This window comes from Roseateles oligotrophus (assembly GCF_014204525.1).
In the GTDB taxonomy this organism is placed as follows: domain Bacteria; phylum Pseudomonadota; class Gammaproteobacteria; order Burkholderiales; family Burkholderiaceae_C; genus Paucibacter_A; species Paucibacter_A oligotrophus_A.
In genome coordinates, this window is sequence record NZ_JACHLP010000006.1 from 54209 (window position 1) to 111879 (window position 57671).

General features: G+C 65.2%; 44 protein-coding genes (2 of these 44 running past the window's edge). 24 read left to right on the top strand and 20 right to left on the bottom strand.

What is annotated here, in order from left to right; translation table 11 throughout:
- The 4 genes from HNP55_RS15025 to HNP55_RS15040 all read left to right on the top strand — a co-directional run.
- On the top strand, positions 1 to 156 hold the final stretch of the coding sequence (locus HNP55_RS15025) for an efflux RND transporter periplasmic adaptor subunit (RefSeq protein WP_184300942.1). The gene continues 984 nt to the left of window position 1, outside the view; 156 of the gene's 1140 nt are visible here — the last part of the coding sequence; its start codon lies off the left edge, out of view; the stop codon is at positions 154 to 156.
- Between the two features lie 11 nt (positions 157 to 167).
- On the top strand, positions 168 to 3311 hold the full coding sequence (locus HNP55_RS15030; protein ID WP_184300945.1) for an efflux RND transporter permease subunit: 3144 nt from the start codon (positions 168 to 170) through the stop codon (positions 3309 to 3311).
- Between the two features lie 277 nt (positions 3312 to 3588).
- Positions 3589 to 8331, top strand: a complete 4743-nt coding sequence (locus HNP55_RS15035) for a PAS-domain containing protein (protein ID WP_184300948.1) — start codon at positions 3589 to 3591, stop codon at positions 8329 to 8331.
- Positions 8328 to 9293 carry a diguanylate cyclase gene (locus HNP55_RS15040; RefSeq protein ID WP_246448439.1) on the top strand — a complete coding sequence of 322 codons (966 nt, stop codon included), beginning with the start codon at positions 8328 to 8330 and terminating at the stop codon, positions 9291 to 9293. The genes HNP55_RS15035 and HNP55_RS15040 overlap by 4 nt, the downstream gene beginning before the upstream one ends.
- A gap of 24 nt (positions 9294 to 9317) precedes the next feature.
- On the opposite strand, the gene HNP55_RS15045 is transcribed toward HNP55_RS15040, so the two are convergent.
- Together HNP55_RS15045 and HNP55_RS15050 are read right to left on the bottom strand one after the other, a co-directional pair.
- Entirely contained in the window at positions 9318 to 10520 is a 1203-nt protein-coding gene (locus tag HNP55_RS15045) for a GGDEF domain-containing protein (protein ID WP_184300951.1), read from the bottom strand.
- A gap of 33 nt (positions 10521 to 10553) precedes the next feature.
- Positions 10554 to 12083 carry an AMP nucleosidase gene (locus HNP55_RS15050; RefSeq protein WP_184300954.1) on the bottom strand — a complete coding sequence of 510 codons (1530 nt, stop codon included), beginning with the start codon at positions 12081 to 12083 and terminating at the stop codon, positions 10554 to 10556.
- Between the two features lie 107 nt (positions 12084 to 12190).
- On the opposite strand from HNP55_RS15050, the gene HNP55_RS15055 reads away from it, so the two are divergent.
- Entirely contained in the window at positions 12191 to 13861 is a 1671-nt protein-coding gene (locus HNP55_RS15055; RefSeq protein ID WP_184300957.1) for a hypothetical protein, read from the top strand.
- A gap of 8 nt (positions 13862 to 13869) precedes the next feature.
- Here the strand turns inward: HNP55_RS15055 and HNP55_RS15060 are convergent, their stop codons facing one another.
- Together HNP55_RS15060 and HNP55_RS15065 are read right to left on the bottom strand one after the other, a co-directional pair.
- Positions 13870 to 15243: an ATP-binding protein gene (locus tag HNP55_RS15060; protein WP_184300960.1), complete on the bottom strand. Its 1374-nt coding sequence runs from the start codon at positions 15241 to 15243 to the stop codon at positions 13870 to 13872.
- A complete protein-coding gene (locus HNP55_RS15065) occupies positions 15243 to 15908 on the bottom strand; it encodes a response regulator transcription factor (RefSeq protein WP_184300963.1) in 666 nt (221 codons plus the stop codon). Before HNP55_RS15065 ends, HNP55_RS15060 begins: the two co-directional genes overlap by 1 nt.
- A gap of 129 nt (positions 15909 to 16037) precedes the next feature.
- On the opposite strand from HNP55_RS15065, the gene HNP55_RS15070 reads away from it, so the two are divergent.
- The 5 genes from HNP55_RS15070 to HNP55_RS15090 all read left to right on the top strand — a co-directional run bounded on the left by HNP55_RS15070 (position 16038) and on the right by HNP55_RS15090 (position 23271).
- Positions 16038 to 16799, top strand: coding sequence for a chitinase (locus HNP55_RS15070; protein WP_184300966.1), 762 nt, complete (start codon positions 16038 to 16040; stop codon positions 16797 to 16799).
- 32 nt (positions 16800 to 16831) lie between these two features.
- Positions 16832 to 19492 carry a TonB-dependent receptor gene (locus HNP55_RS15075; protein ID WP_246448441.1) on the top strand — a complete coding sequence of 887 codons (2661 nt, stop codon included), beginning with the start codon at positions 16832 to 16834 and terminating at the stop codon, positions 19490 to 19492.
- Entirely contained in the window at positions 19492 to 20874 is a 1383-nt protein-coding gene (locus tag HNP55_RS15080; RefSeq protein ID WP_184300969.1) for a DUF5009 domain-containing protein, read from the top strand. Before HNP55_RS15075 ends, HNP55_RS15080 begins: the two co-directional genes overlap by 1 nt.
- Positions 20875 to 20910: 36 nt before the next feature.
- The gene (locus HNP55_RS15085) at positions 20911 to 22050 is read left to right on the top strand and encodes a beta-propeller fold lactonase family protein (protein WP_184300973.1); all 1140 of its coding nucleotides are present in this window, start codon (positions 20911 to 20913) and stop codon (positions 22048 to 22050) included.
- 135 nt (positions 22051 to 22185) lie between these two features.
- Entirely contained in the window at positions 22186 to 23271 is a 1086-nt protein-coding gene (locus tag HNP55_RS15090; RefSeq protein ID WP_184300975.1) for a porin, read from the top strand.
- 446 nt (positions 23272 to 23717) lie between these two features.
- Here the strand turns inward: HNP55_RS15090 and HNP55_RS15095 are convergent, their stop codons facing one another.
- The 7 genes from HNP55_RS15095 to HNP55_RS15125 all read right to left on the bottom strand — a co-directional run bounded on the left by HNP55_RS15095 (position 23718) and on the right by HNP55_RS15125 (position 28901).
- Positions 23718 to 24089 carry a hypothetical protein gene (locus HNP55_RS15095; RefSeq protein WP_184300978.1) on the bottom strand — a complete coding sequence of 124 codons (372 nt, stop codon included), beginning with the start codon at positions 24087 to 24089 and terminating at the stop codon, positions 23718 to 23720.
- Positions 24090 to 24189: 100 nt separating this feature from the next.
- Entirely contained in the window at positions 24190 to 24903 is a 714-nt protein-coding gene (locus HNP55_RS15100; RefSeq protein WP_184300981.1) for a hypothetical protein, read from the bottom strand.
- Between the two features lie 114 nt (positions 24904 to 25017).
- A complete protein-coding gene (locus HNP55_RS15105) occupies positions 25018 to 25281 on the bottom strand; it encodes a hypothetical protein (protein WP_184300984.1) in 264 nt (87 codons plus the stop codon).
- Positions 25282 to 25432: 151 nt separating this feature from the next.
- Complete coding sequence (locus HNP55_RS15110; RefSeq protein WP_221439621.1) at positions 25433 to 26068, bottom strand: transposase; 636 nt, start codon at positions 26066 to 26068, stop codon at positions 25433 to 25435.
- Positions 26065 to 26271: a hypothetical protein gene (locus HNP55_RS15115; protein WP_184300991.1), complete on the bottom strand. Its 207-nt coding sequence runs from the start codon at positions 26269 to 26271 to the stop codon at positions 26065 to 26067. The genes HNP55_RS15110 and HNP55_RS15115 overlap by 4 nt, the downstream gene beginning before the upstream one ends.
- A 17-nt stretch (positions 26272 to 26288) precedes the next feature.
- Positions 26289 to 26807, bottom strand: a complete 519-nt coding sequence (locus HNP55_RS15120) for a hypothetical protein (protein ID WP_184300994.1) — start codon at positions 26805 to 26807, stop codon at positions 26289 to 26291.
- Positions 26808 to 27047: 240 nt separating this feature from the next.
- Complete coding sequence (locus tag HNP55_RS15125) at positions 27048 to 28901, bottom strand: hypothetical protein (protein WP_184300997.1); 1854 nt, start codon at positions 28899 to 28901, stop codon at positions 27048 to 27050.
- A 299-nt stretch (positions 28902 to 29200) separates the two neighbouring features.
- Between HNP55_RS15125 and HNP55_RS15130 the strand changes: the two genes are divergently transcribed.
- Positions 29201 to 29356 (top strand): hypothetical protein, encoded by a 156-nt coding sequence (locus HNP55_RS15130; RefSeq protein ID WP_184301000.1) that lies wholly within the window; start codon positions 29201 to 29203, stop codon positions 29354 to 29356.
- Positions 29357 to 29358: 2 nt separating this feature from the next.
- On the opposite strand, the gene HNP55_RS15135 is transcribed toward HNP55_RS15130, so the two are convergent.
- Both HNP55_RS15135 and icmF read right to left on the bottom strand, forming a co-directional pair.
- Positions 29359 to 30699: a hypothetical protein gene (locus HNP55_RS15135; RefSeq protein ID WP_184301924.1), complete on the bottom strand. Its 1341-nt coding sequence runs from the start codon at positions 30697 to 30699 to the stop codon at positions 29359 to 29361.
- A 187-nt stretch (positions 30700 to 30886) separates the two neighbouring features.
- Positions 30887 to 34177: a fused isobutyryl-CoA mutase/GTPase IcmF gene (icmF, locus tag HNP55_RS15140; RefSeq protein WP_184301003.1), complete on the bottom strand. Its 3291-nt coding sequence runs from the start codon at positions 34175 to 34177 to the stop codon at positions 30887 to 30889.
- Positions 34178 to 34371: 194 nt separating this feature from the next.
- Here icmF and HNP55_RS15145 point away from each other — a divergent pair, with 194 nt between their 5' ends.
- The 3 genes from HNP55_RS15145 (at position 34372) to HNP55_RS15155 (ending at position 36231) form a co-directional block, all read left to right on the top strand.
- Positions 34372 to 34884: a hypothetical protein gene (locus tag HNP55_RS15145; protein WP_184301007.1), complete on the top strand. Its 513-nt coding sequence runs from the start codon at positions 34372 to 34374 to the stop codon at positions 34882 to 34884.
- A gap of 99 nt (positions 34885 to 34983) precedes the next feature.
- On the top strand, positions 34984 to 35466 hold the full coding sequence (locus HNP55_RS15150) for a VOC family protein (protein WP_184301010.1): 483 nt from the start codon (positions 34984 to 34986) through the stop codon (positions 35464 to 35466).
- Between the two features lie 105 nt (positions 35467 to 35571).
- The gene (locus HNP55_RS15155) at positions 35572 to 36231 is read left to right on the top strand and encodes a histidine phosphatase family protein (RefSeq protein ID WP_348648712.1); all 660 of its coding nucleotides are present in this window, start codon (positions 35572 to 35574) and stop codon (positions 36229 to 36231) included.
- A 102-nt stretch (positions 36232 to 36333) separates the two neighbouring features.
- On the opposite strand, the gene HNP55_RS15160 is transcribed toward HNP55_RS15155, so the two are convergent.
- Positions 36334 to 37917 (bottom strand): phospholipase D family protein, encoded by a 1584-nt coding sequence (locus tag HNP55_RS15160; protein WP_184301013.1) that lies wholly within the window; start codon positions 37915 to 37917, stop codon positions 36334 to 36336.
- Between the two features lie 180 nt (positions 37918 to 38097).
- Between HNP55_RS15160 and HNP55_RS15165 the strand changes: the two genes are divergently transcribed.
- The 4 genes from HNP55_RS15165 (at position 38098) to HNP55_RS15180 (ending at position 43319) form a co-directional block, all read left to right on the top strand.
- Positions 38098 to 39432: an ABC transporter substrate-binding protein gene (locus HNP55_RS15165; protein ID WP_184301016.1), complete on the top strand. Its 1335-nt coding sequence runs from the start codon at positions 38098 to 38100 to the stop codon at positions 39430 to 39432.
- A gap of 96 nt (positions 39433 to 39528) precedes the next feature.
- Positions 39529 to 41316: an ABC transporter permease gene (locus tag HNP55_RS15170; protein WP_184301019.1), complete on the top strand. Its 1788-nt coding sequence runs from the start codon at positions 39529 to 39531 to the stop codon at positions 41314 to 41316.
- A gap of 17 nt (positions 41317 to 41333) precedes the next feature.
- Entirely contained in the window at positions 41334 to 42419 is a 1086-nt protein-coding gene (locus HNP55_RS15175) for an ABC transporter ATP-binding protein (protein WP_184301022.1), read from the top strand.
- 21 nt (positions 42420 to 42440) lie between these two features.
- On the top strand, positions 42441 to 43319 hold the full coding sequence (locus HNP55_RS15180) for a LysR family transcriptional regulator (protein WP_184301025.1): 879 nt from the start codon (positions 42441 to 42443) through the stop codon (positions 43317 to 43319).
- Between the two features lie 622 nt (positions 43320 to 43941).
- Here the strand turns inward: HNP55_RS15180 and HNP55_RS15185 are convergent.
- Complete coding sequence (locus HNP55_RS15185; RefSeq protein ID WP_184301028.1) at positions 43942 to 44217, bottom strand: hypothetical protein; 276 nt, start codon at positions 44215 to 44217, stop codon at positions 43942 to 43944.
- Positions 44218 to 44482: 265 nt separating this feature from the next.
- Between HNP55_RS15185 and HNP55_RS15190 the strand changes: the two genes are divergently transcribed.
- Positions 44483 to 44758 (top strand): hypothetical protein, encoded by a 276-nt coding sequence (locus tag HNP55_RS15190; RefSeq protein ID WP_221439622.1) that lies wholly within the window; start codon positions 44483 to 44485, stop codon positions 44756 to 44758.
- 139 nt (positions 44759 to 44897) lie between these two features.
- Here HNP55_RS15190 and HNP55_RS15195 read toward each other — a convergent pair whose 3' ends face one another.
- Positions 44898 to 45515: a response regulator transcription factor gene (locus HNP55_RS15195; protein ID WP_184301035.1), complete on the bottom strand. Its 618-nt coding sequence runs from the start codon at positions 45513 to 45515 to the stop codon at positions 44898 to 44900.
- The gene (locus HNP55_RS15200) at positions 45512 to 47524 is read right to left on the bottom strand and encodes a two-component system sensor histidine kinase NtrB (protein WP_184301038.1); all 2013 of its coding nucleotides are present in this window, start codon (positions 47522 to 47524) and stop codon (positions 45512 to 45514) included. The genes HNP55_RS15195 and HNP55_RS15200 overlap by 4 nt, the downstream gene beginning before the upstream one ends.
- A gap of 138 nt (positions 47525 to 47662) precedes the next feature.
- Between HNP55_RS15200 and HNP55_RS15205 the strand changes: the two genes are divergently transcribed.
- The 3 genes from HNP55_RS15205 to HNP55_RS15215 all read left to right on the top strand — a co-directional run bounded on the left by HNP55_RS15205 (position 47663) and on the right by HNP55_RS15215 (position 50641).
- Positions 47663 to 48709, top strand: a complete 1047-nt coding sequence (locus HNP55_RS15205; protein WP_409993747.1) for a TRAP transporter substrate-binding protein — start codon at positions 47663 to 47665, stop codon at positions 48707 to 48709.
- Between the two features lie 82 nt (positions 48710 to 48791).
- Positions 48792 to 49364 carry a TRAP transporter small permease gene (locus HNP55_RS15210; RefSeq protein ID WP_184301041.1) on the top strand — a complete coding sequence of 191 codons (573 nt, stop codon included), beginning with the start codon at positions 48792 to 48794 and terminating at the stop codon, positions 49362 to 49364.
- Positions 49361 to 50641, top strand: coding sequence for a TRAP transporter large permease (locus HNP55_RS15215; RefSeq protein WP_184301044.1), 1281 nt, complete (start codon positions 49361 to 49363; stop codon positions 50639 to 50641). Before HNP55_RS15210 ends, HNP55_RS15215 begins: the two co-directional genes overlap by 4 nt.
- A gap of 112 nt (positions 50642 to 50753) precedes the next feature.
- Here the strand turns inward: HNP55_RS15215 and HNP55_RS15220 are convergent, their stop codons facing one another.
- From HNP55_RS15220 to HNP55_RS15230, 3 genes are all read right to left on the bottom strand, one after another.
- On the bottom strand, positions 50754 to 54842 hold the full coding sequence (locus HNP55_RS15220; protein WP_184301046.1) for a hypothetical protein: 4089 nt from the start codon (positions 54840 to 54842) through the stop codon (positions 50754 to 50756).
- A 279-nt stretch (positions 54843 to 55121) separates the two neighbouring features.
- Positions 55122 to 55556, bottom strand: coding sequence for a hypothetical protein (locus tag HNP55_RS15225; protein ID WP_184301049.1), 435 nt, complete (start codon positions 55554 to 55556; stop codon positions 55122 to 55124).
- The gene (locus HNP55_RS15230; RefSeq protein WP_184301051.1) at positions 55556 to 56059 is read right to left on the bottom strand and encodes a hypothetical protein; all 504 of its coding nucleotides are present in this window, start codon (positions 56057 to 56059) and stop codon (positions 55556 to 55558) included. The genes HNP55_RS15225 and HNP55_RS15230 overlap by 1 nt, the downstream gene beginning before the upstream one ends.
- Before the next feature lie 180 nt (positions 56060 to 56239).
- On the opposite strand from HNP55_RS15230, the gene HNP55_RS15235 reads away from it, so the two are divergent.
- Positions 56240 to 56908, top strand: a complete 669-nt coding sequence (locus tag HNP55_RS15235; protein ID WP_184301052.1) for a CerR family C-terminal domain-containing protein — start codon at positions 56240 to 56242, stop codon at positions 56906 to 56908.
- Positions 56901 to 57671: the 5' portion of an efflux transporter outer membrane subunit gene (locus HNP55_RS15240; protein WP_281385259.1), read on the top strand. Its footprint extends 687 nt past the window's final position; the window shows 771 of its 1458 coding nt (coding positions 1-771); it begins with the start codon at positions 56901 to 56903; its stop codon lies off the right edge, out of view. Before HNP55_RS15235 ends, HNP55_RS15240 begins: the two co-directional genes overlap by 8 nt.

Below are 57671 nucleotides of genomic sequence, written 5' to 3' on the forward strand. Positions count from 1 at the left end.
GCCATGGTCTGGGTCAAGACGGCGCCGGAGCGCTTCGAGCCCCGGGTGGTGCAGGTGCAGGCCCTGGACGGCGCCTCGGTCGCCGTGACGGCCGGCCTGCGGGACGGCGACCGGGTGGTGAGCGAGGCCGCCGGCCTGCTCAACCAGATCCGCTGAAGGGAGCCGCCATGTTCAAGTGGATTCTTGATAACAGCCTGGGCAACCGCCTGCTGGTGCTGATCGCCGCAGCGCTGCTGATGGCCTACGGCGCCTTCACGCTGACGCGCACGCCGGTCGACGTCTTCCCCGATCTCAACAAGCCCACGGTCACGCTGATGACCGAGGCCGGCGGCATGGCCGCCGAGGAGGTGGAGCAGTTGATCAGCATGCCGCTGGAGACGGTGATGAACGGCCTGCCCGGCGTGGAGTCCGTACGCTCCACTTCCAGCGCCGGCCTGTCCTTTGTCTACCTCACCTTTGACTGGCGCACCGAGATCTTCCGCGCCCGCCAGATGGTGACGGAGCGCCTGGGCAGCCTGGACGAGGGCAGCCTGCCACCGGGCATCACGCCGCGCATGGGGCCGGTCAGCTCCATCATGGGCGAGATCATGCAGATCGCCATCCCCATCGACGCCGCGGCCAGCGCCCCGGGTGGCGTGAGCCCGGCCATGGCCGTGCGCGAGTACGCCGACTGGGCCCTGCGCCCGCGCCTGTTGGCCATTCCCGGCGTGGCCCAGGTCATCCCCATCGGCGGGGAGCTGCGCCAGTTCCGGGTGCAGCCGGACACGGCCCGCATGGCGCAGATGGGCATCACGGTGGAGCAGCTGGCCGCTGCGTTGAGGGGTTATGCAGCCAATAGCTCGGGCGGCTTTCTGGCCCAGAACGGGCGCGAGTACCTGATCCGCCATCTGGGCCGCAGCAGCGATCTGGCCGATCTGCAGCAGCTGGCCGTGGGCGCCCGCGAGGGCCGGCCCATTCTGCTGCGCCAGGTGGCCGAGGTCAGCTTCGCCGCGGCGCTCAAGCGCGGGGACGCGGGCTTCGAGGGCGCGCCGGCCGTCATCCTGGGCATCCAGAAACAGCCGACGGCGGACACCTTGGTGCTGACGCGGGCCATCGAGGAAGCGCTGGCGCAGATGAAGGCCGGCCTGCCCGCCGGCATGGCCCAGCCGCGCGTCACCTTCCGCCAGGCCAGCTTCATCGAGGCCTCCATCAACACCTTGCAAGGCAAGCTGATCGGCGCCTCGGTGTTTGTGGCCCTGATCCTGCTGCTCTTCCTGGGCAATCTGCGCATCACGGTGATCGCGCTGGTGGCGATTCCCGTCTCCATCTTCATCACCGCCCTGGTGTTCAAGTACTTCGGGCTCTCGATCAACACCATGACCCTGGGCGGCCTGGCCATCGCCATCGGCGGCCTGGTGGACGATGCGGTGGTTGACATCGAGAACATCCTGCGCCGCCTCAAGCAGGACCGCTTGCTGCCGCCCGAGCAGCGCACGCCGGCCCTGCGCCTGGTGGCCCAGGCCAGCCTGGAGGTGCGCTCGGCGATTCTCTACGCCACCCTCATCATCGTGCTGGTCTTCCTGCCCCTGTTCGCCCTGCCGGGCATGGAGGGCCGCTTGTTCGTGCCCTTGGGCATTGCCTTCATCGTCTCCACCCTGGCCAGCCTGCTGGTCTCGGTGACGGTGACGCCGGTGCTCAGCCTCTATCTGCTGCCGCGCATGAAGTCGCTGGACCATGGCGACACCCGCCTGCTGGCCTGGCTGAAATCGCGCTACCGCGTGGCCCTGCAGGCCACGCTGGCGCGGCCGCGCGCGGCCATCGCGGCGGCGCTGCTGGCCGTGCTGGCGGCCGTGGCGGCCGTGCCCTTCTTCGCCACCACCTTTTTGCCGCCCTTCAACGAAGGCAGCCTGCTGGTGGGCCTGCGGCTCAACCCCGGGGTGACGCTGGAGGCCAGCTCGACGGTCGCCCGCCAGGCCGAGCAGTTGCTGGCCCAGGTGCCCGAGGTCACGCATGTGGGCCGGCGCAGCGGCCGGGCCGAGCTGGACGAGCATGCCGAGGGCGTGCATGTCAGCGAGCTGGATGTGGGCCTGCTGCCGCAGGCCGAGATCAGCCGCAGCATGGACGAGATCAAGGCCGATATGCGAGCCCGCCTGAGCCTGCTGCCGGTGGCCGTCAGCCTGGGCCAGCCGATCTCGCACCGCATCGACCACATGCTCTCGGGCGTGCGCTCGCAGATCGCCATCAAGATCTTCGGCGAGGACCTGGACCAGCTGCGCGGCCAGGCCGAAGCCCTGCGCGAGCGCCTGGCCAAGATCCCCGGCCTGGCCGATCTGGAGGTGGAGAAGATGGTGCTGGCGCCGCAGATCAAGGTGCGCATCGACTACGCTGCGGCGGCGCGTTATGGCGTGCCGGTTCCGCATCTGCTGGCGACGCTGCAGACCCTGGTGCAGGGCGAGCAGATGGCCCAGATCATCGAGGGCGGCCGCCGCTTCCCCCTGGTGCTGCGCCTGCCCGAGGGTCAGCGCGCGATGGATGGCCTGGCCGGCCTGATGATGGACACGCCCACGGGCCGCGTGCCCCTGTCCCTGCTGGCCAGCATCGAGGAGGGCGATGGCCCCAACCAGATCAGCCGCGACGAGGGCAAGCGCCGCATCGTGCTCTCGGCCAATGCGCAGGGGCGGGCCTTGTCGGACATCGTGGTGGACATCCGCGCGGCCGTGGCGGCCACACCCCTGCCCGAGGGCTTCTTCATCACCCTGGGCGGCCAGTTCAAGGCGCAGGAGGAGGCCTCGCGTCTGGTCGGCCTGCTGTCCCTGGTGTCGGCGGCACTGATGTTTGTGGTCTTGTTCAGCCGCTACAAAAGCACGCGCCTGGCCTTGATGATCATGGTCAATATTCCCCTCGCCCTGGTGGGGGCGGTGCTGGGCCTGTGGATCTCGGGCCAGCCGCTGTCGGTGGCGGCCCTGGTGGGCTTCATCACGCTGGCGGGCATCTCGGTGCGCAACGGCATTCTGAAGGTCAGCCACTACATCAATCTGATGCGCTTCGAGGGCGAGCGCTTTGATCTGCAGATGATTCTGCGCGGCTCGGTGGAGCGGCTCAGCCCGGTCTTGATGACGGCCTTGGTGACGGCGTTTGCGCTGGCGCCGCTGCTGTTCGAGGCCGAGCGGCCGGGCACCGAGATCCTGCATCCGGTGGCGGTGGTGATCTTCTCGGGCCTGATCAGCTCGACCTTGCTGGACACCTTTCTGACCCCGGTCTTGTTCTGGCTGTTCGGCCGCCGCGAGGCCGAGCGGCTCTTGCAGGAGGGCGCGCCGGGCGAGGCGATCTGAGCGTTTGAAGCGTTTGGCAAGGGGCGGCCTTGGCAGGCTGCCCCTTGTCGTTTTTGCGGCACGGTGCTGACAGAACAGCGCGGCAGCTAAGAGTGGCTAACTCTCAAAATATTGGCATAAGTACCCGACGGCGCAGCGAAAGCCTTTGCTGAATTCGCCAGCTAGTCTCTAAACTAAGCGCAGCCCCTGAACCCTTGGTGTGCCAGCCCGGCACGGGATCTGCGATGCAAGCTGACGACCGGAAGGAATCGGAGAAGCGGCGAACGCCGCTGGCGTCTTGGCCCATGCCGTGGGGGTGGCGGCCCTTGCGGCCCAGGCTGCCGATGGACGCTTGATGGTCTCGCTGCCCCTGCTCGCCCTGCTTGTCCTGGGCTTGTTGCTGCCCCTGGCGCTACTGGGGCTGTGGCGGCGCCATCGGGACATCTCCGCCAGCAAGCAGCTGCAGCTGGAGCTGGCCCGCTCCATGGGCGTCAGCAAGTCCTTGCTGGACACCATCCACCGTCATGCCATTGTCTCGGTGGCCGATGCGGCCGGCACTATCATCGACGCCAACGAGGCCTTCAGCCGCATCAGCGGCTACAGCCGCGAGGAGCTGCTGGGCCGCAACCACCGCATCGTCAACTCCGGCCAGCATCCGCCGGAGTTCTGGCGCGAGCTGTGGGCGGCGATCTCGGTCGGCAAGTCCTGGCAGGGCGAGATCTGCAACCGCAGCAAGAGCGGTGAGATCTACTGGGTCAACAGCATCATCGCGCCCATCCTGGATGAAAACGGGCGGGTGCAGCAATACATCTCCATCCGCACCGACGTCACGGCGGCGCGGCGGGCCCGCAGCGATCTGGCCGAGCAGCGTGAGCGCCTGGCTCGCATCATCGACGGCACCCATGTCGGCACCTGGGAGTGGAACGAGCAGACCGGCGAGGCGCGCTTCAACGAGCGCTGGGCCAGCATCACCGGCCGCAAGCTGGCCGAGATGGTGCCGCTGAATTCCCGCACCTGGCTGCGCTACATCCACCCCGACGATATGGTGATGGCCTCCGATATGCTGGCCCGCCATTGCCGGGGCGATACCGAGTTCTTTGAATGCGAGCTGCGCCTGCTGCATAGCTCCGGGGCCTGGATCTGGTGCCTGATGCGGGGCAAGCTGTACGAGCGGGACGCCGCTGCCGCGCCGCGCTGGATCGCCGGCACGCTGATGGACATCAATGCCCGCAAGCGCAGCGAGGAAGAGCTGCTGCGCAAGCAGGCGGCCCTGGACCGCTCGGAGCTGCTGGCCGGCCTCGGCGGCTGGGAGTACGACCTGCAGACGCGCGAGCTGATCTGGTCAGAGCAGACTTGCCGTTTGCACGATATTCCGCCCGGCACGCCGGTGACGATGGAGCAGGCCCTGTCCTACTTCTCGGCCGAGGACAGGGCGCGGCTGCAGCAGGCGATGGAGAAGGCCAAGGACCCCAGCGAGTCCTGGGATATGGAGCTGGCGCTGCACACCGATCTGGGCCGCTTTCTGTGGGTGCGTTCGGTGGGCGAGGCCTCCTTCGACGACAACGGCGCCATGCGCATCGTCGGCACCTACCAGGACATCAGCGCGCAGCGCGAGCTGGAGGTGCAAAGCAAGCGCAACCACCAGGTCTTGCTGAGCGTGATGGAGAGCCTGCCCTGCGCGCTGAGCGTGTTCGACAGCGAGCTCAATCTGCGCGCCTACAACCGCAAATTCGTCGAGATGTTCGAGTTCCCGGCGGCGCTGTTCGAGGAGATGCCGCCGCGCTTCGAGTCCTTCATCCGCTACAACGCCAGCCTGGGCGACTATGGCGAGGGCGAGGCGATGGAGAGCCATATCCAGGCCCTGATCCAGCGCGGCCTCAACCCCCGGCCGCATCATTTCGAGCAGCATCAGCGCAGCGGCAAGGTGATCGAGGTGCGCGGCGCGCCCATGCTGGGCGGCGGCTTTGTCAGCACCTATTACGACATCAGCGAGGCCAAGCGCCTGGCCGAGGAGCAGCGCCGCAGCAACGAGCTTTTGCGGGTGGTGCTGGACAGCCTGCCTTGCGGCCTGACCTTTGTCGACGCCGACTTCCGCCTGGCCCTGCACAACCGCATGTTCATGGACCTCTACGGCCTGCACGAGGGCGAGGTGCAGGACAAGATCTCGCCGATCGAAGAGGTCTTGCGCCTGATCTGGACGCGCGGCGAGAACGGCACACTGGACCTGGAAGTGGCGATGAAGCACAGCATGGATGTGGCCCGCGCCAGCATGCTGGCGCCGCACCAATGGGAGCGCGAGCGGCCCGACGGCCTGGTGATGGAGATGCGCAGCAAGCCGGTGCCCAGCGGCGGCTTTGTCACCACCTATACCGATATCGGCGTGCGCAAGCGGGCGGAGGCCGAGGTGCGCCGGGCCGAGGCCTTGCTGCGCGGCTCCATCGACGCGGTCAACGAGGCCTTTGTGCTGTTCGACCCGCAGGACCGCCTGGTGTTCTGCAACGAGAAATACCGCCAGGTCTATGCGATCTCGGCCGATCTGATCGTGCCGGGGGCGCGCTTCGAGGACATCATCCGCGTCGGCGCCTCGCGCGGCCAGTTCGACGAGGCTGTCGGCCGCGAGGAGGCCTGGGTGCAGGAGCGCCTGCAAGCGCACCAGCGCGGCGAGACCCAGCTGGTGCAGAAACTGGGCAATGGGCGCTGGAACCGGGTGATCGAACGCCGCATGGACGACGGCCATATCGTCGGCTTCCGCATCGACATCACCGAGATGATGGAGGCCATGGAAGCGGCGGAGGAGGCGGCGCGCTCCAAGGGCCAGTTCCTGGCCAATATGAGCCACGAGATCCGCACGCCCATGAATGCCATCCTGGGCCTGCTGCGCCTGCTGCAGAAAACCGAGCTGACGCCGCGCCAGCAGGACTACGCCAGCAAGACCGAGGGCGCGGCGCGCTCCCTGCTGGGCTTGCTGAACGACATCCTGGACTTCTCCAAGGTCGAGGCCGGCAAGATGGCGCTGGACCTGCAGCCCTTCCGGGTCGACCAGCTCTTCCGCGATCTCTCCGTCATCCTGTCGGCCAATGTGGGGCCGAAGAATGTGGACATCCTGTTCGATCTGGACCCCGCGCTGCCACCCCTGCTGGTGGCCGACTCCATGCGCTTGCAGCAGGTCCTGATCAATCTGGGCGGCAATGCCAGCAAGTTCACCCAGGCGGGCCAGGTGGTGCTGGCCCTGCGCCTGGCGCGGCCGCTGCAGCCGGGCGACCGGGTGGCGGAGCTGGAATTCTCGGTCAGCGACTCCGGCATCGGCATCGCGCCCGAGCACCAGGAAAAAATCTTCACCGGCTTCTCCCAGGCCGAGGCCTCCACCACCCGCCGCTACGGCGGCACCGGCCTGGGTCTGGCCATCAGCCAGCGCCTGGTGCATCTGATGGGCGGCAGCCTGCAGCTGGACAGCGAGCTGGGCCGCGGCAGCCGCTTCTACTTCACACTCAGCCTGGGCCTGGACGCCCCCGCCCAGGCCGGCGATGCCCGCCTGGTGCAGGCCTTGCTGCCGGCCTTGCGCACCTTGGTGGTGGATGACAACCCGGCGGCGCGCGAACTGCTGGGCCATTGCGGCCAGGCCCTGGGCCTGCGGATGGAGCCGGTGGACTCGGGCGAGCAGGCCTTGCTTCGCTTGCAAGAGCGTGCCGCCCAAGGCGAGGCCTATGAGCTGCTGCTGGTCGATTGGCGCATGGGCTCGGGCATGGATGGTTTCGAGCTGGTCCAGCGTCTGCGCGGCCTGGCGCCCGGCCTGCCCCAGCCCCACATCATCATGGTGACGGCACAGGGGCGCGAAGAGTTGCTGCGTCGCAGCGAGGCCGAGCAGGGCTTGCTCGACGGCTATCTGGTCAAGCCGGTCACGCCGCAGATGCTGCTGGACGCGGTGCAGGAGGCGCGCCGCACCGGGCAGGGCGGCGCCGCTTCGGTCGCGCTGCAGCCCGGTGCCGGCAAGCCCTTGCACAAGCTGCGCATCCTGGTGGTGGAAGATAACCTCAACAACCAGCAGGTCGCCCAGGAGTTGCTGGAGGACGCCGGCGCCACGGTGCAGCTGGCCGGCAACGGCCAGGTGGCGGTTGACATCCTGCGCGCCAGCCCCGAAGCTTTTGATCTGGTGCTGATGGATGTGCAAATGCCGGTGATGGACGGTTACAGTGCAAGCCGGGCCATCCGGCAAGAGCTGCGGCTGGCCCAGCTTCCTATCATTGCCATGACCGCCAATGTGATGGCCTCGGACCGGGATGAATGCCTGGCCGCGGGCATGAACGAACATGTGGGGAAACCGTTTGACATGGATAAATTGGTGGACGTGATATTGCACAGCCAGGAGCGTCCCGAGCCGGCAGTCCAGGAGCGCCGTTTTGCCACGCTGGCGGTGCCTGAGGACTTGCAAGCCAGGGCCTTGGCACAGGGTTTTGATGCCCAGTCCGCCATGGACCGCTTCATGGGCAAGGCCGAGCTGTTCCAGCGCATGGCCCAGTCCTTTGCGAAATCTGCCCTGGAACTGCCCCAGCAGTTGAGCGTCAAGATGGCGGCCCATGAGCTCGACGAGGCGGTGCTGCTGGCGCATAGCTTCAAGGGCTTGGCCGCTACGCTGGGCGCGCAGCGCCTGGCCGAGCTGGGCGCCGAGGGCGAGGCCACACTCAAGCGCGGCGAAACGCTGGGCGCCGACTGGCTGGCCGCGCTGGAACAGCAGCTCGTGCCCGCCTGTGCCGCGCTGCTGCAGCTGGCGCAGGCGCTGATGGCGCTCAAGTCCGGTGACAGGCCCAAGGCCACCGCCGCCGGCCTTGGCGACGCGGCCGAGTTCAAGGCCGCGATGGCGAGCTTGCTGACGCTGTTGCAGGACTGGGATATGGGGGCCACCGAGGCCTTCAGCGCCTTGCGCGAGCGGCATGCCGAGCGGCTTCAGCCCGAAATGCCGGCCATCGAGCAGGCGATCTCCATTCTCAACTTCGAGCAGGCGCTCGGCTTGTGCCGGGCCTGCCTGGCGCGGGTATCCGCATGATGATGAATTCAAGCTACCGACCCTCTGGCGGCCCCGATCTGAGCCTGCTGGGCCCGCCCAAGCGGCGCTCGCGCCTGCTGATCGTGGACGACCAGCCCATCAATATCCAGGTGCTCTACCAGGTCTTCGCCTCGGAGTACCAGGTGATGGTGGCGACCTCCGGCCCGCAGGCCCTGGAGATGTGCCGGGACAAGAGCCCCGACCTGGTCCTGCTGGACGTGCAGATGCCGGGCATGAATGGCTACGAGGTCTGCCGCCAGATCAAGGCCGACGCCAATCTGCGCGATCTGCCGGTGATTTTTGTCACCGTGCACAGCGATGCCAAGGAAGAGACCTTTGGCCTGGAGCTGGGGGCGGTGGACTATATCGCCAAGCCCTTCAATCCGGCCGTGGTGCGGGCGCGGGTCAAGGCCCATCTGCAGCTCAAGCTGCAGGGCGATCTGCTGCGCCACCTGTCCTTCATCGATGGCCTGACCGGCGTCTACAACCGGCGCTATTTCGACGAGTGCTGCGAGCAGGAGTTCCAGCGCGCTCTGCGCAATGCCAACGAGATCGGCCTGCTGATCATCGATGTCGATTTCTTCAAGCGCTACAACGACCACTACGGCCATCTGGCCGGCGACGAGGCCTTGCGCCAGGTGGCGGCGATCCTGAATATGCAGCTGAAGCGCCCGGGCGATTTCGTCAGCCGTTTTGGCGGCGAGGAGTTTGCCTGTGTGCTGCCCGAGACCGATCTGGAGGGCGCGCGCGGCCTGGCCCAGGAGGTGCTGGACGCCGTGCGCATGGCCCATATCGCCCATGCCAGCTCCGATGTCGGCCCCTTTCTGACCATCAGCGTGGGCTGTGCCGTGATGCGGCCGCAAAGCGGGCGGGCGGCGGCCGAGCTGATCAGCGCGGCCGACGAGCAGCTCTATCTGGCCAAGTCCAAGGGCCGCGGCTGCGTCAGCTGCGTGCAGCTCTGACGGGCCGAGCGCCGAGCGAGGGGCTCACATCTCCACGCCGGGTTCGGCCACCAGCAGGCCGCGGCCGGCGTGCTTGGCCTCGTAGAGGGCGATCTCGGCGCGGCGCATCAAATCGTCCACGCTGCGGTCTCCGTGGCGCAGCTTGGCCCAGCCGGCGCTGAAGTTCAGCCCAAAACCTAACTCGTTCCTGGCGCGTGCCGCCAGCGCCGTGCGCAGGCGCTGGTCCAGGGCTTGCGGGCCCAGGGCCTCGCAGCGCGCCATCAGCACGCCGAACTCCTCGCCGCCGACCCGGCCGGCCAGATCGCCCAAGCGCATCTGCGCCTGCAGGCAGCTGCCAAACAAGGCCAGCGCGCGGTCGCCGCCTTCGGTGCCGTGCAGGGCGTTGATTTCCTTCAGGCGGTCGATGTCCAGCACCATCAGGGCCAGCGGCTCCTGGTGGCGGCGGGCCATGGAGATCATGTCCACCGAGCGCGCCAGAAAGGCGCGGGCGTCGATCAGGCCGGTCAGTCCATCGGTCTGGGCCAGGCGGGCCAGCTCGGTCTCGATCTCGTTGCGCCAGGCCAGCACCAGGGCCAGCAGGCCGGCCAGCAAGGCCCAGTGCAGGGACAGGGCGAGGGCGCTGTTGATGGTGGCCGGGCCCAGCGGGCTGAGCAGCCGCGGGTCCAGCAAGCCCTGGCCGGCGCGCAGCAGGCTGAGCAGGAAGACCGGCAGCAGGGCGGCCAGCAGCAGCAGGCGCCAGCGACGGTTGTCCAGGCCCGGCGCCACATCGGGCCGCCGCTGCAGCAGCATGCCGGGCTCCAGCGTGCTGCGCTCGGGCCGGGCCAGCACCAGGCCTAGCATCACCAGCTGCAGGGCCAGCCAGCCATGGGCCCAGGCGACGCGAAACGTGCTGTCCTCGAACTGCAGGGCGTAGACCAGGGGCATCAGCAGCGGCGCCAGCAGCAGCAGGGCGCGGCCGGGCATGGGGCGCAGCCACAGGCACAGGGCCCACCAGAGCAGGCTCAGGCTGGCGCTGAAGCCCAGCATGGCCAGGCTCAGCAAGAGGCGTTCATGGCCGAACTCCGAGCCGGCCAGCAGCAGCCAGGAGACGGCTTGCAAGAGCCAGAACAGCAGGGCGCGACGGCTGCCCGCACTGGTCTGCCAGCCGGTCAGGGCCAGCATCAGGCCGGCCGAGGCCAGGGCCTGGATCAGCAGCAGATTGAACAGGGTGGGGTTGTCGAAGCTCATGGTGGTGCGGCAGAGTGACAGGCTGATTCTCGGCTACTGGAAGGCGACCTCGGCAAAGCTTCTGAGCTTGCGGCTGTGCAGCTGGCCCAGGGGATTGGCGCGCAGCAGCTCCAGCGCGCGCAGGCCGATGCGCAGATGCTGGTCGACCCGGGCGCGGTAGAACTGGTCGGCCATGCCGGGCAGCTTGATTTCGCCGTGCAGGGGCTTGTCGCTCACACACAGCAGAGTGCCGTAGGGCACGCGGAAGCGGAAGCCGTTGGCGGCGATGGTGGCGCTCTCCATGTCCAGGGCGATGGCGCGGCTCTGGCTGAAGCGGCGCTCGGGCCCGCCCTGGCGGTCATTGGGCAGCAGCTCCCAGTTGCGGTTGTCGGTCGAGGCCACGGTGCCGGTGCGCAGGATGCGCTTGAGCTCGAAGCCGCTGAGCTGGGTCACCTCGGCCACCGCCTGTTCCAGCGCCTGCTGCACCTCGGCCAGGGCCGGGACGGGCACCCACAGCGGCAATTCCTCGTCCAGCACATGGTCCTCGCGCACATAGGCATGGGCCAGCACGTAATCGCCCAATTGCTGGGTATTGCGCAGGCCGGCGCAATGGCCCAGCATCAGCCAGGCATGGGGGCGCAGCACGGCGACGTGGTCGCTCATGGTCTTGGCATTGGCGGGGCCGACGCCGATATTGATCATCGTGACGCCGCTGCGGTCGCGCCGCAGCAGGTGGTAGGCCGGCATCTGCGGCAGGCGCGGCGGCGGCTGGCCCGTGGCGCCCAGCAGGGCGAGCTCGGCCGCGCCGAGGCCGGCTCTTGGGGTGATGACGTTGCCGGGCTCGACAAAGGCGATGCAGTCGTCCATCGCGTCGGGTCGGGCCGGGTCGGCGGCTTGCTGCATCAGGGCGCGGCCCATGCTGATGAACTCGTCGATATAGAACTGGTAGTTGGTGAAGAGCACGAAGTTCTGGAAGTGCTCGGCCGCCGTGCCGGTGTAGTGGCGCAGGCGGTGCAGGGAGTAGTCCACCCGCGGCGCGGTGAACAGGGCCAGGGGCTGGGGCTCGCCGGGCCGGGGCTCGTGGGTGCCGTTGGCGATGCCGTCGTCCATGGCGGCGAGGTCGGGCAGGTCGAAGACGTCGCGCAGCCGGCGGCGGCGCTCGGGCGTCAGATGGCCCTCGATATGCTCATGCTCGCAGAGCGCGAAGTGCAGGGGGATGGGCTGGTGGCTGCTGCCGATTTCCAGCGTCACGCCGTGGTTGCGCATCAGCAGCTCGAACTGGGTCTTGAAGTAATCTGCAAACAGATCGGGGCGGGTGAGGGTGGTCTCGAAAGTGCCCGGTCCGGCCACAAAGCCGTAGGCCAGGCGCGAGTCGCCGTGCGTGCCGACGGGGCTGCGCAGGCGCACAAAGGGGTAGCAGGCGCGCACTCTTTGCGCGCCGAAGTCCTCGCCGTCGACAAAGCGCTGCAAGGACTGGCGCAGATGCAGCAAGCTGGCGGCATAGATTTGTCGGGCCTGCTCCAGGGCCGCTTCGGGCGCGCTGAAATGCTGGGGGGCGAAGAAGGGCGGGGTCAAAAAACTCATGCGCAGAGTCTCCTCGGTTTGCCCTCATTGTGGCGTGCCAAAGACGGGACTTTTTCGCCGTACTTTGTCCTAGGATGAGAGCTCACCCATCCTTGCACAGGAATGCCATGGCCACGACCGAATCCGTGCCGCTCGCGCCGACCTTGGTGCGCCGCATGCATCAAATCCTGCTGTGGCCGCTGCGCCTGATGCCGGTGGGTGATGAGCCTGGCGCGCCGCGCCGCCCCTGGGAGTTGCTGCCCCCCTTCGGCCCGGCCAGCCCCTGGCGGGAGCTGGCCGATGAGTACACCGGCGACCCTCGGCATTTCCACGAGCGCCACTACCAGGAGTTCGTCACCTTCCTGCCATTTGTGCAGCGCTTTCTCTATGGCGATGGCAGTGCCGCGTCGGCCCGGGCCAGTGAGGGGGTCGGCCTGAAGGTGTTTCGTCGCCACGATGTGGCGAGCCTGCGCTTGCGCCTTGACCTGGAGGCCGAGCCGCTGACGCTGGAGGTGGTGCACGTCGATCTGTACTTCTTCTTTGACGTGGATGTGGTGATGCTCAATGTCGAGCTGGCCTGCAGCGAGCTGGACTTGGCCCAGGCGCAGGAGCTGCTGTACCGCCTGGGCCGTGCCTACCCTTCCGGCTGGGATGCTCGCGGCCTGCCCTTGCACAGCCTGGCAAGCGCCGAATGGCTGGATGCGCAAGGCCGGGTGCTGGCGGCCTCTGATGCCTTCGAGCGCGAGCGTTTCTTGTCGCATGTGCATGAGCACCGGGCGCCGCGCATTGCCGAGCACTGGGACTTCATGCTGCGGCCCTTGGTGCCGGACCGCAGCGAGCGCTCGGGCCCGCTGCGCTACCGCCAGATCGAGTACTACCGCATGCCCTTGATGGCCTGGCTGGCGCTGGACGATCCCGGCGCTCTGTCGCGTGCCGACTTCGTGCGCCTGGGGCTGGTGACGGGGCCGGGCGAGTCAGGCGGCTGCGGCGCAGCCGCCGAGCTGCCCTTCAGCGAGGCCTATCTGCAGGACTTTGAGCGCAGGCATTGCTATGACCGCTTCTGGCGCCGGGGCGGTGCGGCGCCGCAGACGCGCTATCTGTGTACCGGTCATTCCCTGATCGTGCTGGGGCGCGCCGATGCGCCCTTTTTTGTCTGCCGCGATCGTGGGGTGCTGGCGCAGTTCAGGCATCAGCACTTCCTGCTTTTTTTGATCGCCCATTTTCAGAAGGCCTCGCTGCTGATGTTCTCCGACCGCCTGGTGGAAGCCTTGCGGCGCTTGAATGTGCAGGACCCGGACAATGTGCGCCGCTTCAAACGCGCCATCCGCAGCGCTTTCGAGGGCTTTTTGCGCTTCACCCATCGCTACTGGTTTCATGAGGTGGCCGAGCAGGCGCAGGCGCGCGCGCTGTTTCGCATGTGTGCCGACCATCTGGGCCTGGACGGCCTGCACAACGAAGTGAAGTCGCGCGTCACCGATATGAGCGCCTATCTGGAAACCGACAGCATACGCCGCCAGGCTAACACCGTGGTCAGGCTGACCGTGGTCACCATCTTCGGCCTGGTCGGCACCATCACCACCGGCTTTCTGGGCATGAATCTATTGGCCGAGGCCGAGGCGCCGCTGAGCCGTCGGGTCTGGATCTTTTCGCTGGCCTTGCTGGCGACCCTGGTCTTGACGGTTTACACCATGGTCAAGTCAAAACGCCTGTCTGATTTTCTGGATGCGCTGTCGGACGAGCGCCTGTCGGCCTGGGGCAAGTGCAAGGCCTTGCTGGCGGTGTGGAAGCCGGGGCCTTGAGCCGGCCACTATCGTCGCGGCAGCCGCACGCTGACGCACAGGCCGGGCGCCGCCGCATCGGCCCGGGCCGCTGCCAGGTTTAGCGTGGCCTGATGGCGGGCCGCCGCCCGCTCCACGATGGCCAGGCCCAGGCCGCTGCCCGGCTGGTTGAGCCCGGGCAGGCGGAAGAAGCGCTCGAACACCTTGGCATGCATGTCCGCGGCAATGCCCGGCCCCTGGTCGCGCACGCTCAGCGTGACGCTGTCCGGCAGGGCGCTGATGCTCACCTGCACCAGGCTGCCGGGCGGCGAGTATTTGACGGCGTTGTCGACCAGATTGTCGATCAGGGCCCCCAGGCTTTCGCGGTGCATGGGCAGCTCGCATTGCTCGGGCGCCAGCAACTCCAGCTCGATGCCGCGCGCCAGCGCCAGCTCGCTGGCCAGCACGATGCGATCACGCGTTAGGCTGACCAGGTCGTGGCGGCGCAGCTCGCTGCTCTCGGTGTCGGCGCCGCTGCGGGCCAGGGCCAGCAATTGCTGCACGGTGTGGTTGGCGCGCTGCACGCCCTCGCCCAGGCGGCGCAGGGATTCCTCGCGGCGCTGCGGGCTGGCCTGGCTTTGCAGCGTCTCGGCATTGAGCTGGATCACGGCCAGCGGGGTCTTCAACTCGTGCGCGGCGTCGAGCAGGAATTCGCGCTCGCGTTCCAGGCGCTGCTGCAGGCGGGCCATCAGCTGATTGACGGCCGTGACCACCGGCGCCAGCTCGGTGAAGGGCGAGGGCGGCAGGGCATTCAGCTCGGTGGCCGAGCGCCGCGCGATCTGCGCGCCGATGCGGCGCAGCGGCGCGAAGCCCGCGCGCAAGAGGAACCAGGCGATCAGCAGCATCAGCGGCAGGCTGTAGAACAGCGGGCGGGCGTAGTAGCTCAGGCCATCGGCGCTGAAATGCCAGTCGCCCGGCACCTCCTGCCAGCGCCTGACGATCAGGCCTTGCTCGGGCGCGCGCGCCTCGATATAGAGCCAGCGCGCGTCGCTGGCGTAGTGTTGCTCGTCCGGGGTCAGGCGATCGCCCATCTCGGGCGGGCCCTGGCGGTGCAGCAGGCGCTCGCCCTGCCACACATGCTGGGCGATGATGGGGGGCTCGTAGCCGATCTCCTGCCACTCCTGCTCGCGCAAATGCTCCAGCTCGGCCAGCGCGGCGCTCAGGCCTTCGGGTTGCTCGGCCCACTGCCGGGCCTGCACGCGGGCCAGCTCGGCCCACAGGCGGTTGGCGGCCTGGCCGTTGCGGGCGTGCACCACGCTGACCTCGTGGAACTCGCGCAGCATCAGCCCGCACCAGCTCAGCAAGGCCACGGCGGCAAAGGCACCGAAGGTACGGCGGAACAGCGATTTGCGCGCCGCTCCCATCAGGCCCGCTCCAGCACGAAGCCGACACCGCGCACGGTGCGCACATAGCCTTCGCCGATCTTTTTGCGCAGATTGAAGATGTGCACATCGAGCGCATGGCTGTCGGCATTGGGCATGGCGCGCGCCTCCAGCTCGCGCCTTGTCACCACGCGGTCGGGCAGCTTGAGCAGGGTCAGCAGGATGGAGAACTCGGTGGGCGACAGATTGATGGCCTGGCCATGCCGGCTCAGCACCATGCGGCGCTCGTCCAGGGCCAGGTCCTTGAAGCGCCATTCCTGCCCCTCGCCCTCGCTGCTCAACAGGCCGGCGCGCCGCGCCACCGCGCGCAAGCGGGCCAGCAGCTCCGGGCCGGCGAAGGGCTTGACCAGATAGTCGTCGGCGCCGCTGTCCAGGCCGTGCAGCCGGTCTTCGATGCCGCTGCGGGCGGTGATCACCACGATGGGCAGCTGCGGCCTGGCTTGGCGCATCAGGCGCAGCAGATCCAGGCCATTGCCATCGGGCAGGCCCAGGTCCAGCACCAGGGCGTCAAAGCCTTGCTGCTGCTCCAGCCAGTAGCGGGCCTCGGTCAGGCGTCGCACCCAGACCACTTCATGGCCACCGTCCTGCAACAGCGCCTGCACCGAATGACCCAGCTCCAGGTCGTCTTCCACCAGACAGATTCGCATAGCTAGGGACTCTACCAAGTTCGGCGTTAATGCGGTCTTAATACGGTATTAGGGAAGATGCGTTAAACGGCCCGGGAATTTAAAGCCAGTTTGATACCAATAGCCGCCCGATCCCGCAGGAAAGGTCTTATGTCGCGCTCCACGCACTGCCGCCATGGGCGGGTTTTCACTCTGCCCTTGCTGCTGGCCCTGCTGTTGGGGGCTTGTGCCCAGCCCCATGTGGCAGCGAAGACCGAGACGGCCGAGGCCGCCGGGGAAGGGCAGCAGTTCCTGCCCAGCGAGGCGCAGTTCGAACAGCTATTCCCGCAGCGTTTACCCTTCTACAGCTATGCGGGCTTTGTGGCGGCGGCGCGCTCGTTCAGCGGCTTTGCCGCGCAAGGCCCGGCCGAGCTGAGGCGGCAGGAGATGGCGGCCTTTCTGGCCAATATCGCCCATGAGTCCGATTCGCTGAAGGCCGTGCGCGAATATAACCAAGCCAACTACGACCATTACTGCAGCCTGGCCGAGGGCCGGAGCTGTGCGCCCGGCCAGCAGTATTACGGCCGTGGCCCGATTCAGCTCAGCTGGAACTACCAATACCTGGCCGCCGGCCAGGCTCTGGGCGAAGACCTCTGGGCCGAGCCCGACCGGGTGGCGCGCGAGCCCAAGCTGGCCTGGCAGACCGCCATCTGGTACTGGATGAGCCAGCCCGGCCCGGCCAGCGTCCCGGCCCACCAGGCCATGGTGGCGGGCGCCGGCTTTGGCGCCAGCATTCGCGCCATCAACGGCGCGCTGGAGTGCGACCAGGCCGCCGACTCCGCGGCCGCCCGGCAGATCGCCCGCCGCATCGATTTCTACCGCCGCGCCGCGGCCCTGTTCAACGTCCCGCCAGGCCCGCGCCTGGGCTGCTGAATTCGCCCACAAAAACCAGGAGACCATCGACCATGAATGCATCTTCCCGACGCGCTTGCCGCATGCGCCCCGGCGCCATCGCTTTGGCCATCAGCAGCTGGCTGGCCATGGCCCCGTCCGCCTGGGCACAGCAGCAGGCGCCAGCGCCGGCCGATAAAGTGGACAAGACCGAGCTGCCCACCGTCACCGTCACGGCCACCCGCATGAGTTCGGGCCTGCTGCAAACGCCGGTGTCGGTGACGGCCATTACGCAGGACAAGCTGAGCCGCGAGGGCGTCACCGATGTGCGCGGCCTGGCCGGCACGGTGCCCAATCTGCAGATCGCCACCGGCGCCGATTCGGGGGTGCAGATCGCCATCCGCGGCATCAGCTCCAATAACTTCACCGAGATCGGCGACCCCGCCGTGGGCCTGCATGTGGGCGGGCTTTACTCGCCGCGGCCGCAGGGCGCGATGGCCCTGATGTTCGATCTGGATCAGGTGGAGGTCTTGCGCGGCCCGCAGGGCACGCTGTTCGGCCGCAACTCCACCGCCGGCAGCATCAACATCATTCCGGCCAAGCCCGAGTTCGGGCAGAGCTATGGCAGCGCCGAGCTGGACCTGGGCAAGTACAACAAGCGCCAGCTCAATCTGATCCAGAACATCGGCCTGAGCGACAACTTCGCCCTGCGCGCCACCGTGATGCTGCTCAAGCGCGACAGCTGGCTGAACCAGTCGCAGGACTTCACCGACGTCCATATGCCCGAGCACGGCTTTGTGGCCGATGGCATCCCCGATGTGGACCAGCGCTACAACAGCAAGGTCAGCAAGGCCGATGCCTATAACAACAAGAACGAGTGGGCCGCGCGCCTGAGCGGGCGCTGGAAGATCAGCGCCGACCTGGAGGCGATGCTGAGCTATGAGAAGTTCAAGAACAATGGTGCCGGCGACATCGGCTTGAAGGACTGCGCCCAGGCCGCCGGCACGCGCTTCGCCTGCGCGGGCGGCCAATGGGATGTCAGCATCAATGTGCCGGGCAAGATCGATATGTCCATCGACACGCTGCGTGGCGGTATGAACTGGAACCTCGGCAAGCACAGCAGCCTGGAATACAACTTTGCCTACGCCGACCAGCGCCGCTCGCAGCAGGGCGATGACGACTCCGGCTATCACCGCCTCTCCAGCCAGGTCACGGCGCAGTGGCCGGTGGGCCCGGACGGCGACTGGGGCAGCTGGCCGCTGCGGGACGACACCTCGCGCACGCTGAGCTCAAAATACCTCTCGCTGGTGCAGGAGCTGCAGTTCAAGCAAAAGAGCGACAAGCTGCAGTACGTGCTGGGTGCTTTCTGGATGCGCGAGAAGAATGCCATCGACTATGCGCAGGAGCAGCTGGTCAACGCACCTTACGGTTATCCGATCAGCCAGTACTACCAGCAGCCCAACCGGCAGATCGACGCCAAGGCCCTCTTCGGCCAGATGGACCTGAAATTCGCCAATAGCTGGACCGCCACGCTGGGCGGGCGCTACAGCTATGACAGCAAGACCGACAAGGGCGGCAAGGTCTATGGCGGCGAATGGGACAGCACCTCGCCGGCCTACTTCAACGGCCTGTTCGATCCGGGCCTGCCCGGCACGCCGGGCTTCAAACCGCCGAGCAGCAGCCATCTGACGACCGGCATGGGGCCTCTGGCCGGCACCGGCGCCTATGCCAAATATCGGCCGCCGGCGCAGAACGACAACGCCATGTCCTGGGGCAAGTTCACCTATCGCCTGGGCCTGATGAATCAGCTCACGCCGCAGGACATGGTCTTCACCTCGCTGTCGACCGGCTACAAGGCGGGCGGCTTTGGCGACAAGGACGACCGCTGCGGCGGCTTCCAATGCGCCGAGGGTCCATCGCCGCAACTCACCTTCTTTGCCTACAAGCCCGAGACGGTCAGCAATCTGGAGTTCGGCTACAAGGGCTTGATGCTGAACAAGCGCCTGTCGCTGTCGGCCACGGCCTTCTTCAGCCGCTACAAGGATATGCAGGTCACCGACACCTTCTTCGCCGCCAAGGTCAAGCCCGAGCGCGACTGCACGGCCAATACCGTGGGCTGCGACATCGTGCAGAAGTGGCAGACCATCAATGTCGGCACGGTCGAGATCCCGGGCCTGGAGCTGGAGCTGGACTACAAGCCCTGGGCCGGCGCGCGCCTGGGCGGCTTCTTCACCTATATCAACTCCAAGATCAAGGACTACCCCGCCTTCAGCGACACCTGGAACTGCGACTACCGGCGCGAGAACGGTGCGCCCGCCTGCCCGCCGGCCTATAGCGGCAGCGACCCCACGCTGGTGGGGCGCAATGTCTACGACATCACCGGCAACCATTTGCCGATGTCGCCCAAGTACAGCCTAGGCCTGAACTTTTCGCAGAGCTTCAACTTCGACGGCGGCTATGTGCTGACGCCCTGGGTCGCGCTGAAGTGGCAGGACAAGATGTACTTCAGCCTGCGCAATCTGGACAACCCGCATATCTCCGACGCGCAAAAAGCCTTCACCAAGATCGATGCCTCGATCAAGCTGGTCTCGCCCAAGAACTGGCATCTGGAAGCCTATGTCTACAACCTCACTGACCAGTGGACCAAGAACGCCGCGGCCGATGGCGGCGGCTTTGTGAAGGCAATGTGGAGCGAGCCGCGCATGTACGGCTTGCGCGTGGGCATCGACTACTGATGTTCGGACTCCAGCTGCGCGCCGGCCGCATCGCCAGCATCGACATTTTTCGCGCCCTGACGGTGCTGGTGATGATCACCGTCAATGAGTGGCACCGGGTCGGCGATCTGCCGGCCTGGATGCGGCATATGCCGGCCGATGCCGATGCGATGAGCTTTGTCGACGGGGTCTTCCCGGCCTTTTTATTCATCGTCGGCATGTCCATCCCCTTCGCCTTGCAGCAGCGCCTGCAGGCGGGCGATACGCCGCGCCAGCTCTTGCTGCATGTGCTGCAACGCGGTCTGGGCCTGGTCTTGATCGGTGTCTTCATGGTCAATGCGGAAGAGGGCTTCCATGCCGCCTCCATGCCGCTGCCAATCGCCTTGTGGGCGCTGCTGAGCTATTTGGCCGCCTTCGCGTTGTGGGGCTCGCTGCGCGGCGGGCCGGCGCTGGCGGGCGGCTGGCGCCTGGCCGGCGTGGCGCTGTTTGCTTTGCTGGCCTGGCTTTACCGCGGCGGGCCCGACGGCAGCGGCGGCATGAGGACGCAGTGGTGGGGCATTCTGGGTCTGATCGGCTGGGCCTATCTGCTGGGCTGCGCGGCGCTGCTGCTGTGCCGCGCCCGTGTCGCCGGCCTCTTGCTGGCCCTGGGCCTGTGCCTGGCCTACTTCGCCCTGCAGCGCCAGCCCCTGGTGCAGGGCAGTGGCTGGCTGCGTCTGCTGTTCAGCCAGGACGGCCATGCCGTGCACGGCGCGCTGGTGATCAGCGGCAGCATCACGGCCCTGCTCTTCTTCGACCAGGGCCGCGCCCGCAGCCTAGGAGTCTGTCGGGCTTGGGTCGCCGACAGTGGGAATCGGCCCCAGCGAGGCCAGTTTTTGCCGGATTTGCAGCCCCATAGCCCAGCTATGGGGCAAGAAGCCGGTGAAAAATGGACCGCTGCGGTCGATTTCCCGCCGGCGATTCCCAAGTCCGACAGACTCCTAGTGCAGCGCCTGGGCCTGGCCCTGCTGTTTGCCGCCGCGCTGGCCTTGCTGGCGGCGCTGCTGCGGCCGGCCTTCAAGATCTCCAAGATCTACGCCACGCCCAGCTGGGCGCTTTACAGTGCGGCGGCCTGTGTGCTGATCTTTGCCGCTTTGTCTCTGTGGCTGGCCTGGCGGCAGCGTGTCGGTGCCGGCGCGGCGGCCGCGCCACGGCGCTCCGGCTTGCTGGACGCGGTGGCTGCCAACCCCTTGCTGGCCTATCTGACGCCTTTTGTCGTCGAGGCGCTGATGCAGCTGCTGCAATGGCCCTGGCCCGCCTTCACACGCAGCGCGCCCTGGGGCGTCGTGTTCGGCATGGCCTATGCCGTGGCGGTGGCGGCCTTCGTCAAATTCATCGCGGCGCGCGGGGTGCGCTTGCGTATCTAGACTTCCTTTCTGTTCAATTTCCAGCCCTTTCTGATCGTGAATCTTCTGCCAGCCAGTGCCAGGCCTTGCCATGCTTATGTGGGTAGTTATGCTCCCCATGGCCAGGGCATCTACCGTTTCGCCCTGAGTGGCGCCGAGGCCGATCTGCAAAGCCTGGGTGGGCCGGACCTGGCGCCCAACCCCAGCTTTCTGCGCTTCAATGCCGATCACTCCATGCTTTATGTGGCCAACGAGCATGAGGACTTCCAGGGCCGCTTGTCCGGCTCGGTGAGCGTCTACCGGCGCGATGCCGCCAGCGGCGCGCTGAGCCTGGCCGGCTGCGTGGCCTCGGGCGGGGCGCGGCCGGTGCATCTGAGCCTGGACGCGCAAGAGCGCCATCTCTTCGTCGCCAACTACGGCTGCGGCACCCTGGCCGTGCTGGCCCTGGACGCGGCGGGCGGCCTGGGCCAGCAGCTCGATCAGCAAAGCCCGGCCCAGTTCAAGACCCTGCAGCCCTACACCGCGTTGGCGCGGCAAGCGCCGCCCGGCAGCTTTGCGCTGAGCGACCACGACGGGCCGCATGCCCACCAGGCCGGGCTGGATCCGACCGGCCAGTTCCTGCTGAGCACCGAGCTGGGGCTGGACCAGATCATCAGCTGGCGCTTCGACGCGCGCAGCGGCCGCCTGTCGGCGCCGCGCTGCCATGCCAGCTCGCTCGGCGCCGGGCCGCGCCAGCTGTGTTTTCATCCGCGCGACGCAGGGCTGTGCTATGTGCTCAACGAGGCCTCGTCCACCCTGAGCTGGTGGCGTTTCGACGCGGCGGCGGGTGGCGTGCTGCGGCTGCTGGGTGAGCTCAGCACCTTGCCGGCCGGTTTTGCCGGCACCAGCTTCGCCTCCGAGCTGCAGTTCAGCCCCGACGGCCGCTGGCTGCTGTGCCTGAACCGCCTGCACGACTCTATTGCTGTCTTTGCGCTCGACGCCGCCGGCCGCCCGCAGCTGCTGGGCCATGAGTGGACGCGCGGCAGCTACCCACGCAGCGGCACCTTTGACCCGAGCGGCCGCTACTTCTTCGTCTGCAATCAGCGCAGCGACCACCTGGCCGTGTTCCGCCTCGGCGAGCGCGGCAGCGGCCTGCAGTTCAGCGGCCGCTATCTCGCCGTCCCAAGCCCGGCGCAGCTGGTGTTTGCCGGCCACTGAGTCCGGCGGCCCAGGCGGGGGGAGGACGCAAGAAAACAAATACCGGCTTTGCTAAAGCTGGGGACTCTGACAAGCGCGCTACATATGCGCTGCCTACAGTGGGGCAAGTTTCAACCCCTTCAGAGACCTTTCCCCATGAACAACAAGACTCTTGTTTCGACCGCGGCCTTGCTGATGTCGGCCGGCCTGGCCCAGGCCCAGCAATCCAGCGTGACCGTCTACGGCCTGATCGACGCCGCCCTGCAGACCACCAATGCGGCGGCCGTGTCCCCCGGCGTCAGCGGCACGCAGCATCGCCTCAGCTCGGGCGGCATCCAGGGCAGCCGTTATGGCTTCAAGGGCAGCGAGGACCTGGGCGGCGGCCTCAAGGCCGTGTTCGATCTGGAGAACCAGTTCGACGTCAGCACAGGCCAGAACAAGAGCAGCTCGCAAGCCTTCTCCCGCAAGGCCGATGTGGGCATCAGCGGCGACTTCGGCCGCCTGACCGCGGGCCGCCACACCATTTTTTCCTACGATGTGCAGGACGAACTGGACCCCGTGCAATTCGCCAACTTCACGCCGCTGGGCAATAGCGGCGATGCGCCGGTCGCCAAGTTCGCCGACTACCAGGTGCTCAACGCCCGCCGCGACAACTCCGTCAAATACAGCTTCAGTGCCGGCGGCCTGAGCGCCGGCCTGATGTATGCCTTTGGCGAAGTGGCTGGCAATAGCAGTGCCAACAGCAGCCTGGGCGGCAAGCTGGGCTATGCGGGCGCGGGCTTCAAGGTCTTGGCCTCGGTCGACCAGGTCAAGGATGCCAAGGGCGCCAAGGCTCTGGGCAGCACCCTCGGCGCCACCTATACCTACGGCGATGTCACCGGTTTTGTGGGTTATGTGCAGGTCAAGAACGACTTCCAGGCCGCCGGCGGCTATGGCCAGACCAACTCGGTGTGGTGGTTGGGCGCGCGTTATGCCCCGCTGCCGGCCCTGGCCCTGCACCTGGGTTATTACGATCAGAAGCAGAGTGACACGACGACCGCCGCCGGCCTTGCCCAGCCCACGGCCGATGGCAAGGCGCAGACCCTGTCCTTGCTGGCCGACTACACCTTGTCCAAGCGCAGCGACGTCTACTTCTCGCTGCAGAACAGCTGGCTCAAGGACGGCATGGTCGCCGCCATGTCCCCCAGCGGCCGCCGCGACCAGGTGGCATCGGCCTTGTTGGGGATTCGGCATAAGTTCTAAGGCCTGAGCGGGCAGCGGGTTTAGGGCGGCGAACAAAACTCTCCTGGCGTTGTTTCGCCGTCTTGCCCTACCCGGCGGCCTCCTTGGCCGCCTGTCTCGAATTCACAAATTGTTCTAGCGCTTCAAGCTGCTCAAGTCGGCGTTTGAGCGCGTGGCTAGGTGTCATTTGCACTGGCGTTGCCAATGCTTCCCGCCTTCCTGTGCCGATGGTGCTCAGCCAGCGCCTTCGCGAGTTCAGTAAACGGAACCGAGAAGACAAGCGTCCAGCGGCGTCGGTGCAGTTGAAGGGGTCTTGGAGGCATGAAGGAGCGGGGTGTGAAGACTAAGGTTCGAATTCGGCGTCCGTCGAAGGCAATCCGCTTGAATGATGGGCTAGCTTGCTCACAGGTCAACAAGATTGAAATTTGAATATGCGAGACACAGCCGCAGTGGGATTTGATATGCGCTCACCTACCGAGCGCTGAGTAAATGACGAACGCTCCTGCTGCAAAGCCGACGACGCCTGCAGGACGAAAGACGGTCTTAAACGATGCGGATCGAACCGCAAAATCGCGATGGCGGGAGGAGCCAGCCAATAGCAAGAACGCGCCGACAGCGACAAGGACATAGCCGGCGAAAACGAACACTGGCGGATGCAGAGTCTGCTCCGCGAAGAAGACAAGCGCACCGCCTGCGAGAACTCGGGTAATGATTTCGGCGGCGTGAAAGTAGGGCTTCTGCGCGAAAGCCAGGATTCCGGCCGCCCATGCATCCGGGCTAGCCATCATCAAGCAGCTAAGGGATATCGTCAGCAAGCCGATGGCAGCGATGACATACATGTGAATTCCCGAGGCCTAGCAACGAATGAGGTAAGCGGCGCTGACCGGCTTCATCGCGCAGCGTCCGTGTTGACCGATGGGTTGGGCATATGACGCATGGCTACTGACACCAATTGTCCTTTTGCGCTGGATCAGCTGCGTCGCAATAGAGGGAGATTTCGTTCAAGAAATAAGCCCTTTTGGACGGAAGCCTCTTCCAAGAAACCTCAGGCTTGAAGTCCCTAAAGTCATTCAGTCCTGTCGTTATCTTTCTTTTGCCCGTCAGATAATTGGTGCTGTACTCGGATCTGTCACCCGTGCTACGGGAGGACTCAGAGCGGTCATAACCAATAAGTTGAAACCGAGTGCCCTGAGTGCGGAAAGTGAACTTTTCGTTCACCACGCCATAGCTACCGCAGCTTCGCCAATCTTGCAGTTCGATGACGAGATTGCCTTTCGCAATCGAGACACCACCGTTCTCTAGTGGATCCGCCAAGCAGTCCATGTCTTCAGCACTTTCGCTCGGGAGCAGATCATCCCTGCGCAGGACTTCTTTCAAGCCACTGGATGACCGCAGGAGAATGATGAGACGGCGTGGATTCAAATTTAGGATGTTCGGCCCAAGGGACCCCTCTGGCTTCTTCTTGAAATTGGCAGGATTGGTTTCTTCAATGACAAGCACCACGTCATCAATTCCGTCGCGGTTCAGGTCTCCTATGTTTTTGGTGTTGACCTTCCAGCCACTTGGCACCCACTGGGCAAGCTCGTCAGGGGGCGCTGCGAAAGACGGTGCTGCCAGGAAGGCCAGCAGCAGAAGATACTGGGATTTCAACATCAGAGAACCTCAGAGAGCCTACGGCGGGATATTTCAGCTGCCCAACGTTTAAATTGAGCGGACCAGCCAACAGAGCTGGCGCAGATCCGCTTGAATGCAAGGTTGGGGCGCAGTTCACGAAAACTCATGCATCTCTCCTGCCGGGTACTTCGACCACCTAGCAAAGTCTTCATCGGAGTGCGTCGCAAGTGCAGCATCAGACTCGTCGCGAATGTTCCAGGCGTAGTTGAGGTGGTGATACGCATGCTCCAAATCGATCTGGAGCTCGCACTCTTCGTACTCCGGATTGAGCAGGGACTTCTCAATTTCCTCGAGCTGCTCTCTCGCTTCGGCAATGTTCTGAAGGATGATCTCGCGCTGCCTCACCTTGCGCTCCAACGAGGCTGTCCAATAGTCCCAAATCCACCGCCACCCTCACCCCGGAGGGCGACTGAAGCCTTGCAAAGGCGAGTTTCTGGGTTCATCGGTGAATTTGATTTTGTGCGCCGCAGGTTCGGCTCCTGAGTGATTGTGCAGGCTCTTGCCTGCCTTACTGAAACCCGGTTTGCCCGTAGCTCGTTCTTTGCAGCTTCTCGATGTTGTGCACCATGCAGTACAAGCTCCACGGCGTCCTGACCTTGGCTTGCCCGCGCAGGTTCAGACGATTCATCCGCTTGTTGTGCCGCAGGTTCGCAAACACCGGCTCGACGGTACCGATGCGCTGGCTGTACAGCTGCCGGCCTCGGGGTGAGTCGATGGCCTGGCGCATGCGTTCGCTGGGGTGACTGAGGTCTTTGGGCCTGGGGAAGAAGCGGGTGACTTGTCGGCCTCGCTCGTCGTTGGCACCCTTTTTGGATCGCCTTCTCTTCAGGCATTGCCCGCGTAGCGGACAAGCTGCGCAGTCGCTGGCTTGGGCGATGTAGGTCTGATACGGGTGCCCGCTGGCCGAGACATGCACACGGCCTTTTCGGCTCAATCTCAATACTTGGCCTGCCGGGCAGGTGGCGGTGTTGTCTTCATCATTGAAGCTGAAGTCCTTGGGTCTGAAGAACTTGATCTCTGGGGGCTCGCCGCTGGCCTTCTTCTCCGACAAGGGGTCAGGTTTTTCCCTGTGTTTATCTCGGCTTTCAAAGCGCTCATCGCGTTTGCGCATCTTGACCTGCACTGAACGGAAATCAGCTGTCATTTTCTTGGAAAAACATCGCGAAGCCGTTTGAGCCCCTTGAGGTTGAATTGACGAAGTACTTTGGGAGCTGAAATCACGGTCGCGATTATGAAAGCCAAGAATGCCAGCCACACAACATTGCCCAGTCCACTGTCAGGAATGAAAACAAAGGCAGCGATAGTCGCAACTGCAACGAACTTCACGATTCCATTCAGCGATGGCATGGCGGGCGAATGAGGGGTTAGGCCGCTGGCGCACGAAAGGGGAACGGATAGGGTACAGCCAGTTCTTCATAGGTTTGACCAATGATCGGCGAATGATCATCGCTTACGTGAACTAGGCAGAAGAAGCGGCGGCCCACAGCCAGCTGACGGAGGCTGTGCTCCGAAGCGATTGCCAGGAAGCCGGTGGACCAAGCCTTGTCTTCTTGAATCGCCTTGTCAAATGCGACCAAGTCTAGAACGAGCCCACCAGTCGGCTGGATCTCAAAGTGAAAACCGTCATGCAAGGCAGCGAGATTACGAGAGCTTCCTTGAAGAGAGTACCCAAACTCCTGCTCCCAGGCTAGCAATCGGCCCAACTCAGCGACTACCGGTGAGATGCCTTCGTGAAAGCTCAGATGAATACGTTGATAGGCATTTTTCTCCAGCCACGAAGCGGCGCCTGCCAGACTTTTATGCTCAACGGACGCCAGTCCGCGGCCAAAAATGATGGCGAAGGTATCGAGGCGGCTCCAGTCGAGTTCAGTAAACGACGCCATGACAATGTCTTAAGAGACCTATGAGGCCTAACGAATGAAAGGGACTACCCCGTCCCGAACTAGCCGCGTTGCGTCAAACGGCAACTGAGTGCCACGATGAGAAGTACGGTGTCTCATCAACTTACTCGGAAGGGGAAATCATGGCCATTCTGACTGTTGGTATCGACCTCGCCAAGAACGTGTTTGGAGCCTGTCCGAATTTCCGTGGATCTCAGCTCGGAGGCCGTCGTTGAGCGACCTTCAGCGCAGCCATAGCGATCTGAGGCTGATTTGCTGGGCGATGTCTTCGCACATAAAGCTCAGCTTGTTGCCCGTATCCAAGACAGGCCAGTCGTTACTCGAACAAAAGCCTTCGGTGCGGAAGACCTGCGGCTGCAAAGCACTCAAGGGGCGACCGTCCAGCGAGTAAATCAAAACTTCGGCCGAGCCAATCTGGCTTTCGCTCGGGGTCAAATTGATGTTGCTAGCGCGGCTCAGCACGAGGTGCTCGGCGCCTGCCAGCCTCAACTGGTAGTCGTCGGCGGCAAGGTAGAGGGGCGGGCCTGCTTGCTTTATCGTCTCGCCGCTGGCCAGTTTGGGTAGGCCTTGTGAGTCCAGCTGGAACAAAAATTTGCCTGGGTTTCCCGTGGGCTTGTAGATGGCGCCGATGAACAAGGGGCCGCCTCGCATGGCCGTGAATTTGAGATTTGGATCGGCATAGTTGCTGACCAGGGTGCGCGTTAGCAAGCCGCTCGGCCCCAGCGCGGGATTCAGCACGGAAACCTGCAAATCACTGACCACGCCCGCCGAACTGGGCTTTTGCCAAACGACGTAGGGGCGCCCTTCGAAGACCGCCAGGCGGGCAAAGAAGCCCTGGGCGTTAATGCCTGGCTCAATGTAGAGCTGGACCGCCTCTCCCAGCGGCTGGCCGGTCACGCGATCGAAACCGCGTAGCCACAAACGAGACTCATAGCGGAAGTCACCAGGTTTGCTGTCGGCCGTTCTGCTGATGAGCGTCCAAACCAACCACAGCTGCCGGCCGTCGATTGCCTTCTCAAGCTTGTCGCCCTCGATGGCAGTGGGGTCACCCAGGCGAAGGTCTATGGTCTGCGGAGCTGTGCTGTCGGCGGAGCGCCCTTGCAGGTCAAAGTTGCGAAGTTGGATGGGATCGAATCCACCCTCTCGAATGCTCAGCAAGCCCTCCGCGTGCCCCAGCAATGTGCCGCCTGCTTGCTGTAGTTCATTTGATAGGAGCGCAGCGTCCAATGCACCTTGTGGGCTCAGGTGAATCAGCAGTGCCTTTTCATAGGAGTAGTTCCCATTGACGAGGAATGCACCGCCGCCTGCCCGCAGGGCTAAATTCGACGTCGAACTCAGGGTTTGGCCGGGCGTGCCCGGGAAGTCAGCAGGTAAGCGCAGCGGAACCAGGTCGGTAAACCCCAGGCCGCGGTCCTTGGCCTGGAAGCTACTGAGTTGCTCGGTGTAGACGCGCCGCAGCCCATTGGTGTCGGGCACTTCTTCGATGGTCTGGCGCACGATGCCCAGGCTCTGCACATACCAGACCTTGGCCCTGGCCTCGACCACCGGTGCCTCGATCTTGCTCAGGGTGAGCTTGGCGCGGGCGCGGATGAAGGTGTCAACGCGCACGCTGTCGAGGGGGCCGAAACGTTGCGACGGCAGAACTTCTGATCCGACCACACGGGCATAGACGGCCACTTCCACTGCGTCGTTCTTGCCGTCGCCGTCCAGGTCTTTGGGGAGCTCGATCAGGGTTGAGTCCAGCAAGGTGTACTGATCGCCAGCGCGAACGGGCGAGCGCAGCTCGGGCCATTGAATCGATTGCGGTTTGCCATTGCCCGCCAGGTCCAGCAACTCGATGCTGCGAATCTCCTGGCCGCTGAGCAGCAGTTCTTTGCTGCTGCTGCCTTTGTTGCCGGCATTGCTGGCCTGTTCGACCACCCCGTCGCCGCTGCGCAGCAGGTGCTTGACCGTGTTCTGGTAACTCTCGATAGGGCCGAAGCTGCTGCCGTCGGCGCGTACCCGAGTGCTTTCCCCCTGGTACAGCCAGGCGGCATCGACCTGCAAAGGCCGCAGCTGGATGGCCGCCGTGGACAAGACTTCGGCTGGTGTTGGCGCCGGCGGAATCAGGCTGGCTGGAGCTGGAGCTGGGGGTGCCGGAGCCGGCGTGCTGCTGGAGTTGCCACCTCCGCCTCCGCATGCCGCCAGCAGCAGGGCGAGTGCAATCGCGGTCGGAGGGCCTAAAACGCCGGCTGGCTTTTTTGAGCTTGTTGTGCGTGCCCCGCTTGTCGCCTCAGCGAGGGGGCTGAGGCTCGATGGGCTTATGGTTGTCGTCTGCATTTTTGGCTCCGCTCTCCTCGAAGCGGATAGCATAGCCAGCGAATGCAAGGGAAGCGGTGGGCGACTCGACCGGCCCGCGTGACTATTCACCTGCTGGGGCTCGGCGCCGATTCAAGCGCGTCGAGCCTCAGGCCGACGGCAGCCTGCGCATCGATGTGCAGACCGGCGGGCGCCGGGTGCTGCGCCTGCGCAGAGGCGGCGACTGCCGCTGATCTCAGCGCACCGTGTAGCTGAGGCGCTGGCCAGGCAGGCCGGAGGCCGTGCCCAGAGTGGCTTCGTAGCGGCCGGCGGGCTGGGCGGGCAGGTCGACCCGGATGCGGCCGTTGTCCAGCAGTTTGATCGCCGTCGGTGTCAGCGTGCCGAAGCTCAGCAGCTGGGGCAGGGCCCTGCCGATCTCGCCGAAGCCGGTACCCAGCAGGATCAGGCTGCCGGCCCGGCCGGCCTGCAGCGCGCTGTCGTCCACCGTGTCGATTTGCGTCAGGCGCTTGATCAGCCGGAAGCTGACCGTGCGGGCCGGAACGCCATGGCTGAACTCGAAGTTCACCGCGGCCAGATGGCTCTCCTGGTTGGCCAGCTTGTCGAAGGCTTCGGGCACCAGGCGCCAGATCAGGGCGGTCCGGGAGGCCTGCTCCAGGCGCAGCCAGGGGGTGCTGGTGCTGGCCGTCCAGCTCAGGCCCTCGGGCGTCTTGGCGGTCGGCATGATGCGCATGCTGGCGCCGGGCGTTTCCGACAGGCTGCGCAGCGCGAAGCTGGGCGTGTACAGCACGACGACCTGGGATTCGACCGTGGCCTTGACGCGCAGGAAGTGGGCGGGGCGCTCGACCCCGACCGGGCTGATCTTGACCTCAGCCCGGTATTCGCCGCGCGTCAGCCCGGCAGCCGGCTGCAGCAGCAGCGTGTCGCCCTGGGCGCGGTGTTGTAGCCAGTCGGTCCCGCCGGGCTGCTCAAGGAGCTGGTAAATCCAGCCGCTGGCCCGGGTGGGCAGACCGATCTTCACGCTGGTGGCGGCCGCCTGATCCTCGGTGCTGCTGCTGAATTCGACCCTATCCTCGCTCACCTCGAAGCCCGGCGTGACGCTGTGCTGGTAGCGCAGGGTTTGCGGCGAGCCGGCCAGGTGGCGCTGGCACAGCGGGTCGTGGCAGGCGCTGAGCGTCCAAGTGCCGCTGTACTGGCCGGGCGCGAGGTCGCTGCGCAGTCGCAGCTTGGCTCGGGCCTGGCTGCTGCCGCTTTGCCAGCTCACCGGCGAGGCGGTCTCGACCGCTTCGCCTTCGGCGACGGCCGTGAAATGGACGCTGGCATTGCTGGCCAGGCCGCTGAGGCCCAGGCTCAGTTCGTGATCCACCGGCGCTGCCTGTGGGCTGCGCTCGGTCTCGCTGTTGATGGCGCTGGCCGCGATGCTCAGCCGGGCTTCGGCCGGCGACGGCGTGACCGGTGCGGGCGGGGTGGTGGGCGTGGCGGTGTCGCTCCCGCCACCACCGCCGCAGGCCTGCAACAGGCCCGCCAGTAGCAGACCCAGGGCCGTGCCCATCCAGTTTCGATCTGCCGATGATTTCATCCCGCCCCCCTCTGCCATTGAATCTCGCGCCAGGCCTCGTAGCCTTGCTAGGGTGCGGATCCTATGCTGGCCCCGCAGTGCGCAGATGAAGCGCTCATTAAAGTTGGGCGGGGCGTGCGGCGTGTAAACGGGAAGCCCCCCCAAGGGGCAATGCCCGGCAGGGGCCTGGCAGTGAATGCGAGGAGGTTTACATGCTGCGCCGGTACTGCCCGCCCACTTCGAACAGCGCCGAGGTGATCTGGCCCAGGGAGCAGACGCGTACCGCGTCCATCAACACCTCGAACACGTTTTTGTTGTCAATGACGGCCTGCTGCAGCCGCGCCAGCATGGGGCCGCTGGTGGCTTTGTTGCGGCTGTGGAAATCGGCCAGGCGGCTGAGCTGGGACTGCTTTTCCTCGTCGGTGGAGCGGGCCAGCTCGATGCTCTCGGGCACGGTGTCGCCATGCGGGTTGCGGAAGGTGTTGACGCCGATGATGGGGTACTCGCCGGTGTGCTTGAGCATCTCGTAGTGCATGCTCTCTTCCTGGATCTTGCTGCGCTGGTAGCCGGTCTCCATGGCGCCCAGCACGCCGCCGCGCTCGGCGATTTTCTCGAACTCAGCGAGCACCGCTTCTTCCACCAGCTCGGTCAGTTCCTCGATGATGAAAGCGCCTTGCGAGGGGTTCTCATTCTTGGCCAGGCCCCATTCGCGGTTGATGATGAGCTGGATGGCCATGGCGCGCCTAACGCTTTCTTCGGTCGGCGTGGTGATGGCCTCGTCAAAGGCATTGGTGTGCAGGCTGTTGCAGTTGTCGTAGATGGCGATCAAGGCCTGCAGCGTGGTGCGGATGTCGTTGAACTGGATCTCCTGGGCATGCAGGCTGCGGCCCGAGGTCTGGATGTGGTACTTGAGCTTTTGGGACCGTTCGTTGGCGCCGTATTTGTCGCGCATGGCCACGGCCCAGATGCGGCGGGCCACGCGGCCCAGCACGGTGTATTCCGGGTCCATGCCGTTGGAGAAAAAGAAGCTCAGATTGGGCGCGAAGTCATCGATGTGCATGCCGCGCGCCAAGTACGCTTCCACAAAGGTGAAGCCGTTGGAGAGCGTCAGCGCCAGTTGCGAGAGCGGGTTGGCGCCGGCCTCGGCGATGTGATAACCGCTGATCGAGACGGAGTAGAAATTGCGCACATTGTGGTGGACGAAATACTCGGCGATATCGCCCATCACCTTGAGTGAGAACTCGGTGGAGAAGATGCAGGTGTTCTGGCCCTGGTCTTCCTTCAGGATGTCGGCCTGCACCGTGCCGCGCACATTGGCCAGCACCCAGTCCTTGATCTTGGCTGCCTCATCAAACGTGGGTTCGCGGCCGTTGTCTGCCTTGAACTTGGCCAGGTTCTGGTCGATGGCCGTGTTCATGAACATGGCGAGGATCGAGGGCGCCGGCCCATTGATGGTCATGCTGACCGAGGTCGTCGGGCTGCAGAGGTCGAAGCCCTCGTACAGCACCTTCATATCGTCCAGCGTGGCGATGCTGACGCCGGAGTTGCCGACCTTGCCGTAGATGTCAGGCCGCGGCGCGGGGTCGGCGCCGTAGAGCGTGACCGAGTCGAAGGCGGTGGACAGGCGCTTGGCCGGCATGCCTTCGCTGACCAGCTTGAAGCGGCGGTTGGTGCGGAAGGCGTCGCCCTCGCCGGCGAACATGCGGGTGGGGTCCTCGCCCTCGCGCTTGAAGGCGAACACGCCCGCGGTGTAGGGGAAGCTGCCGGGCACGTTCTCCAGCAGCAGCCATTTCAGCAATTCGCCATGGCATTCGTAGCCGGGCAAGACCACCTTCTTGATCTTGGTGCCGGAGAGGCTGGTGTGGACGAGGTTGGTGCGTATCTCCTTGTCGCGGATCTTCACCACATACTCGTCGCCGGCATAGGCTTTCTGCATGTCCGGCCATTGCTTGAGCAGTTGGCGGGCGGCGCCGTCCATGCGGGCCTCGCGTTCGGTGGCCAGCTCGCCCAGGGCCTCGCGGGCCCGGTGTTTTTCTGCGTTAGCTTCCGCCAGCATGCGCGCGCTGGCGCTCAGTTGCTGGATCTCGCGCGCCAGCGTTGCTTGCTGGCGGGCACGCTTTTTGTAGCCGCGCACGGTGTCGGAAATCTCGGCCAGATAACGCGCTCGTGCGGCGGGCACCACCGGGGTCTGGTGGGTGCTGTGGCGGGTGTTGACCAGGGGCAGGCGGCCCTCGCCCAGATGCAGGCCCAGCTGGGCCAGGCGCGGCTTGAGGGCCTGGTAGAGGGCGGTGACGCCGTCGTCGTTGAAGCGGCTGGCCATGGTGCCGAAGACGGGCATTTCTTCCGGCCGGGTGGTGAAGGCTTCTTTATTGCGCTGCACCTGCTTGGCCACATCGCGCAAGGCGTCGAGCGAACCCTTGCGATCGAATTTGTTGATGGCGACGAATTCGGCGAAGTCCAGCATATCGATTTTCTCGAGCTGGCTGGCGGCGCCGAACTCGGGCGTCATCACATACATGGGCACGTCCACATGCGGGACGATGGCGGCATCGCCCTGGCCTATGCCCGAGGTTTCCACCACGATCAGATCGAAGCCCGCCAGCTTGGCGGCGGCGATCACATCGGGCAAGGCCTTGGAGATTTCGCTGCCGAAGTCGCGGGTGGCGAGGCTGCGCATGAACACCCGGGCGCCTTGCGCCCAGGGGCCGATGGCATTCATGCGGATGCGGTCGCCCAAGAGCGCGCCGCCGCTCTTGCGGCGCGAGGGGTCAATGGAAATAAGGGCCACTCGCAGCGCATCGCCCTGGTCCAGGCGCAGGCGGCGGATCAGCTCGTCGGTCAGGCTGCTCTTGCCCGCGCCGCCGGTGCCGGTGATGCCCAGCACGGGGGTCTGGATGGTTTTGGCGGCTTCTTGCAGCTGTGTCAGCAGGGCGGTGTCGGCTTTCCCGTTCTCCAGCGCCGTGATCAGCTGGGCCAGGGCGCGCCAGGCGGCCTCGCCATGGCCTTGGATCGCGTCCAGGCTCTTGGGGGCGAGGCTGCTGAAGTCCTGGTCGGCCTTCATCACCATCTCGCCAATCATGCCGGCCAAGCCCATGCGCTGGCCGTCCTCGGGGCTGAAGATGCGCACGCCATGCTCGCGCAGATCGCGGATCTCGGCCGGCACGATCACGCCGCCGCCGCCGCCAAAGACCTGGATCTGCTCGCCGCCGCGCGCCTTCAGCAGGTCCACCATGTATTTGAAGTACTCCACATGGCCGCCCTGGTAGGAGCTGATGGCGATGCCCTGGGCGTCTTCCTGCAGCGCGGCGGTGACGACCTCATCCACCGAGCGGTTATGGCCCAGGTGGATCACCTCGGCCCCCATGCCTTGCAGGATGCGCCGCATGATGTTGATGGCCGCGTCATGCCCGTCGAACAAGCTGGCGGCGGTGACAAAACGCACTTTGTGCGTGGGGCGGTACTCGGCCAGGGCTTTGTACTCGGCGGACAGATCGGTCATGGCTTGTCTCCAGGAAGGGCGCGGCTGCGGTGCTCTGTGTTGTTTGCGCAAACAAAGGGGGCAGGCGTGCTCCGCAACTTTGTAGCAGCAAGACGGGCCCGATTCTAGGGCTTGATTGACGTTAACGTAAACGTCAATCAAGCGTCAATTGTGCGCGGCAGGCGGGGCTGCGCAGCGCGGGGTCGGCTTGTCACATGCATGCAACCCTGGGCGTGCAAGATCCGGCGATGGAGACATTGCTCAAACCCCAGAAAACCGAGGTCGCCCGTCATGTCCTGCTGCACGAGCGCAGCCGCCTCACGCCGGCTCTGCGCGCCCTGCTGATCACCGTGGACGGGCGGCGCGATGTGCAGGCCTTGTCCAGCCTGGCCCAGGGCCTGGGCCTGCCGCCGGATGCCCCCCAGCAATTGCGCGCCGCCGGTCTCATCACCTGGCGCTGCGAGCGCGAACTGGCCGAGGCCGCCCGCCGCGCCCAAGCCCTGGTGCGGGCCAAATTCTTCGCCATGGACCTGGCGGAACGCTTTCTGCTCGGCAAGGACGAGGCCTTGCGCGCCAGCGTGCGCGAGGTGGATAGCGAGGCCAGCTTGCAAGCCTGGCTGGACATGGCGGCTGGGCAGATCGCCCTGACGGACGCCGGGGTGGCGCGCGCGGCGCAGTTTTTGCAGCTGGTGCGGGCCTGCATGGACGGAGCGGCTGCGGGCGACTGAGCCGGGCCAGCGCCCGCGCGAAAACCAGCTTGGCGGCGCCCGCGGCAAGGCCCAGAATCGGCCGGCACTGTCTTCTCATCAGCCTGGAGTGTTCAAGCCATGAAGCCCGCCAAAAACACCATCTGCCTCTGGTTCGACGGCGAGGCCGAAGCGGCGGCGAACTTTTACGCCAAGACCTTTCCCGACTCCTCCGTCGATGCGATTCACCGCGCGCCGAGTGACTACCCCGCGGGCAAGCAGGGCGATGTGCTGACGGTGGAGTTCAGCGTCATGGGGCTGCGCTGTCTGGGGCTCAACGGCGGCCCTGGCATCCGGCACAGCGAGGCCTTTTCATTCCAGGTGTCGACCGAGACCCAGGCGGAAACCGATAGCCTGTGGGCCGCCATCATTGGCGGTGGCGGCGTGGCCAGCGCCTGCGGCTGGTGCAAGGACAAATGGGGCATCTCCTGGCAGATCACCCCGCGGGCCTTGATCGAGGCCATCACCGATCCCGACCCCGCCGCCGCCAAACGGGCCTTCGAAGCCATGATGCAGATGGGCAAGATCGATATCGCGGTGCTTGAAGCGGCGCGCCGGGGCTAGCGCCGCCCCGCGGTTGATGGGGCGCATCAGGTTTTCTGATTGGCCTTGGCGGCCGCGCTCATGCAGGATGCCGGGACTCCCGCAACTCCAACCAGACCGCCGCCCGTGAACAACGCCAGCACCCAGATCCTTGCCCTGCGCCATGGCGAAACCGAGTGGAACAGCCTGGGCCGCTATCAGGGCCAGACCGATATTCCCCTGAATGAGCAGGGCCTGCTGCAAGCCCGGCAGGCCGCACAGGCCCTGGCTTCGACGCCGCTACATGCCATCTACAGCAGCGACCTGGCCCGCGCCCTGCAAACCGCCCAGGTACTGGCCGAGTGCCAGCGGCTGCCGCTGCAGATCGAGCCGGGTTTGCGCGAGCAGCATTTCGGGGTGTTCCAGGGCCTGAGTTCCGACGAGATCCTGCGGCGCTGGCCGCAGGCGCATGCGCGCTGGCATGCGCGCGAAGCCGATTTCGGGCCCGAGGGCGGCGAGAGCCGCAGCGCCTTCAACACCCGCTGCATGGCGGCCATCGAAGGCCTGGCCCGGCGCCATCGCGGGCAAACCATCGCCCTGGTCTGCCATGGCGGCGTGCTGGACTGCCTGTACCGCGCCGCCGCCGGCCTGGGCCTGAGCGCACCGCGCGCCTGGCCGCTGGAGAACGCCGCGCTCAGCCGCCTCCAGCATGGCCCGCAGGGCTTCACCCTGCTGGACTGGGGCAGTACCGCGCACCTGAGCGCCAGCGCACGCGACGAACTGCCCGAGAAATTCCCCGCGCCCTGAATCAGCGGCCCTCCCGTCAAGAATGGGGTCAGAGTCAATTAATCAATTAATTGACTCTGACCCCATTTTTCTGCTGACCCCATTTTTCTGGAAGCAGGAAATTCAAAGCAAGCCATCAATTGGCAGCAGGGACAGCAGGCCCAGGCCCAGGCCTTGCAGCAGGCCCATGCCGGGTTCTTTGTCATGCACGATCAAGCCTTGCTCGGTCTGCTCCAGCCATTGCAGGGTCTGGCCATCGTCGGCCAGGCGCAGGCGGTAGGCTTGCCGGCTCAGTTCCTGGTCGAAGAAGCCGCTCAGCCGGCCGGCCAGGGCAGGGCTGTCCAGCACCAGACCCAGTTCGGTATTGAGCAGGGCCGAGCGGGGGTCGAAATTGAAGGAGCCGACGAATAGGCGCCGACCATCCACCGCAAAAGTCTTGGCATGCAGGCTGGCCGAGGATGAGCCGGTGATGCCGCCGCTGCCGCGGGCGGCCCGCTCGGCCTGGCCGGCATGGGGCTTGAGTTCGAACAGCTGCACGCCGGCGCGCAACAGCGTTTGCCGCCACTTCATATAGCCGGCGTGGACGGCGGCCACATCGCTGGCCGCCAGGGCATTGGTCAGCACCCGCACGCGGATGCCGCGCCGGCTCAGCGCCGTCAGGGCCGCCGTGCCCGCCTGGCCGGGCACGAAATAGGGCGAGACCAGGTCCAAGCCCTGCACGGGCTCACCCAGGGTCTTGAGCAGGGCGGGCAGCAGCAAGGTTTCGTGGTTCAGCGCATCGGGCGCGGCCAGGGTCTTGGCCGGGTCGTCTTGCAGCAAGGTGGCGGCCACCCAGTCCAGTGGCAGCTGGCCGTCCTCCAACTGGCGCAGCAGCGGGGTGGCTTGCAGGGCGGCGAGATAGGCTTGCGTGCGCGCTTGCGCATGCAGGCTGGCGAAGCGGTCCGGCAGGGTCTGGCTATCCTGGGCCGCGGCGGCGGGCAGGAGCTGGCTGGCCGGGTAGGCCGAGGCGCTGTGCCAATAACGTTCAAACGAAGCGGTGATCTGCGGCACGGCCGCGCCCACGGCCAGCACATCCAGGTCGGCGAAGGCGAGGTGCTCGCCGGCGCCAAAGTACTCGTCGCCGATATTGCGGCCGCCGACGATGCTGGCCTGGCCATCCGCCGTCATGGACTTGTTGTGCATGCGGCGGTTGCTGCGCTGGAAGTCCAGCAGGTAGTTGAGCACCCGCGCCTGCCGGTACAGCATGGGGTTGTAGAGGCGCAGCTCGATCTGGGGGTGGGCGTCCAGGGCGGCCAGCAGCGTGTCCAGGCCGGCGGTATTGTTGTCGTCCAGCAGCAGGCGCACATGCACGCCGCGCTCGGCCGCCTGCCACAGGGCTTGCAGCAGCAGGGTGCCGGCGGCGTCGGCGCGCCAGATGTAGTACTGCAGGTCCAGTGTGTGCTGGGCCTGGGCGGCCAGCAGGGCGCGCGCCACCAGGGCCTCGTGCTCGCCGGCCAGGGCCAGCACGCCGGTCTTGCCGGGGTGGGCGGCGGCCAGGGGGCCCAGCAGCTGGCCCAAGCGGGACTCGGCACCGCTGCGCGGGGCCGGCGGGCCGATGCCGGTTTCGCGCAGCGGGGGCAGCTGCCTGCAGGCCGACAGCCCCAGCAGGCACAGGAGCAGCAGGATCAAGATCAGGATCAGCGGCGAGGGGCAGGTCGTCCTGGGCATGCAAAAAAGAATAGCACGCAGCCCGCCGCAAGAGCGCTTGTGCGGCAGGCGAGCCAGCGGCCGAGTCCGGGACAACCCTTGGCTCTGATGAGCCGCATCATGTTTTCTGATTGGCGGGCCCGGGCCGGCTGGGGCACCATGCAGCCTCGGATTCAGACCCTCGATGAGGAGACACAAGAGATGAAGATCTGCACAAGCAAACTGAGCCTGTCCGCCCTGGTGGCGGCCACCCTGGCCACCGGCAGCGCCCTGGCCGGCACGGTCACCGTGGTGACCTCCTTCCCCAAGGAGTTGACCCAGGCCTACAAGACGGCCTTCGAGAAGGCCAACCCCGAGATCAAGCTGGAGATTCTCAACAAGAGCACGGTGCAGGGCCTGGCTTATGTGCGCGAGCTGCCCCTGGGCCAGCGGCCCGACATCTTCTGGGCCTCGGCGCCCGATGCCTTCGAGGTGCTGTCCGGCCAGAAGCTGCTGGAAAACGTCAGCGCCCAGGCCAACAAGACCGTGCCCGCCAAGGTGGGCAACTACCCCATCAACGACCCCGATGGCCAGTACCTGGGCCAGGCCCTGGCCGGCTATGGCCTGATGTGGAACACCCGCTATATGGCCGCCAACAAGCTGCCCGCGCCCAAGCAGTGGTCCGACCTGATGAAACCGGTGTACTTTGGCCATGCCGCCATGAGCTCGCCCTCGCGCTCGGGCACCACCCATCTGACCGTCGAGACCATGTTGCAGGGCGAGGGCTGGGAGAAGGGCTGGAACCAGCTGCTGCAGATCTCGGGCAATAGCGCCGCCATCACCGAGCGCAGCTTCGGCGTGCCCGATGGGGTCAACAACGGCCAGTTCGGCATCGGCCTGGTGATCGACTTCTTCGGCCTGGCCGGCAAGTACTCGGGCTTCCCGGTGGAATTTGTCTATCCCGATGTGACCTCGGTGGTGCCGGCCAATATCGGCCTGATCAAGGGCAGCAAGAACCCGGACGAGGCGCGCAAGTTCATCGCCTACAGCGTCTCGCTGGAAGGCCAGCAGCTGCTGCTGGACCCCAAGATCTCGCGCCTGCCCGTGCTGCCGCCGGCGCAGATGGGCGGCAAGGTGCCGGCCGGCTACCCCGACCCCTTCGAGATCGCCAAGCGTGCCAAGGTGCACTTCGACTCCGACCTCTCCGAGGCGCGCTACAACGTCGTGTCCTCGCTGTTCGACCAGACCATCACCTTCCGCCACAAGGAGCTGAAGGCGGCCACCCAGGCCATCCATGCCGCCGCGGCCGCCCTGGCCAAGAAGCCCAACCCGCGCGGCCAAGCCTTGTTGCAGCAGGCGCGCGACCTGGCCTTCACCCCCATCGTCGGCGCCGATATGGCGGCCGACAAAAACTTCCTGCTGCTGTTCACGGCGAATAAAAAGGATGCAGCCGTCAACAAGCAGGTGACCGGCCTGGAAGATCGCTGGAGCACCAAGGCGCGCGAGAACTATGCCCGCGCCAAGGACTTTGCCGAGCAGGCCATAACGGCACGTTAATACGGCATCGGCGGGGCGCAGAAGCCCCGCTTCGATCCGCCCCTCCCTCCTTCATTTTTTGCGGCGGCCCGCCCGGGCCGTGCGTAAGGATCCGCCATGTCCACTGCAAGTGTCGGCAGCGCGCCCTCCAAAGGCCTGCGCCTGCCATCTTTTGACCAAGTCCGGCCCGGCGCCTGGATCGCCGGCGGCCTGGTGCTGGCCTTCTTGCTGCTCTTTCTGGTGTTGCCCGTGGGCAAGGTGTTCTACACCGCCTTCGTCGACGCCGATGGCGGCCTGACCCTGGGTCATTTCGGCAACTTCTTCGAGCAAGGCCTGATGCGCGAGGCCTTCTTCAACAGCCTTTACGTGGCCAGCATGTCGGCCGTGTTCGCGGCCCTGATCGCCGTGCCCCTGGCCTATTTCACGGTGCGCTTCCAGTTCCGCGGCGCACTGATGATCCAGACCCTGGGTGTGCTGCCGCTGATCATGCCGCCCTTTGTGGGCGCGGCCGCCATGCAGCTGATCTTCGGCCGCTCGGGCACGATCAACCTGCTGCTGCAAGAGCACTTCGGCATCAGCATTCCCATCATGGAAGGCTTGAACGGCGTCATCTTCGTCGAGGCCATTCATTACTTCCCCTTCATCCTGATGAACCTCACCGTGGCCCTGCGCAATATCGACGGCGCCATGGAAGAGGCCGCGCTCAACCTCGGTTGCACCGGCATGCGCTTGTTCTGGCGCGTGATCTTCCCGTTAGCTATGCCGGGTTTTGTGGCCGGCGCCTCGCTGGTCTTCGTCAAGGTGTTTGACGACCTGGGCACGCCCCTGGTGCTGGGTCAGACCAATATGCTGGCGCCGCAAGCCTATCTGCGCATCACCCAGGTGGGCCTGGAGGATCCGATGGGTTATGTGATCAGCGTCATCATGATCGTGTTCTCCATCACGGCCATGGCGCTCTCGGCCAAGGCCCTGGCCGGCAAGGACTACTCCACCATCCAGAAGGGTGGCGCCAGCATCGCCAAGCGCGAGCTGACCACCTGGGGCTCCATCGCCGCCTACGGCTGGATCTTCCTGGTGCTGCTGATCGTGCTCAGCCCCCATCTGGGCGTGCTGCTGCTGTCCTTCGCCAAGGTCTGGAGCTTCTCGCCCCTGCCGGACGCCTACACCGTCGAGCATTACCAGACCGTGTTCGCCGACGCCAGCGGCATGATGGGCAATACCTTGCTGTACTGCGGCCTGGCGGCAACGCTGGACGTGGTGCTGGGCGTGACCATCGCCTATCTGATGCTGCGCACCACGCTGCCGGCGCGCAAATGGCTGGACTGGATCGCCACCGCCTCGCTGGCCGTGCCCGGCATCGTGCTGGCCATCGGCTATCTGCGCCTGTTCAAGGGCGTCACCGTGCCCGGCACCGACACGCTCGTCACCAGCACCTGGATCGTCATCATGCTGGCCTACGCCGTGCGTCGCCTGCCCTATGCCTTGCGCTCCTGCGTGGCGGCCTTGCAGCAGGTGCATGTGTCGCTGGAGGAGGCGGCCGAGAGCCTGGGGGCCACCAAGCTGCGCACCATCCAGCGCGTGGTCGTGCCGCTGATGGCCGGTGGCATTCTGGCCGGCTTCGTCACCAGCTTCATCACGGCGGCGGTGGAGCTGTCGGCCACCATCCTGCTGTCCTCGGCCGAGTCGCAAGCACCCATGAGCTACGGCATCTATCTGTATATGCAGAGCATTGCCGGCCGCGGCCCCGGCGCCGCCCTGGGCGTGCTGGCCATCGTGGTGGTGGCCCTGGGCACCTATCTCTCGCATCTGGTGGTGGAGCGCACGGCCAAGCGCTTCGAGTCCCGCCCGGTGGACGAGGTCTTGCCACCTTTGCCTGACGCCGCCAAGCCCGCGAACACAATCTGACACGAGTGAGTCAAGCCATGAAAAAAGTTCCCGTTCAATGCCGCAATATCCGCCTCTCCTACGGCGAGACCGAGGTGCTCAAGGACGTCAATCTGGACATCGAGCCCGGTGAGTTCTTCGCCCTCTTGGGCCCCTCGGGCTCGGGCAAATCCACCTTGCTGCGCCTGATCGCCGGTTTCAACCGCCACCAGCAGGGCCAGCTCTTGATCGACGGCCAGGACGTCAGCGCCAAGGCGCCCTGGGAGCGCAATGTGGGCATGGTGTTTCAGAGTTATGCCCTGTGGCCGCATCTGTCGGTGTGGGACAACGTGGCCTTCGGCCTGGTCGAGCGCAAGGCGCCCAAGCAGGTCATCAAGGAGAAGGTGGGCGCGGCGCTGGAGCTGGTCAGCCTGTCGCAATACGCGGAGCGCCGGCCCAGCCAGCTCTCCGGCGGCCAGCAGCAGCGCGTGGCCCTGGCCCGCACCCTGGTGATCGAACCCCAGGTGCTGCTGCTGGACGAGCCCCTGTCCAATCTGGACAAGACCCTGCGCGTGCAGATGCGCCAGGAGTTGCTGGCCATGCAGCGCCGCCTGGGCCTGACCACCATCTTCGTCACCCACGACCAGGAAGAGGCGATGACGACCGCAGATCGCATGGCCGTGCTGGACAAGGGCGGGGTCCAGCAGGTGGGCGCGCCCGCCACCCTGTACGATTACCCGGTGAACCCCTTCGTCGCCAATTTCGTCGGAACCATGAATCTGCTCTCGGGCAAGGTGCGCTCGCGCCGTGGCGACAAGCTAACTTTGGATGTGGACGGTGTTGGCGAGCTGGCCTTCCCCCTGCACACCGACGCCCCGGAGTCCGACACCATCCAGGTCAGCTTCCGCCCGCACTCGCTGCGCGTGGAGGTGGCTGATGCGGCACAGGACGCGCGTTATGTCTGGGTGCCAGGCACGGTGGAGGCCAGCGAGTTCCTGGGCGAATTCACCCGCTACCGCGTGCAGGTGGGCAAGCAAAGCCTGTCGGTGGATCACCCCCACCATGTGGGCCTGTCCAAGTTCCCGGTGGGTGGGGCGGTCAATCTGGGCATCGAGCCCTCCCAGGTTCGCCTGTTCGGCGCCTGAGGCCGCCGGGCCGCGCTCGCCATGGAGTTGCATCAGATCCGCGCCTTTGTCGCCGTGGCCCGGGTGGGCCACGTCACCAAGGCTGCCGAAGTGCTGTGCGTGACCCAGCCCGCCGTCACCGCCCAGATCAAGGGTTTGGAGTCCAGCCTGGGCGTGGCCTTGTTTGACCGCGGGGCGGGCCGCATGAGCCTGACCCGTGCCGGCGAGAAGCTGCTGCCCCAGGCCGAAACCCTGCTGGCCGCCGCGGCCGAGCTGAAGGGCTCGGCCCGCAGCATGCAGGGCGAGCTGAGCGGCCGGGTGGACCTGGGCCTGCCGGCCGAGTCGGCCGAGTTCCTGCGCACCGGCGCGCTGTCGGTGCTGGTGCAGCGCGACCTGCCCTTGATCGAGTTGCACACCCATACCCAGGCCGTCGGCCATTTGCTGGACCAGGTGCGCGGCGGCGGCCTGGCGGCGGCCTTCACCATCAGCGTCCATCCGCCGCGCGATCTGCAATGGCTGGCCCTGCGCTCGGTCAGCTACCGCATCGCCATCCCGCTGCGCCTGGCCGCCGAGATGCAGCGCGGCGGCTGGCGGGTGCTGGCCGGCCTGCCCTGGGTGGACGGCAGCGTGGACTCGCATGTGCACCAGTTGCTGCGCGGCCTGTTCGAGCAGCAAGGCCTGGCCCCCAATGTGGTGATGCGCAGCGACGACAGCGGCCATCTGGACAGCTTTGTGCGCGCCGGCAGCGCCTGCGCCCTGCTGCGCGAGGAGGTGGCCGTGCCCGGCGTGGAGCGCGGCGACTGGATGGTCTGGGGCCATGCACGGGTGGACGCCAAGCTCTACTTCAGCAGCGCCGCCGAGCGCGCCAGCGACCCCCTGGTGGTGGCGCTGAACTCGGCGGTGCAGGCGGTGTGGGCTTGAGGATCAGGCTCGCCGCAACTCCTCGCGAATGGTCTTGCGCACCAGCACTTCAATCGACTCGGCCTGGATGGCCTGCTTCAGCGCCTCGTTGATCAGGGTTTGATACGCGCGCCAAGCGCACGCAGCGACAGCTGCGGCGCTATCGAGGCGACGCGCAGCGAGCCGTGTGGGCTTCGCATTCCCCGTGTTGCCTGGGCTGCGGTGCTTGGCTTTGGCGGGCGTCGCGAAGCGACTTCGTGAACTGACTTCGCGCCCCCTGTTTGAACGGAGCGTAGCGGAGAGAGTTGGGCGCGGCCCGGCAAAGGCGAGTGCCGCAGCGGACCCCGAAGGGGCCAGGCATTCGGGGCGGTTTCTTTGCCTTCTTTCTTGGGCGCCCAAGAAAGAAGGTCGCCTGCCGGGGCGAACTCCCGGCTGGGCCTAGGCAGAGGGTGAGGCTGCAAACAATCAGCACCTCCCACTCCAAGAACGAGACACTGATAAGTTCACACAAAAATCAACCACTGCACTAGCCTGAAGTTTTATCTTCACGAGGCCTTGTGGTCAGGTTGAGCGCGGCAAGCTCAGGCAACGGTATGCCTAAGCGATGGTCTGAGGACAGCCAGCTTGGCTGAAGGCTAGGGGTTCAGCCTGTCGCCCATCCTGCAGCCCATCGGGCCGTCTTGCCAACAAGGAAAATGGCGACCAACGCAATCAGGCTCGTAAAGAAGATCGTGAAGAATGACCGCGTCTTGTTGCCTGGCGACTGGCTTGATCTGCTTTGCAGTTCGACGCTCAGGAAACTCACCAGCCATACGCCGCCGACGATCATGATGGGCGTTACTTCAATCGATCTGTCAGAGAACGGCATGGCGATTGCTGAAATCATCGCAAGAAACATGAATGGGGAATGCGGCTTCACTTGATGGGTTCCAGGTTTGACTTTTCCGGCAAGCCCAGTAGCGTCGCCAGCTCAACCGCAGATCGTACCAATAACTTCTAAAATACCCGGTCTCGATGAGTCTCGATGCTGCGCGCCGAGACATGCAATTCGTCGGCAGTCACTTTGTTGAGCTTGCCGGCGGAGACGCGAGCGCAAGGCAAGCATGGGCAGACGGGACGTGGGTCCGCTTGCCCAAGGTACTGGCAGAATTTTGTTGGCAAGAGCCAGCAACTGGCGTTGACCCATGCGGCGGTCCACCAGCGGAAGGAACACCCTGACCACCGTGCAAATCACCTTGCCTGATCAACTGGCCCAGGAGGCGCAACGCGCCGGGCTGCTGGCACCGGCGCGCTGGGAAAAATGGTTGCGCGATCAGCTCAGGGAGAGACAGGTCGATGAGTTGTTCTCTGCCCTGGATCGCATGGCTGGAGTTGACGAGCCGGCTGAGATGTCGCCTGAGAACGTGGCCCGAGACATCGCCGCCATGCGCGCCGAGCGGCGACTGAAGAGTGCGAGGTGATGGTTCACGCCCCGCGTCTGGTGCTGGATACGAATGTGCTCGCCTCAGCCTTTTTATGGGGCGGTGTGCGCATTGTCAGCGTCAGCGAGGCCTTGCGAATCATTGATTCCGTCTGACCAGGGCGGCATGCCGGCTGCCCTCATCCCTGCGCCAGCAGCGTCGCCACCTCCGCCGCCGAGCGCACGCCTAACTTGGCAAATACGCGGGCTCGATGAACCTCGATGGTGCGCACCGAGACATGCAGCTCGTCGGCGATCACCTTGTTGAGTTTGCCGGCGGCCACGCGCTGCATGACCTCGGTCTCGCGCTCGGTCAGGCTGGCCAGGCGGGCCTGGCGTTCGGCCGCCTGGGCGCCGCCCTCCTGCATGGCCGCGTCCACCGCCAGGGCTTGCTCGATGCGGTCGGCCAGGGCGTTGTCGCTGTAAGGCTTTTCGAGAAAGTCGAAAGCGCCTTTCTTCAGCGCCTCCACCACCATGGGGATGTCACCATGGCCGGTCAGGAAAAGCACCGGGTTGCGCAGGCGCCGCGCCAGTAACTCGTCATGCAAACGGGTGCCGGACATGGGCTCCATGCGCACGTCCAGCATGAAGACGCCGCGCGGCGCGGCGGCGCCGGCAGGCCTGGCGTCCAGCATGGCCAGCAGGGCAGGGCCGCTGTCAAAGGCTTGCACGGCCAGGCCGCGCGAGCCGAGCAGAAAGCTCAGGGCATCGCGCACATCGGGGTCGTCGTCGACCAAAAAAATCGGGCTGGTATTCATGGCAGTGTTTCTGCGGGGGGCTGCAGCGGGCGCAGCGGCAGGCTGAAGGAGAAGATGGCCCCGCCCTCGGCGGCGTCTTGCGCGTCCAGCACGCCCTGGTGGGCTTCGATGATGGAGCGGCAGATGGCCAGGCCCATGCCCATGCCATCGCCCTTGGTGCTGAAGAAGGGGGCGCACAGGGTCTCGGCCTTGCGGCCTTGCAGGCCCGGGCCGTTGTCGATCACGTCCACCCGCAGGAAGTCGGGGCCGCCGGCCTCCAGGCGGGCGATCAGGCGGCTGCGCACCTGGATGCGCCGCTGCTGCGCGCGGGCCTGCAGCGAATCACCGGCATTGCGCACCAGATTGATCACCACCTGCTCCACCAGCACCGCGTCGGCCAGCAGCGGGGGCAGGTCGGGCGCCAGCTGCAGGCTCAGCTCGATCTGGCTGCGCCGCTGCTCCTTGCGCAGCAGGGCCACGGCGTCGCTGACGATCTGGTTGAGCGAGCAGGCCTCGTGCTGGGGTTCGCGCCGGGTCAGGAATTCGCGGATGCGCTGCACCACCCGGCCGGCTTGCGCCGCCTGCGCGCCCAGGCGCTTGAGCGCACCCAAGACCAGGGCATCGTCCACGCCCAGCTTGGCGAGTGAGTTGATGATGCCGGCGTTGTAGCTGGCAATCGCCGTCAGCGGCTGGTTCAGCTCGTGCGCCAGGGTGGAGGCCACCTCGCCCAGCATGGTCAGGCGGGCGTGGTGGGCCAGGGTGTCGATCTGCCGGCGCTCGCGCTCCTCCAGCCGCTTCTTGGCGCTGATGTCGATGATGGAGCCCATCCAGCCGATCTGCAGGCCGCGCGCATCCACCAGGGGCGACTCGAACACCATCACGTCCAGCACCCGGCCGTCCTGGTGGCGCCAGCGCGCCTCATAGCCTTCGCGCGGGGCGTGGCCGGCCAGGTTGCGGCGGTTGCGCTGCATCACCTCGTCCAGGGCCTCGGGCGGCCAGTAAGGCATGGGCGGGCTCAGGCCCACCAGCTGTTCGGCGCTCAGGCCCACCATCTCGCAGAAGGTGCGGTTGACGTAGAGCAAGCGGCCTTGCGCATTGCGGGCGCGCAGGCCGACCAGGGCCGAGTCTTCCATGGCCTGCCGCCAGGCGGCCTGCTCGCGCCAGGCGGTCTCGGCGCGCGAGGTCTGGCGCAGCTGGCGGCGCAAAAGCCAGCTGGCCACGCCGATCAGGGGCAGGAAGCCGGCGATCAGGATCAGGGCCAGGGGCTTGATGGTGGTGGGCTGGGGGTCGCGCAGGGTCAGCTCAAGTGCGGCGTCACTGAGGGCGGCCTCGGTGTTCTCGGGCCGCTCGGTCAGCGGGCTGGCGCGGAAGGGGCCGGCAAAGTTGACCCGGTAGCTGGGCTGCTCGCCCTGGGCCGCGCGCAGCGGGGTTTCGGTGATGGAGGCGATCACCTGGTCGGCGCTGTCCACCATCTGCACATCGTATTTGCGCGCCAGCCACCAGGGCACGCCGCGTTTGAGCAGCAGGGCCGGTGCATAGCGCAGCACCAGGGTGCCGCCGGCACCCTGCGGCCCCACCGTTGCGCTGAGGTGCAGGGACAGGCCCTCGTCATCGCCCTCCACCCTGTGCTCGTGCGGTTCCGGCACCTGGGCCAGCACGCGGTTGTGCTTGTCCAGCCAGGTGACCGACAGCCACAGCCGGCGCAGGCCGGCATTCATCTCCGGGTGGCGGGCCAGGGACTCGGCCGTGGCGGGCAGCTCGTGCAAGGCCTCGGCCAGATCGCGCAGATGTTCGCTCTCCTCCTTCAGCTTGGCGCGCAGCTGGGCCTCGGTGCTGAGGGCGTCGGAGATCAGGGTCTGGCGCTGCAGCTCACGCTCCTCGATCTCGTTGCTGCGGGCCCAGGCCAGCACCCCGGCGACGAAGATCAGGGAAAGCACCAGGGGCAGGCTCCACAGCACGCGCCGCCACCAGGCCTCGGGGCGGTGCACCGGGCTGGGCGCCTGATTCAGCGGGGGCGGGGGCAGGGACATGGCTTCAGTCTAGCGGCGGGCTCGGGCGGCCGACCCCGCGCCTGGGGGTGTATGTGGAAGTCCACAACTACCGCCGCGGGGAGGGCGCTTCCAAAATGCGGCCGACAAGACCTTCCCCACAAGACCGGAGACAAGACCATGAGCAAGAACGTTTCGACATCGGCCCGCCGCCTGAGCCTGTCCGCCCTGGTGGCCGCGGCCACCGGCTCCCTGCTGATGCTGGCCGCGCCGCTGACGGCCCAGGCCCAGGCCCCCATCGTCATCAAGTTCAGCCATGTGGTGGCGCCCGACACGCCCAAGGGCAAGGGCGCGCAGCGCTTCAAGGAACTGGCCGAGCAGCGCACGGCCGGCAAGGTCAAGGTCGAGGTCTACCCGAACAGCCAGCTCTACAAGGACAAGGAAGAGCTGGAGGCGCTGCAGCTGGGCTCGGTGCAGATGCTGGCGCCCTCGCTGGCCAAGTTCGGCCCGCTGGGCGCCAAGGAATTCGAGGTCTTCGACCTGCCCTTCATCTTCAAGGACGAGGCCTCCTTCCGCGCCGTCACCGAGGGCGCGGTGGGCGCCGAGCTGTTCAAGAAGCTGGAGCCCAAGGGCATCAAGGGCCTGGCCTACTGGGACAACGGCTTCCACATCATGAGCGCCAACAAGCCCCTGCACTCGGTGGCCGACTTCAAGGGCATGAAGATGCGCATCCAGTCCAGCAAGGTGCTGGACGCGCAGATGCGCGCACTGGGCGCCATCCCGCAGGTGATGGCCTTCAGCGAGCTCTACCAGGCCCTGCAATCCGGCGTGGTGGACGGCACCGAGGGCGTGCCGAGCAATTTCTACACCCAGCGCGTCTACGAGGTGCAGAAGCACATCACGTTGTCCAACCACGGCCATCTGGCCTACGCCCTGATCGTCAACAAGAAGTTCTGGGACGGCCTGCCGGCCGACATCCGCGCCCAGCTGGAGAGCGCCATCAAGGACTCCACCACCTACGCCAACGCCATCGCCCAGACCGAGAACGCCACCGCCCTGGACAAGATCAAGGCCAGCGGCAAGACCACCATCTACACCCCGACGGCGGCCGAGCTGGCCGAGTGGAAGAAGGCCCTGATCCCCGTGCACAAGGAGATGGAGTCGCGCGTGGGCAAGGCCACCATTGAGGCCACCTACAAGGCGGCCGGCTTCAGCCTGCCGAAGTAAACGGCCAGGCCAGCAGTGCCCGGGCCGCGGCCCGGGCATCACAACAACAAAAACAGGACGGGCCCTCGGCCTGAGCCCCATCATGATCAATCGCATCCTCGACCACCTGGAGGAATGGCTCATCGCCTTCCTCATCGGTGCGGCCACTTTTGTGATCTTTCTGGCCGTCGTGCACCGCTACCTCTCCGGCGTGCCGCTGATTCAGGACTACACCGTCCGCATCAATATGAGCTGGGCGCAAGAGCTGTGCATCTTCATGTTCGTCTGGATGGCCAAGTTCGGCGCCGCCTACGGCGTGCGCACCGGCATCCACGTCGGCGTGGACGTGGTGCTGCGCAAACTCAAGGGCAGGTCCTACAAGGCTCTGGTGCTGTTCGGCCTCCTGGCCGGCGCCTTGTTCACCGGCACGGTGGCGGCCCTGGGCGGCAACTTCGTCTGGCATATCGCGCAGACCGACCAGACCTCGGCCGATCTGGAAGTGCCGATGTGGTGGGTCTATGCCTGCGTGCCCCTGGGCTCCTCGCTGATGAGCTACCGCTTCCTGCAGGTGGCCTGGCATTTCTACCAGACCGGTGAGCTGCCCCACCACGACCATGCCCATGTGGAAGGCATAGAAGAAGAACCCGCAGCCGCAGCCCCAGGAGCCAAAGCATGAATGCCTCCATCATTTTCATCTTGCTGATCCTGCTGATGCTGACCGGCATGCCGATCAGCATCTCGCTGGGCCTGACCGTCCTGACCTTTCTCTTCACCATGACCCAGGTGCCCATCGAATCGGTGGCCCTGAAGCTGTTCACCGGCATCGAGAAGTTCGAGATCATGGCGATCCCCTTCTTCATCCTGGCCGGCAACTTCCTGACCCACGGCGGGGTGGCGCGGCGCATGATCCGCTTCGCCTCCAGCATGATTGGCCACTGGCATGGGGGCTTGGGCCTGGCCGGCGTGATGGCCTGCGCCCTGTTCGCCGCCGTGTCGGGCTCCTCGCCCGCCACCGTCGTGGCCATCGGCTCGGTGATCCTGCCGGCCATGGTCAAGCAGGGCTTCCCGAACAAGTTCGGCGCCGGCATCCTGACCACCTCGGGCTCGCTAGGCATCCTGATCCCGCCCTCCATCGCCATGGTGATGTATTCGGTCTCCACCAACACCTCGGTGGGTGCCATGTTCATCGCCGGCGTGGTGCCGGGCCTGATGCTGGCCGCGGCCCTGGGTTTCACCACCTGGTTCATCGCCCGCAAGAACAGCTACCCCCGCCTGCCCAAGGCCAGTTGGGGCGAGCGCTGGACGGCCTTCCGCGAAAGCGTCTGGGGTTTGCTGCTGATCGTCGTCGTGATGGGCGGCATCTACAGCGGTGTCTTCACGCCCACCGAGGCGGCGGCGATGGCGGCGGTCTATGCCTTCATCGTGGCCGTCTTCATCTACAAAGACCTGCCACTCAAGCGCCTGCCCAAGGTGCTGCTGGACTCCGCCAGCATGAGCGCCATGCTGCTCTACATCATCACCAATGCCGTGCTGTTCAGCTTCCTGATGACCAGCGAGGGCGTGCCCCAGGCCATGGCGGACTGGATGATCAACCAGGGCTTTGGCCCGGTCGCCTTCCTCTTGGTGGTCAATGTGCTCTTGCTGCTGGCTGGCAATGTGATGGAGCCCTCCAGCATCATCCTGATCCTGGCCCCCATCCTGTTCCCGGTGGCGGTGAAGTTAGGCATCGACCCCATCCACTTCGGTATCCTGATCGTGGTGAATATGGAAGTGGGCATGTGCCATCCGCCGGTGGGCCTGAATCTCTACGTGGCCTCGGGCATCACCAAGATGGGCATCTCCGAGCTGACCGTGGCCGTCATGCCCTGGCTGCTGACCATGCTGGGCTTCCTGCTGCTGGTCACCTATGTGCCTGCGATCTCGCTGTGGCTGCCGAATCTGTTGATGAAGTGAGGCTCAGCCGCGCAGGCTGAAGTCCGAAAAACCTGGGGCTTGCTCCGGGTTTTTTGCGGAAGGATTGGTGCGAATAGCGCCGGGGTCGGTTCTTGTTGAATAGGAAATCGCACTATTCTTCGCGTGGAGAGAGGTCGATCACCAGACCAAAAGTCCGGCCATTCCGGTCAGCGGGCATGTCCGTTGTGAACAAGGCAGCAGCCTGCTCCGCGCTCTGAGGTCGTGCCCCTGAAGGATGGTTCTTCACCGCATACCCAAACCACAGCACAAGGTATATCCCGATCCCGGCCGCAGCTGGATTTTTTGTGTAGCGTGCCTCAAGTTGGTCCCACCAGGCGGACCAGACGGTTGTGTGATTTTCCTTTTTGATCTCAACCGGCACGACCACAAGTTCCCCTCGAATCAATGTGCTGCCCTGAAGATCTGCCCGCTTGTCTGCAGCGCTTGGAACCTCTTTCTCAAGGGTAACGTTCTGAAGTTGCAACTGCGGGCGAATCAGCCCCAGTAGCACATCGCGGCATTCGTTCTCACCGCGTGGCTTTCTGCCGCCCCGGCCGTCTGGTTCCCAGAACAGGTCCAACTGATTGGGGTTGGAGTCTCGGATGCGCTGAGCTAGACGCGTCATCTGATCCAGTATCAGGATGGCCATATCACGAGCATTTGCCGGAGCCCGATTCGCCAGAACTTCCGCCACTTGTGGGAGTGGTGGAGCAAAAAATGTACAAGCTCTGCGCAAAAGGCGTTGCTCGCCAATGCACCAGTCAAGTTCAGAGGCCCAAGGTGACATGCAGGCCAGTTGTCGAAGCCGGCCAAGCTCGGTGGCCGCTTGTTTGCTCGATATGCGAGCCAACACCATTAGCGAGTTGTAAATAGTTCGGTGCTCTCGCTCAGATGGGGCGTTCGGTTCGTGATAGAGAGGATCTCCACAAGCAACGGCGCAGTCGGCGAGCAATTCAGCAAGCCATCCGAGCACTTCAGGTCGTCGCTGTGCCAAGCCCGTCCAATCTGCCTCTTGCGTCTGTATTGCTTTTCTGATGGTCAGGGCAATGTCTGCGTCGACGTCTGCGAGTGTGCGCAGCGCTATGAGGTGCAGTTCGGGATCAAATTCGATGGACGCTGTATGCAGGGCAATGCAGAACTCCACCGATATGGTCCTGCCTGCAAGGAGTTTGCTGAGAATGTTTGACCAATCACTGAGAGCCAGATGCCGGCGAGCTGCGCTTACCAAGGCCTCATTGAAAAGGCGCATTTGGTCCGGCGATGGGGTGTTTGGAATGGCATTGAGCAGGACGGGCAAGAGCTCGCGGACGAATGCTTGTGGAGCTTCTTGTTTGCGCAGAAAGTAGTAGGTGCTGAGCTGCGGCGTCGGATGCGCAATATCCCTCTCCGCCAGGGGACGAAGAATGCGCAATACATCCGCTGACCGATGTGCATACAGTGCCGTCAACCAATTGGCCTGTCTGCCATGCGCGTCAACCAGCTGACAGCCGATCAAGGCCTCAAGCGTCGGCTCAGACCAGGCCCTGATGACTTCCGGATTGGCTTCAAAAAGAAGTTCTGCGGCGAGCAAACAGACATAGCTCAACCAGAGGCGCTTCCCTTCGGCGTGTGTGACTTTGATTTCGTCTAAGGTCGGGAGATCATCTCTCGATAGTGCAGCGCATATGCCCTTGATCGCACGCCAGGCTTCTTCCGGTGTGCCACCCAGGTAGTTGCTGACTCGCGCAATGGCGTCGTTGCCGGCGACGCCGTGCAGTTCTTTCTTGTAGGCCAGGGAAATTTCCCCCATCAACCAGAGTTCACCTGCCCCATCAAAAACAGCTGGAAGCAAGGGCAGGATCCTTGCACGGTGTTCTGATAGTCGGAGTGAGCTTGCTCTGGCGACTCTTTGCGTTCGAAGATGATCCCTTCCTCGCCAATCGTCAAGCCGGCAAGAGGTAGATTCTTCGACCCAGGACGTCGCTTCAGGCCACCGTGTCGAGTTCGCCTCTACCCAACTCCAGACATCGTCCAGATCAATGGCAAAGGTATCGAGCGGGTGCGTTGCCACATGTGCGGCCTGTACAACCCAGTGTCGTGCCAGTTCTAGGTCATCGGTTCTGGAGGCCTGCAGCAGCAGCCATCGATACCAGTTTCTCGGGCGCCTAGCTCTGTGTAGGCGTGAGTCAATCTCCCATATGCGACGCATGGCCGCGTCTAAACTCTTTGACCCATTTGCGCTGCTTAACAACAGGGCTTTCATGCGCCGCGGCCGGGCAGTCAACCATTCGTCAATACTTTGTTGTTTAGCATCGTCCGTTTCGACACTGCCGTAGCGACTCAGCCTCAGCCCGAACCATTCATGTAACTGCTTGTCGCTGGCATCGTCACCAATCCCCTGCAAAGCCCGCAATAGCAACTTGCATGCGATCTCTGCCAAGGTGTCGGAAAACCGGGAACTGCTTTGGTCGCTGTTGACTTCGGGCAACTTGATCAAAGCTAGAGCTGTCGCCATGGCCTCCGGTATCTGGTCGTCAGGCATTTTTTCGACGTAGTCGTCGGCCCAGAACATGTGATAGTTACCAATCAGATTGGTAGCCTTCGCGGCGTGCAGGTGGCGCAGTGCGATGGGTGCAGGAATGCTGTTGGGATAGGCCTCGGCAAGGATGTGACCGACCAGTTCGTCGTCTTCATCAGCGAACTTTCCCACGCGGAAATCTTCAAGGACAGATGCCGTCTCCTCGGCGTTGTAGTTTATGCACCTGAGCCATGCCGATGCAGCCATACGGCGTGTGCGAGAAAAATGGGTGGCATCCTCCAGAGCGGCCCGCATATCTTGTGCCAAATCGGGCAGAGCGTCACCATGAATGACGGCATCAATCACACATTCTAGAAGCGCTTCATGAGCCAAGTCTCGATCAGGGCGTTGGAGCAGATGTCTCAATTCCGGAACCATATCGCTGGTTCCCAAGGCACCAAAAGGATGAGCTAGCCAGAGCCCATTTCGGAACCATGGGAAGCGGATGGCCTCTCGTCCTAGCGCTCCAAGAATCAGTGTCTTTTCAGCGGTGCTGAAGTCTCTTACGTCCCCGTATAGCACCAGACCTACCGGGTCAGTCTGGATGAGAAGTTCGCGCTCGGTCAGGCAATGTACGGTAAGCCAGCCATGCAGGCCACGCAAGGAGTCAACGACACCTCCATCTTCCCCGGTCATGAGGGCAAGAAGCCGACGAATTGGCAGCCCGCGTTCCATTACGAGTTTTGCGAGGGCTTTGCCGCCCAAATACTCGGCGATGGTTCTGTGCCAGGGGGCGTAGCGCTCGCCTTCTGCACCAAACAGCTTTGTCCCCAGTGTCGCTGACAGGAGTTTGGCGTCGAGTTCCAGAGAGATCGGAATATCGGCAACCAAAGCGCCTCCTTCACCACAATCGCCGGGGTCTTTTGTGATGTAGGAAATGTCTGCAAGTAGCAGCAACGCGGACAGCTTGCCTGCTGCCTCTTGAAGCAGGTCTTCGGCTATCAGTCCATGCTGACAGGAGTCTCTGTGTCGTGTGTTGTGCTCCTGAGCCATTTGTTTGCACGCAAGTGCATAAACGGCTGAGCGGCTTTTCGGCCATTGGCCTCGGCAAACGACGCTGGACAGTAGTTTGAGCAGCAGTGGGCTTCCCAGCAATGCTCCTAGATCGTGCCGGTGGGCTTCTTCAAAGAATTCGTTGATCGCGTTGTCGCCGGACTGCAGCCATGTGCCGAGCAAAGTACGAATATCGGATTCGCTCAGTCGATCCAATCGAAGCTCACGTACATTGCCGGAGGGGGCAACCAAGGATAAATCTTGAGCCCCTCCCTGGAGCCAATCCGCTTCACGGCATGACAGGCGAAAGCGAGGTTTGCCGAGTTCCGCCAGCCTGGTGCGTATTTCATCCAGTGGGGCCGAACTGTTACCAAGAACAGCGCGTCGTTCGTCCAGCGCATCTATAAAAAGAGTCTTCCCCGCGCACATGGCGCTTGTCGAAACACACAAGAAGTCTCTGGCAGTGAAGTACAACGCGCTATTCCCCAGCGCTTCCGCCTCTTGCCGGAAGACAGAAGTCTTGCCGGAGCCCGGTTCACCCAACAGAACATAGGAATCAAGGTCGCGAAACGAGGCCATCGGGGCGGACTCGCTCCCCTGATCCTCGATTTTGAAAGTGGCTGTGCGAAACAGTGGAATGAGGTCAAGCATCGGAAATGGCGAGTGATTCTGGCGTTATGCAAAGCCAAGAGCAGCGAGACCCCCTAGTGTCATCGACCATGGATAGGCTGGAAGCAGTCTAAAGCGTAGGCTCAGTTGAGCGGCGGCCTGCGCCACCTGCCCAGGTGCAACTGGGCACAACCTGCATGAGTGCCGCGCGCCTCCCCGTTGATGGCCAATATGCTCTTGCTACCTGTGTGTCGGCGATCTCGCTGTGGCTGTCCAATCTGCCAATGAAGCAGGGTAGGGCGGCGGCGCAGCAGAAAGGTTTCAGCGCTCGTACAGCAGCATCTCGGGGCTGGCCTTGTTGCAGGGCTGCTGGCATTGCCAGCGCTGCTGCTCGCTTTTCTCCGTCCAGACGCTGCCCTGGGTTTTGACCAGGAGGTAGCGGCTGCCGTAGAGCGGCGACTCGCGATTGCCGTCGCACCAGATCGCCCGTGGGAAGTCGCTGCGGCGGTGGCAGACCTCTTTGACCCAGCGCGCCGTGCCGGCCCCGGTCGGCAACTGCACCTGGCCCAACAGGTCTTGCACCTTGGGGTCGGTCTTGCTGGGCCGCATCTCGTCCACGATCAGGCTGGTGACAGCCTGGCCCTGTGCGTTCAGCCCGTTGAAGGAACCCCAGCGTGGGGCGAGTTCGGCCGCTGTCACTGCGCTGGCCAGCAGGGCCAGCGCCAGGCCGCCCATCCATGGGTTTGCCCTGCGCATCAAAAGGGCTCGCTGCCTTCACGAATCTCCACACCCAGCAGCTCGCTGCATTGCTGCACCGTGGCGGCGCTGTCGCTGCGGGTGATCCAGCCGGCGTAGCAATCGCCCTCGGTGTCCCAGTTCCACAGCGTCAGGCCCTGGGCGGCCAGCTCGGCGTGAGCGCGCTGCATCAGCTCGGGCACATCGTGCTCGTCCAGAAAATCCTCGTCCAGCGCGTCCTCGACGCCAAAGCTCAGGCTGGCGCCCCAGCCCTGGGCCAGCTGCTGCAGGCATTGCACAAAGGACTCGCTGTCCTTCCAGTCGACAAAAAAGCCGCTCTGCCAGTCGATCGCTTCCTTGAGGGTCCAGAGCGCGCCCTCCTCGTCTTCCTCCGTCGCCGCCTCGGCATAGGCGCTGCGGTGGGCTTGGGCCAGGGCGGGCTGGGCCGCGATGACGGCGATGAGCCGCTCAATGGCTGCCGGGATGGCGGGGCTGTCTTGCTGCGTGGCCGTGCTGCTGCTCATGCTTGAATCTTTGCTCCATGTAATTTGCAAGTTAATGCAGTATCCGCTGCCCGTCTCTGGGGCGGCAGCTCCGCCGGCTTGAAAAGTCCTGCCAGCGCACACCGTTCGCCAATCGCCCAATTTCCCGCGCCCGCGCAGGGGATTAATCAATCGATTGATTAAATTCCCTAAGATGGCGCGATGCCAGACACCAAGCCTCTTCAAGACACCGGCCCAAGCCGCAAGACCCGTCTCTTGCGCGCGGCCGCCAGCGTCTTTGCCGCCAAGGGTTTTGAGCGCGCCAGCACGCGCGAGATCTGCCAGGCCGCCGGCGTCAATATCGGCCTGATCGCCTATTACTTCGGCGACAAGCTGGGGCTTTACCGTGCGCTGATGGAGCAGCCGGTGGCCGATGTCATGGCCCGCATGCCGCCGCCCGATGCGGCGCTGCCGCTGCAGCCCTGGCTGCGCGGCTTTTACACCGCTTTTCTGACGCCGCTGCGCGATGGCGACGAGGCCATGTCCCAGCTGATGCGCTTGTGCGCGCGCGAGACCCTGGAGCCCAGCGCCGTCTATCTGGAGATCTGCCAGCAAAGCATCGCGCCGCACCACCATGCCCTGGTCGCCATGCTGGCGCAGCGCTGCGGCGTGGCCGAGGTGGACGCGGAGCTACACCAGCTCGGCTTCGCCCTGGTGGCCCTGGTTTTTGACTACTGGATGTCGGCCGACTATATGGAGGCCGTGGTGCCCGGCCTGGTTTACGGGCCCGAAGCCTTTGAGCGCATCCTGCACCGCCTGGTCGGCTATGGCCAGGCCCTGATCGAACACGAGATCGCCCTGCGCCAGGGCAAGGAGAAAAAGCATGGCTGAACAACCGGGGCGGCGGCGCATTATTGCGCTGTTCAAAATTACTGCCGCTTGTTTAACTGGTTATTTGAGCGGATGTGCGTTGAGCCCGATGCCGGCCAGTGCGGCCCGCGCGGCCGCAGCGCCGGCGGCTTGGGTCGCGCCCCTGCCGGCGCCGGTCGCGGCGGCTGAGGCCCCCGCCGCAGTGCCGGCCTGGTGGGGCCGCTTCGACGACCCGGCACTGGCCGCCCTGGTCGAGCAGACCCTGGCCGCCAACCCCGGCCTGCAGCAGGCGCAGGCGCGCATCCAGCAGGCGCGCGCCCTGGCCCAGCAGGCCGGCAGCGCCCGCAGCCCCGACCTGCAGCTGAACGGCCTGGCCCAGACCCAGCGCCTGGCCCTGGCCGAGGGCGTGCCCCGCCAGCGCCTGGCCCAGCTGAACCTGGAGGCGGGCTGGGAGATCGATCTGTTCTCCCGCGTGCGCCTTGGGGCCGAGGCCGCCGGTGCGCGCCTGCAGGTCAGCGCCTTCGACGCCCAGGCCATGCGCCTGGCCCTGGCGGCCGAACTGGCGCGCCAGTTCATCGCCCTGCGCGCCTGTGAACGCCAGACCCAGATCGCGGCCGAGGACGCCCAGGCCGCCATCCGCCTGGCTGCCTGGAGCGCCGACAAGCAGGCCGTGGGCCTGGAGAGCGCCGCCGCCAGCACCCTGCTGCGTGCCGCAGCCGCCGAAGGCCAGAGCCGCCAGTTGGCCCAGCAGGCCGAGTGTGAGGTGCAGATCAAGGCCCTGGTG

Coding starts and splice junctions, on each gene's coding strand:
- HNP55_RS15030 (WP_184300945.1), top strand. CDS start 168: ATGTTCAAGTGGATTCTTGATAACAGCCTGGGCAACCGCCTGCTGGTG.
- HNP55_RS15040 (WP_246448439.1), top strand. CDS start 8,328: ATGATGATGAATTCAAGCTACCGACCCTCTGGCGGCCCCGATCTGAGC.
- HNP55_RS15045 (WP_184300951.1), bottom strand. CDS start 10,520: ATGAGCTTCGACAACCCCACCCTGTTCAATCTGCTGCTGATCCAGGCC.
- HNP55_RS15050 (WP_184300954.1), bottom strand. CDS start 12,083: ATGAGTTTTTTGACCCCGCCCTTCTTCGCCCCCCAGCATTTCAGCGCG.
- HNP55_RS15055 (WP_184300957.1), top strand. CDS start 12,191: ATGGCCACGACCGAATCCGTGCCGCTCGCGCCGACCTTGGTGCGCCGC.
- HNP55_RS15060 (WP_184300960.1), bottom strand. CDS start 15,243: ATGGGAGCGGCGCGCAAATCGCTGTTCCGCCGTACCTTCGGTGCCTTT.
- HNP55_RS15065 (WP_184300963.1), bottom strand. CDS start 15,908: ATGCGAATCTGTCTGGTGGAAGACGACCTGGAGCTGGGTCATTCGGTG.
- HNP55_RS15070 (WP_184300966.1), top strand. CDS start 16,038: ATGTCGCGCTCCACGCACTGCCGCCATGGGCGGGTTTTCACTCTGCCC.
- HNP55_RS15075 (WP_246448441.1), top strand. CDS start 16,832: ATGAATGCATCTTCCCGACGCGCTTGCCGCATGCGCCCCGGCGCCATC.
- HNP55_RS15080 (WP_184300969.1), top strand. CDS start 19,492: ATGTTCGGACTCCAGCTGCGCGCCGGCCGCATCGCCAGCATCGACATT.
- HNP55_RS15090 (WP_184300975.1), top strand. CDS start 22,186: ATGAACAACAAGACTCTTGTTTCGACCGCGGCCTTGCTGATGTCGGCC.
- HNP55_RS15095 (WP_184300978.1), bottom strand. CDS start 24,089: ATGTATGTCATCGCTGCCATCGGCTTGCTGACGATATCCCTTAGCTGC.
- HNP55_RS15100 (WP_184300981.1), bottom strand. CDS start 24,903: ATGTTGAAATCCCAGTATCTTCTGCTGCTGGCCTTCCTGGCAGCACCG.
- HNP55_RS15110 (WP_221439621.1), bottom strand. CDS start 26,068: ATGACAGCTGATTTCCGTTCAGTGCAGGTCAAGATGCGCAAACGCGAT.
- HNP55_RS15115 (WP_184300991.1), bottom strand. CDS start 26,271: ATGCCATCGCTGAATGGAATCGTGAAGTTCGTTGCAGTTGCGACTATC.
- HNP55_RS15120 (WP_184300994.1), bottom strand. CDS start 26,807: ATGGCGTCGTTTACTGAACTCGACTGGAGCCGCCTCGATACCTTCGCC.
- HNP55_RS15135 (WP_184301924.1), bottom strand. CDS start 30,699: ATGAAATCATCGGCAGATCGAAACTGGATGGGCACGGCCCTGGGTCTG.
- icmF (WP_184301003.1), bottom strand. CDS start 34,177: ATGACCGATCTGTCCGCCGAGTACAAAGCCCTGGCCGAGTACCGCCCC.
- HNP55_RS15145 (WP_184301007.1), top strand. CDS start 34,372: ATGCATGCAACCCTGGGCGTGCAAGATCCGGCGATGGAGACATTGCTC.
- HNP55_RS15150 (WP_184301010.1), top strand. CDS start 34,984: ATGAAGCCCGCCAAAAACACCATCTGCCTCTGGTTCGACGGCGAGGCC.
- HNP55_RS15160 (WP_184301013.1), bottom strand. CDS start 37,917: ATGCCCAGGACGACCTGCCCCTCGCCGCTGATCCTGATCTTGATCCTG.
- HNP55_RS15165 (WP_184301016.1), top strand. CDS start 38,098: ATGAAGATCTGCACAAGCAAACTGAGCCTGTCCGCCCTGGTGGCGGCC.
- HNP55_RS15170 (WP_184301019.1), top strand. CDS start 39,529: ATGTCCACTGCAAGTGTCGGCAGCGCGCCCTCCAAAGGCCTGCGCCTG.
- HNP55_RS15175 (WP_184301022.1), top strand. CDS start 41,334: ATGAAAAAAGTTCCCGTTCAATGCCGCAATATCCGCCTCTCCTACGGC.
- HNP55_RS15180 (WP_184301025.1), top strand. CDS start 42,441: ATGGAGTTGCATCAGATCCGCGCCTTTGTCGCCGTGGCCCGGGTGGGC.
- HNP55_RS15190 (WP_221439622.1), top strand. CDS start 44,483: ATGCGGCGGTCCACCAGCGGAAGGAACACCCTGACCACCGTGCAAATC.
- HNP55_RS15195 (WP_184301035.1), bottom strand. CDS start 45,515: ATGAATACCAGCCCGATTTTTTTGGTCGACGACGACCCCGATGTGCGC.
- HNP55_RS15200 (WP_184301038.1), bottom strand. CDS start 47,524: ATGTCCCTGCCCCCGCCCCCGCTGAATCAGGCGCCCAGCCCGGTGCAC.
- HNP55_RS15205 (WP_409993747.1), top strand. CDS start 47,663: ATGAGCAAGAACGTTTCGACATCGGCCCGCCGCCTGAGCCTGTCCGCC.
- HNP55_RS15210 (WP_184301041.1), top strand. CDS start 48,792: ATGATCAATCGCATCCTCGACCACCTGGAGGAATGGCTCATCGCCTTC.
- HNP55_RS15215 (WP_184301044.1), top strand. CDS start 49,361: ATGAATGCCTCCATCATTTTCATCTTGCTGATCCTGCTGATGCTGACC.
- HNP55_RS15220 (WP_184301046.1), bottom strand. CDS start 54,842: ATGCTTGACCTCATTCCACTGTTTCGCACAGCCACTTTCAAAATCGAG.
- HNP55_RS15225 (WP_184301049.1), bottom strand. CDS start 55,556: ATGCGCAGGGCAAACCCATGGATGGGCGGCCTGGCGCTGGCCCTGCTG.
- HNP55_RS15230 (WP_184301051.1), bottom strand. CDS start 56,059: ATGAGCAGCAGCACGGCCACGCAGCAAGACAGCCCCGCCATCCCGGCA.
- HNP55_RS15235 (WP_184301052.1), top strand. CDS start 56,240: ATGCCAGACACCAAGCCTCTTCAAGACACCGGCCCAAGCCGCAAGACC.